At 45.5% G+C, this 57,671-nt stretch carries 47 protein-coding genes and 1 pseudogene (2 of these 48 cut by a window edge); 30 read left to right on the forward strand and 18 right to left on the reverse strand.

Annotation, left to right across the window (positions count from 1 at the left end; genetic code table 11):
• On the forward strand, positions 1-1,046 hold the 3' portion of the coding sequence (locus Q0230_RS01380; RefSeq protein ID WP_298607388.1) for a M23 family metallopeptidase. The gene continues 559 nt to the left of window position 1, outside the view; the window shows 1,046 of its 1,605 coding nt (coding positions 560-1,605); the start codon falls outside the window, past its left edge; it ends in the stop codon at positions 1,044-1,046.
• 18 nt (positions 1,047-1,064) lie between these two features.
• Here Q0230_RS01380 and iscX read toward each other — a convergent pair whose 3' ends face one another.
• From iscX to Q0230_RS01420, 8 genes are read right to left on the reverse strand one after another with little or no spacing between them, the layout of a single operon-like run.
• The gene (gene iscX, locus Q0230_RS01385; RefSeq protein ID WP_298607390.1) at positions 1,065-1,274 is read right to left on the reverse strand and encodes a Fe-S cluster assembly protein IscX; all 210 of its coding nucleotides are present in this window, start codon (positions 1,272-1,274) and stop codon (positions 1,065-1,067) included.
• A 10-nt stretch (positions 1,275-1,284) separates the two neighbouring features.
• Positions 1,285-1,626 (reverse strand): ISC system 2Fe-2S type ferredoxin, encoded by a 342-nt coding sequence (gene fdx, locus Q0230_RS01390; protein WP_298607392.1) that lies wholly within the window; start codon positions 1,624-1,626, stop codon positions 1,285-1,287.
• A complete protein-coding gene (hscA, locus tag Q0230_RS01395; RefSeq protein WP_298607395.1) occupies positions 1,614-3,521 on the reverse strand; it encodes a Fe-S protein assembly chaperone HscA in 1,908 nt (635 codons plus the stop codon). Before hscA ends, fdx begins: the two co-directional genes overlap by 13 nt.
• Positions 3,521-4,060 carry a Fe-S protein assembly co-chaperone HscB gene (gene hscB, locus Q0230_RS01400; protein ID WP_298607397.1) on the reverse strand — a complete coding sequence of 180 codons (540 nt, stop codon included), beginning with the start codon at positions 4,058-4,060 and terminating at the stop codon, positions 3,521-3,523. The genes hscA and hscB overlap by 1 nt, the downstream gene beginning before the upstream one ends.
• 15 nt (positions 4,061-4,075) lie before the next feature.
• Entirely contained in the window at positions 4,076-4,399 is a 324-nt protein-coding gene (gene iscA / locus Q0230_RS01405; RefSeq protein WP_298607399.1) for an iron-sulfur cluster assembly protein IscA, read from the reverse strand.
• Between the two features lie 3 nt (positions 4,400-4,402).
• Positions 4,403-4,786, reverse strand: a complete 384-nt coding sequence (gene iscU, locus Q0230_RS01410) for a Fe-S cluster assembly scaffold IscU (RefSeq protein WP_298607401.1) — start codon at positions 4,784-4,786, stop codon at positions 4,403-4,405.
• A gap of 15 nt (positions 4,787-4,801) precedes the next feature.
• Positions 4,802-6,016 carry an IscS subfamily cysteine desulfurase gene (locus tag Q0230_RS01415; protein ID WP_298607787.1) on the reverse strand — a complete coding sequence of 405 codons (1,215 nt, stop codon included), beginning with the start codon at positions 6,014-6,016 and terminating at the stop codon, positions 4,802-4,804.
• Positions 6,017-6,058: 42 nt separating this feature from the next.
• A complete protein-coding gene (locus tag Q0230_RS01420; protein ID WP_298607404.1) occupies positions 6,059-6,523 on the reverse strand; it encodes an Rrf2 family transcriptional regulator in 465 nt (154 codons plus the stop codon).
• A gap of 203 nt (positions 6,524-6,726) precedes the next feature.
• Here Q0230_RS01420 and Q0230_RS01425 point away from each other — a divergent pair, with 203 nt between their 5' ends.
• Entirely contained in the window at positions 6,727-8,844 is a 2,118-nt protein-coding gene (locus Q0230_RS01425; protein ID WP_298607406.1) for a hypothetical protein, read from the forward strand.
• A 43-nt stretch (positions 8,845-8,887) separates the two neighbouring features.
• On the opposite strand, the gene cysE is transcribed toward Q0230_RS01425, so the two are convergent.
• From cysE to Q0230_RS01455, 6 genes are all read right to left on the reverse strand, one after another.
• Entirely contained in the window at positions 8,888-9,640 is a 753-nt protein-coding gene (gene cysE, locus Q0230_RS01430; RefSeq protein ID WP_298607407.1) for a serine O-acetyltransferase, read from the reverse strand.
• A gap of 106 nt (positions 9,641-9,746) precedes the next feature.
• Positions 9,747-10,535: a carnitinyl-CoA dehydratase gene (locus Q0230_RS01435; protein WP_298607409.1), complete on the reverse strand. Its 789-nt coding sequence runs from the start codon at positions 10,533-10,535 to the stop codon at positions 9,747-9,749.
• A gap of 3 nt (positions 10,536-10,538) precedes the next feature.
• On the reverse strand, positions 10,539-12,605 hold the full coding sequence (locus tag Q0230_RS01440; RefSeq protein ID WP_298607411.1) for an acetate--CoA ligase family protein: 2,067 nt from the start codon (positions 12,603-12,605) through the stop codon (positions 10,539-10,541).
• Positions 12,606-13,766: an acyl-CoA dehydrogenase family protein gene (locus Q0230_RS01445; RefSeq protein WP_298607413.1), complete on the reverse strand. Its 1,161-nt coding sequence runs from the start codon at positions 13,764-13,766 to the stop codon at positions 12,606-12,608. It lies immediately after the preceding gene.
• A 2-nt stretch (positions 13,767-13,768) separates the two neighbouring features.
• A complete protein-coding gene (locus tag Q0230_RS01450; RefSeq protein ID WP_298607415.1) occupies positions 13,769-15,241 on the reverse strand; it encodes a carnitine 3-dehydrogenase in 1,473 nt (490 codons plus the stop codon).
• 10 nt (positions 15,242-15,251) lie between these two features.
• Complete coding sequence (locus tag Q0230_RS01455; protein ID WP_298607416.1) at positions 15,252-16,154, reverse strand: 3-keto-5-aminohexanoate cleavage protein; 903 nt, start codon at positions 16,152-16,154, stop codon at positions 15,252-15,254.
• A gap of 90 nt (positions 16,155-16,244) precedes the next feature.
• Here Q0230_RS01455 and Q0230_RS01460 point away from each other — a divergent pair, with 90 nt between their 5' ends.
• Positions 16,245-17,228 carry a GlxA family transcriptional regulator gene (locus Q0230_RS01460; RefSeq protein WP_298607418.1) on the forward strand — a complete coding sequence of 328 codons (984 nt, stop codon included), beginning with the start codon at positions 16,245-16,247 and terminating at the stop codon, positions 17,226-17,228.
• On the opposite strand, the gene Q0230_RS01465 is transcribed toward Q0230_RS01460, so the two are convergent.
• Positions 17,179-19,089 carry a chorismate-binding protein gene (locus tag Q0230_RS01465; protein ID WP_298607420.1) on the reverse strand — a complete coding sequence of 637 codons (1,911 nt, stop codon included), beginning with the start codon at positions 19,087-19,089 and terminating at the stop codon, positions 17,179-17,181. The two genes, Q0230_RS01460 and Q0230_RS01465, sit on opposite strands and share 50 nt — an antisense overlap.
• A gap of 98 nt (positions 19,090-19,187) precedes the next feature.
• Here Q0230_RS01465 and Q0230_RS01470 point away from each other — a divergent pair, with 98 nt between their 5' ends.
• From Q0230_RS01470 to Q0230_RS01490, 5 genes are all read left to right on the forward strand, one after another.
• The gene (locus Q0230_RS01470; RefSeq protein WP_298607422.1) at positions 19,188-20,237 is read left to right on the forward strand and encodes a PLP-dependent cysteine synthase family protein; all 1,050 of its coding nucleotides are present in this window, start codon (positions 19,188-19,190) and stop codon (positions 20,235-20,237) included.
• Between the two features lie 168 nt (positions 20,238-20,405).
• Entirely contained in the window at positions 20,406-22,268 is a 1,863-nt protein-coding gene (locus Q0230_RS01475; protein ID WP_298607425.1) for a lamin tail domain-containing protein, read from the forward strand.
• Between the two features lie 61 nt (positions 22,269-22,329).
• Positions 22,330-22,794 carry a preQ(1) synthase gene (gene queF / locus Q0230_RS01480; RefSeq protein WP_298607427.1) on the forward strand — a complete coding sequence of 155 codons (465 nt, stop codon included), beginning with the start codon at positions 22,330-22,332 and terminating at the stop codon, positions 22,792-22,794.
• A 94-nt stretch (positions 22,795-22,888) separates the two neighbouring features.
• Complete coding sequence (locus tag Q0230_RS01485; RefSeq protein ID WP_298607430.1) at positions 22,889-23,161, forward strand: DUF1778 domain-containing protein; 273 nt, start codon at positions 22,889-22,891, stop codon at positions 23,159-23,161.
• Positions 23,158-23,655 carry a GNAT family N-acetyltransferase gene (locus tag Q0230_RS01490; RefSeq protein WP_298607432.1) on the forward strand — a complete coding sequence of 166 codons (498 nt, stop codon included), beginning with the start codon at positions 23,158-23,160 and terminating at the stop codon, positions 23,653-23,655. Before Q0230_RS01485 ends, Q0230_RS01490 begins: the two co-directional genes overlap by 4 nt.
• A gap of 16 nt (positions 23,656-23,671) precedes the next feature.
• Here Q0230_RS01490 and dinB read toward each other — a convergent pair whose 3' ends face one another.
• A complete protein-coding gene (gene dinB, locus Q0230_RS01495) occupies positions 23,672-24,745 on the reverse strand; it encodes a DNA polymerase IV (RefSeq protein ID WP_298607434.1) in 1,074 nt (357 codons plus the stop codon).
• 88 nt (positions 24,746-24,833) lie between these two features.
• Between dinB and betC the strand changes: the two genes are divergently transcribed.
• Positions 24,834-26,360 carry a choline-sulfatase gene (betC, locus tag Q0230_RS01500; protein ID WP_298607437.1) on the forward strand — a complete coding sequence of 509 codons (1,527 nt, stop codon included), beginning with the start codon at positions 24,834-24,836 and terminating at the stop codon, positions 26,358-26,360.
• On the opposite strand, the gene Q0230_RS01505 is transcribed toward betC, so the two are convergent.
• Positions 26,349-27,299, reverse strand: a complete 951-nt coding sequence (locus tag Q0230_RS01505) for an alpha/beta hydrolase (protein ID WP_298607439.1) — start codon at positions 27,297-27,299, stop codon at positions 26,349-26,351. The two genes, betC and Q0230_RS01505, sit on opposite strands and share 12 nt — an antisense overlap.
• Positions 27,300-27,476: 177 nt before the next feature.
• Here Q0230_RS01505 and Q0230_RS01510 point away from each other — a divergent pair, with 177 nt between their 5' ends.
• The 5 genes from Q0230_RS01510 (at position 27,477) to Q0230_RS01530 (ending at position 36,298) form a co-directional block, all read left to right on the forward strand.
• Entirely contained in the window at positions 27,477-29,078 is a 1,602-nt protein-coding gene (locus Q0230_RS01510) for an ABC transporter substrate-binding protein (RefSeq protein WP_298607441.1), read from the forward strand.
• 87 nt (positions 29,079-29,165) lie between these two features.
• Positions 29,166-30,122: an ABC transporter permease gene (locus tag Q0230_RS01515; RefSeq protein ID WP_298607443.1), complete on the forward strand. Its 957-nt coding sequence runs from the start codon at positions 29,166-29,168 to the stop codon at positions 30,120-30,122.
• Complete coding sequence (locus Q0230_RS01520) at positions 30,119-31,024, forward strand: ABC transporter permease (RefSeq protein WP_298607445.1); 906 nt, start codon at positions 30,119-30,121, stop codon at positions 31,022-31,024. Before Q0230_RS01515 ends, Q0230_RS01520 begins: the two co-directional genes overlap by 4 nt.
• Entirely contained in the window at positions 31,014-32,654 is a 1,641-nt protein-coding gene (locus Q0230_RS01525) for an ABC transporter ATP-binding protein (protein ID WP_298607448.1), read from the forward strand. The genes Q0230_RS01520 and Q0230_RS01525 overlap by 11 nt, the downstream gene beginning before the upstream one ends.
• Positions 32,655-32,842: 188 nt before the next feature.
• On the forward strand, positions 32,843-36,298 hold the full coding sequence (locus Q0230_RS01530; RefSeq protein ID WP_298607450.1) for an acyl-[ACP]--phospholipid O-acyltransferase: 3,456 nt from the start codon (positions 32,843-32,845) through the stop codon (positions 36,296-36,298).
• A gap of 32 nt (positions 36,299-36,330) precedes the next feature.
• Here the strand turns inward: Q0230_RS01530 and recC are convergent, their stop codons facing one another.
• On the reverse strand, positions 36,331-39,489 hold the full coding sequence (recC, locus tag Q0230_RS01535; RefSeq protein WP_298607456.1) for an exodeoxyribonuclease V subunit gamma: 3,159 nt from the start codon (positions 39,487-39,489) through the stop codon (positions 36,331-36,333).
• Positions 39,490-39,736: 247 nt separating this feature from the next.
• Here recC and Q0230_RS01540 point away from each other — a divergent pair, with 247 nt between their 5' ends.
• The 16 genes and pseudogenes from Q0230_RS01540 to Q0230_RS01615 form a co-directional block, all read left to right on the forward strand.
• Positions 39,737-40,189 carry a hypothetical protein gene (locus tag Q0230_RS01540; RefSeq protein ID WP_298607458.1) on the forward strand — a complete coding sequence of 151 codons (453 nt, stop codon included), beginning with the start codon at positions 39,737-39,739 and terminating at the stop codon, positions 40,187-40,189.
• Positions 40,189-41,568 carry an O-antigen ligase gene (locus tag Q0230_RS01545; protein WP_298607460.1) on the forward strand — a complete coding sequence of 460 codons (1,380 nt, stop codon included), beginning with the start codon at positions 40,189-40,191 and terminating at the stop codon, positions 41,566-41,568. Before Q0230_RS01540 ends, Q0230_RS01545 begins: the two co-directional genes overlap by 1 nt.
• Entirely contained in the window at positions 41,552-43,192 is a 1,641-nt protein-coding gene (locus tag Q0230_RS01550) for a bifunctional sulfate adenylyltransferase/adenylylsulfate kinase (RefSeq protein ID WP_298607462.1), read from the forward strand. Before Q0230_RS01545 ends, Q0230_RS01550 begins: the two co-directional genes overlap by 17 nt.
• A gap of 4 nt (positions 43,193-43,196) precedes the next feature.
• Positions 43,197-44,612: a mannose-1-phosphate guanylyltransferase/mannose-6-phosphate isomerase gene (locus Q0230_RS01555; RefSeq protein ID WP_298607464.1), complete on the forward strand. Its 1,416-nt coding sequence runs from the start codon at positions 43,197-43,199 to the stop codon at positions 44,610-44,612.
• A 175-nt stretch (positions 44,613-44,787) separates the two neighbouring features.
• Positions 44,788-45,888, forward strand: a complete 1,101-nt coding sequence (gene gmd / locus Q0230_RS01560; RefSeq protein WP_298607466.1) for a GDP-mannose 4,6-dehydratase — start codon at positions 44,788-44,790, stop codon at positions 45,886-45,888.
• Between the two features lie 19 nt (positions 45,889-45,907).
• On the forward strand, positions 45,908-46,993 hold the full coding sequence (locus Q0230_RS01565) for an aminotransferase class I/II-fold pyridoxal phosphate-dependent enzyme (protein WP_298607469.1): 1,086 nt from the start codon (positions 45,908-45,910) through the stop codon (positions 46,991-46,993).
• A gap of 32 nt (positions 46,994-47,025) precedes the next feature.
• Positions 47,026-48,603, forward strand: a complete 1,578-nt coding sequence (locus Q0230_RS01570; RefSeq protein ID WP_298607471.1) for a hypothetical protein — start codon at positions 47,026-47,028, stop codon at positions 48,601-48,603.
• Between the two features lie 7 nt (positions 48,604-48,610).
• The gene (locus tag Q0230_RS01575; RefSeq protein WP_298607473.1) at positions 48,611-50,044 is read left to right on the forward strand and encodes a UbiA family prenyltransferase; all 1,434 of its coding nucleotides are present in this window, start codon (positions 48,611-48,613) and stop codon (positions 50,042-50,044) included.
• Positions 50,034-51,362 (forward strand): FAD-binding oxidoreductase, encoded by a 1,329-nt coding sequence (locus Q0230_RS01580; RefSeq protein ID WP_298607475.1) that lies wholly within the window; start codon positions 50,034-50,036, stop codon positions 51,360-51,362. The genes Q0230_RS01575 and Q0230_RS01580 overlap by 11 nt, the downstream gene beginning before the upstream one ends.
• A complete protein-coding gene (locus tag Q0230_RS01585; RefSeq protein ID WP_298607477.1) occupies positions 51,359-52,096 on the forward strand; it encodes an SDR family oxidoreductase in 738 nt (245 codons plus the stop codon). The genes Q0230_RS01580 and Q0230_RS01585 overlap by 4 nt, the downstream gene beginning before the upstream one ends.
• A gap of 55 nt (positions 52,097-52,151) precedes the next feature.
• Complete coding sequence (locus Q0230_RS01590) at positions 52,152-53,090, forward strand: NAD(P)-dependent oxidoreductase (RefSeq protein ID WP_298607479.1); 939 nt, start codon at positions 52,152-52,154, stop codon at positions 53,088-53,090.
• Positions 53,091-53,093: 3 nt separating this feature from the next.
• Positions 53,094-54,383, forward strand: coding sequence for an NAD(P)/FAD-dependent oxidoreductase (locus tag Q0230_RS01595; RefSeq protein ID WP_298607481.1), 1,290 nt, complete (start codon positions 53,094-53,096; stop codon positions 54,381-54,383).
• Positions 54,287-54,781, forward strand: a complete 495-nt coding sequence (locus Q0230_RS01600; RefSeq protein WP_298607483.1) for a GtrA family protein — start codon at positions 54,287-54,289, stop codon at positions 54,779-54,781. Before Q0230_RS01595 ends, Q0230_RS01600 begins: the two co-directional genes overlap by 97 nt.
• A 714-nt stretch (positions 54,782-55,495) precedes the next feature.
• Positions 55,496-56,215 (forward strand): annotated as a pseudogene (locus Q0230_RS01605) (IS1 family transposase).
• A 171-nt stretch (positions 56,216-56,386) separates the two neighbouring features.
• On the forward strand, positions 56,387-57,166 hold the full coding sequence (locus tag Q0230_RS01610) for an ABC transporter permease (RefSeq protein WP_298607485.1): 780 nt from the start codon (positions 56,387-56,389) through the stop codon (positions 57,164-57,166).
• Positions 57,163-57,671: the 5' portion of an ABC transporter ATP-binding protein gene (locus Q0230_RS01615; RefSeq protein WP_298607486.1), read on the forward strand. It continues 241 nt past the right edge of the window; 509 of the gene's 750 nt are visible here — the first part of the coding sequence; the start codon lies at positions 57,163-57,165; the stop codon falls past the right edge of the window. Before Q0230_RS01610 ends, Q0230_RS01615 begins: the two co-directional genes overlap by 4 nt.

The raw sequence follows: 57,671 nt of genomic DNA on the forward strand, positions 1-57,671 counted from the left end.
CAGACTTAGCAGCACTCACTGCAGAGCCTGAAAATGCCAGTCTCTTGTCTAATCTACAGTCTGGGAATAAAGTTTTCATTCAAGTCAGTGATGAAGCAGTTAAACAAATCATTTATGCCACAGGCAAACGCACCGCTTACATTATTTCTCAACAAGACGGTAAATACGTAGGTCGTTGGGATAATGAGGTTTTTGAAGAACAGCAAAACCGAGTTGCTTTCACCGTCCATAACCCTTTCCATTATGAAGCAAATAAAGCTGGACTCCCGATTTCGATCACGCGCCAACTAAGTAAAGTGTTTAAAGATGATTTCGACTTTCGCCAGATTGCGATTGGTGATCAAGTGAGTGTAATTTTTGAAGACTTCTATTATCAAAGTGAGCGCATTTTCTCGCAAAATATCTTAGCGGCTGAATTCAATCATAAAGGAGAAAGCTATCAACGCATTCGCTTCCAATTGGATTCTGGTAAAACCCGCTATTTACGTCCAGACGAAGAAACTGAGCTGAAACAAGTAGCCTTCAATCGCCTACCGCTACAAGGCGCAGGTCGACTATCTTCTGGCTTTGGCTCGCGAGTGCATCCTATCTTTGGCTTCCGTCGGATGCATGCAGGCACTGATTTTGCAGCCCCTTACGGTACACCCATTTATGCTACAGGTGATGGGACAGTGCAGTATGTGGGACGTAAAGGCGGTTACGGCAAAGTGATTGAACTAAGTCACGGTGATGGCATTAGCACTTTGTACGGACATATGTCTGATTACCAAAAAGGCTTAGCCGATGGTGATTCAGTCAAACGGGGCGATGTGATCGGCTATGTCGGTTCTACGGGAAGCTCAACCGGCAACCATGTCCACTATGAATTCAAAATCAATGGGGAAGCCCAAGACCCAATGACTGTAGCTTTACCAGAAAAAGGTGTCTTGAGTCCTGCAGAAATGCAAGACTTCAAAGAATATGCACGTAATCTCACTGATCAATTAGTGAGATTACGTGAAACGGCTTCGATTGAGCGCAATGTGCGTCGTGAGTTTGGCGGCTAAACACCAACCGTGAAGAGGCTAGTCTAAATCAGCCTCTTCAATCCAAGCCATCTGGATCGCTTCCAAAATCTTTTCATTTGAGCGGTTTGGATCATCCGCAAAATTACTTAAAGCTAATACCCAAGTATGTAAATCGGTAAAGCGAATATAACGCGGATCAACCTCAGGATGATTCTCCAGCAACTCTAGCGCAATATCTAAAGTATCAGTCCATTTTAAAGCATCCATCCCCTACTCCTTAATGCGTCCCTTCTGACACCATATTAATCGTGTACTTGGGAATTTCGATCACTAAATCCTCTTCACCTACTAAAGCTTGGCAACTTAAACGCGAATCAGGATCGACTCCCCAAGCTTTGTCGAGATAATCCTCCTCCTGCTCAGAGGCTTCCTCTAAAGAATCAAAGCCTTCACGAATGTAGACATGGCAAGTAGTACAAGCACAAGACTTTTCGCATGCATGCTCTAATTCAATGCCATGACTCAAGGCAGCATCACAAATGCTGATCCCTGCAGCAACCTCAAACAAAGCGCCTTCTGGGCATAAGTCTTCATGGGGTAAGAATATTAATTGTGGCATGGACGATTGAACCCTGTATCTGCTGAAAACTCATCGACTTTGTGACCAGCCATTGCAGCACGAACTGAAGCATTCATACGGCGCGCAACATAAGTTTCGGCAGCCTGCTCAAGTGCTTTAATCGCTTGGTGAATAGTATTCACTTGGCCACTAGCACGAGCGGCGGCAAGTTCTGTACGTTTAGTGAGTAAAATCTCACGTTCTGCTACCGTTAAAAGTTGCTCACCGTCAGCTTGCAAAGCCGAATCCAAAGCCTCTAAAACCCGATCTGCCTCAACTTGCTGCTCACGCAAACGTCGTGCTTCCATGTCTACCCGTGCATTTTGCATCGAATCACACAGCATCGTTTCAATTTCAGCATCACTTAAACCATAAGAAGGCTTTACCTCAATGCTGGAGGTGACACCAGTCGATTCTTCACGCGCACTCACACTAAGGAGGCCATCAGCATCGACCTGAAAAGTTACTCGAATTCGCGCTGCGCCCGCCACCATCGGCGGAATACCACGCAGAGAAAAACGCGCTAAAGAACGACAAGCATCGACAGTTTCCCGCTCACCTTGCAAGACATGAAGCGACATCGCCGTTTGCCCATCTTTGAAAGTGGTAAATTCCTGAGCACGTGCGATAGGAATAGTGGTATTTCGTTGAATAACCTTTTCTACCAAACCGCCCATGGTCTCTAAACCTAAAGACAGCGGAATCACATCTAACAGCAGCATCTCTGCATCAGGCTTATTCCCTGCCAAAATATCCGCTTGAATCGCAGCCCCTAAGGCCACTACTCGATCAGGATCAATATCCACCAGTGGTTCACGTTCAAAGAAAGCGCCAACTTGCTCGCGCACTGCTACGACTCGCGTCGAGCCACCCACCATGACGACTTCTTGAATCTGCGTTTTTTCTAAACCCGCATCCCGCAAAGCACGGCGGCAAGCCACTAACGTCTTTTTGATAAGACCAGCGATTAGCTCATTTAGTTGATGACGACTTAATTCACCTCGCCACTCATTTAGTTGAATTGCAGTACTTTCGGCATTACTTAAGGCTTCTTTAGCCTCACGAGCTGTTACTAACGCTTGGCGTAGTATTTGTGCATCTTGCGTATTAGCAAGACTGGCTTGCCCTAAAAGCCATTCAGCCACGACATGATCGAAATCATCACCGCCTAAAGCTGAATCACCACCGGTTGCGAGCACCTCAAATACACCTTTATGCAAGCGCAAGATAGAAATATCAAAAGTGCCACCACCTAGATCATAAACCGCAATTACTTTACCTTCAGGACTAGCAATGTCTTGACGATCTAAACCATAAGCGACTGCGGCTGCAGTTGGCTCATTTAATAAGCGATACACATGCAAACCCGCTAATCTGGCAGCATCGCGAGTGGCTTGGCGCTGCGCATCATCGAAATAAGCAGGAACAGTAATTACCGCACCAGATAACTCACCCCCTAAACTTGCCTCAGCCCGCTCTTTCAATACGCGCAGAATTTCCGCTGACACTTCGACAGCCGTCACCGCGCCTGCACTAGTTTGAATGCGTGGCACATTAAGCTCAGCATCGAGCAATTGATAAGGTAATTGACCACTGAGCGTTTGCAGATCGTTGGCGGAACGCCCCATTAAGCGTTTAATTGAGGCTAAGGTATTCAAAGGATCTTGCAGTGCTTGCTGTTTCGCCTCCCAGCCCACTTGGGGTCGCGTAGTTGCCTGATAATGTACTACTGAAGGTAATAAATGCTGGCCTGCATAATCAGGAAGCGTATCAGCAACTCCACTACGCACTGTTGCAACTAGCGAATTAGTTGTTCCTAAATCAATCCCCACCGCTAAGCGATGCTGGTGCGGTAAAGTTGCCATGCCCGGTTCGGCAATTTGCAGCAAGGCCATTACAATTCATCCTCTAAGCACTCTAGGCGGCTTTGTGTATCTTCCAGTAAGCGTTCATAAAAACGCATTTTCAGTAGAGTGGTTTTCGCCGCTGTATAAGCTTGTGTTTGCCAAGCACTAGCGAAATTTTGCTCTAAACTTTGCAACTCTGTATTTAAATCTTTGGTCAGCCGCTCTAAAGCCTCTAAAGGTTCATTGGCTTCTTCAGCTTCTTCAATCGCTTCGCGCCATTCAATTTGCTGCATCAAGAAAGCTGCATCATTGGTAGTATCGCGCTCATCATTAAAGCTAACACCTGCTTGCTCTAATAGATAACGTGCGCGCAACCGTGGCTGACGTAAACTGCTATAGGCTTCATTCAAGAGGGAAGTCATTTGCAGCGCTAAGCGCCTTTCCTGCTCAGAGGCTTGCGCATAACGATCAGGATGATAACGTGTTTGTAGTTCGCGAAAGCTTTTGGTTAAAGCAGCTTGATCAATTTCAAATTGAACTGGTAGACCAAACAGGGCGAACCAGTCACGTGGCAAATCCTGTAACATAGCGCCCCGTTTTAATTAGACAGTAAAGCTCTCGCCACAGCCGCAGCGTGCTTTTTCATTCGGATTCGTAAACTTGAAACCTTCGTTCAAGCCTTCACGGGTGTAATCCAACTCAGTTCCATCCAGATACACTAAGCTTTTCGGATCGATAATAATTTTTACCGCACCCGCTTCAAATACCGTATCGGTATCCTCCAGCACATCGGCAAACTCCATAGTGTAAGCCATGCCTGAACAGCCAGTGGTTTTTACCCCTAAACGCAAACCAATACCTTTACCACGCTTTGCTAAAAAACTCTCCACGCGCTCGGCTGCTTTTTCAGTCAGAGTAATCGCCATCGCTTAGCCTTGTTGCTTACTTTGATAATCTGCAATCGCCGCCCGAATTGCATCTTCGGCCAACACCGAGCAGTGGACTTTCACCGGTGGTAGCTCTAATTCCGCAGCAATATCGGTATTTTTAATCTGTTTAGCTTGCTCTAAAGTTTTACCTTTGACCCACTCAGTCAATAAGCTAGAAGACGCAATCGCTGAGCCACACCCATAAGTTTTAAACTTAGCATCTTCAATAATACCTTCTGCATTCACTTTAATTTGCAGCTTCATCACATCGCCACACGCGGGCGCGCCGACCATCCCAGTACCAATCTGCAAGTCGGCTTTATTAAAGCTGCCCACATTGCGTGGGTTTTCATAATGATCAATAACTTTTTCGCTGTATGCCATATTTCACCTCAAAACTTAATGGGCTGCCCATTTCACAGTACTTAAATCAATGCCTTCTTGGTGCATTTCCCACAAGGGTGATAATTCCCGCAAATGATTCACTGCATGATGCAAACTTGCTAATGCCTGATCAACATCGTCGACGGTAGAAAACCGTCCAAAAGTCATGCGCAAAGAGCTATGTGACAACTCATCGCTCCGGCCTAAAGCACGTAGCACATAACTTGGCTCTAAACTCGCACTGGTACAAGCTGAACCTGAAGACAAGGCTAGATTCTTTAGCGACATTATCAAGCTTTCTCCTTCAACGAAGTTAAAGCTTACGTTTAAATTACCCGCAATGCGCTGCTCTAAATCACCGTTTAGATAAACTTCATCAATATCTTGCAAGCCTTGCCATAAACGATCACGTAGCATACGCAAACGTTCGTTTTCAGCAGCCATTTCTAATTTAGCGATACGGAAAGCCTCACCCATGCCAACAATTTGATGGGTTGGTAAAGTGCCGGAGCGCATGCCACGCTCGTGTCCACCACCGTGCATTTGAGCCTCAATCCGTACACGTGGCTTACGGCGCACATACAAAGCACCAATCCCTTTGGGGCCATAGACTTTGTGTGCTGAGAAGCTCATCAAGTCCACTGGCATGGCTTCCATATCAATTTCCACTTTACCGGCACTTTGTGCAGCATCAACATGGAACACAATCTTGTGAGCGCGACAGATTTCGCCGATAGTTTTAATATCTTGAATCACGCCAATTTCGTTATTCACATGCATCACTGAAACAACCGTGGTATCCGGGCGAAGCGCAGCTTTAAATTTCTCTAAATCCAATAAACCATTTGGCTCTGGATCTAAGTAAGTCACCTCAAAACCTTCGCGCTCTAGTTGGCGACAGGTATCCAGCACCGCTTTATGCTCGGTTTTGACCGTAACGATATGCTTACCCCGACGCTCATTAAAATGAGCAGCGCCTTTAATGGCTAAATTATTGGATTCGGTAGCACCGCTAGTCCAAACGATCTCTTTAGGATCAGCGTTAATTAGAGCCGCAACTTGAACACGTGCCTCTTCGATGGCCTCTTCCGCTGCCCAACCGAAAGCATGGCTGCGCGAAGCTGGATTGCCAAACACACCATCCATCGTTAAATACTGCATCATTTTTTCAGCAACTCGCGGATCAACCGGTGTGGTTGCAGAATAATCAAGATAAATAGGCGCTTTCACTGGGCTCATAGCTGGTAACACTCAACCTTAATTAGCAAGGTATTAATGGGATAGGGAAGATAAAAACTCAATTTTCTGCTTTTGCCGCTGAGCCGTTTCTTTTACCTCTATCCGAGCAGTCATATCAGCCAAGGTAATTTCCGATAAAAACACCCGAATTTGATTACTTAAATCTGACCACAAATCATGAGTTAAGCAACGCTTATTACCTTGACAATCACCTAGGCCACCACAACGGGTAGCATCGACACTTTCATCGACCGCTGCAATAATATCTGCAATTGCAATTTTTGCAGGATCACTACTTAATTGATAACCACCACCTGGGCCACGCATGCTAACGACTAAACCTGCTCGCCGCAATTTTGAAAATAATTGCTCTAAATACGAAAGAGATATATCTTGGCGCTCAGAAATTTCCGCTAGCGAAACCGGTTCACCCCCGGTATGCAGCGCTAAATCCAGCATCGCAGTGACCGCATAACGGCCTTTGGTTGTCAGTTTCATTGCATCGACTCCAGTAAGATGACAACATGCTATCAATACCCGACAAAACCAGTCAAGTATTGATGTCATTATTAGTTTTATTACCTTCCCTAAATCATCAGTGGCATTATTGCCAGACTTTCGTTTTTCCCATGCAAACTGCTCTGATTTGGATTAATTTCTAAACTTATCACCAACAGCTTAATTGCTAAGGAAAGCAAACTATGCGACCCATTGCTCAGTTTATTATTAATTTATTTATTTTTTTGGGTATTGGACTCAGTACCAATACAGTATTTGCAGCTACTTTTGACGTTCTTGATGGTGAGTACAAATTACCCGCATCCATTGATCCTGCTGTAACCACGAAAGCCAAAACAGAGTTGTGGGCACATGTATGGCGACCTAACACCGGCGGTCCGTACCCCTTAGTAGTTTTTCTTCATGGGAATCACGGTACTTGTGGAAAGTTCATTCCGGAATTAGGGGTGCGCGACGATGACCGTATAGACTACACCCAAACTGGCAAATGCCCTGAAGGCTATGTAGTAACCCCCAATCATCTCGGCTACAGCTATCTTGCACAGAATCTAGCAACATACGGTTTCATTGTAGTTTCGATTAATGCCAATCGAGGTGTCACTGCTGCTAATCCTGAAGGCAAGGATACAGGTCTTAATCTACGCCGTGGACGCCTTGTTCTGCGTCATTTGCAAGAACTTGCTACATGGAATGCTAAGGGTGGAACACCCGCCTCTTTAGGTTTTGAACTGAAAGGAATGATAGATTTTACTCAAGTCGGACTAATGGGGCATTCACGTGGCGGGGAAGGTATGCGTGCAGCGGTTGCCCAATTCAACGATCCTGATAGCCCCTGGCCTAAACAAATTAACAGACTAAAGTTCCGCTCTCTGTTTGAAATAGGCCCTGTCGACGGACAAACTAATCGCATTCTGAACCCAAAGGGCCTGGTATGGAATGTATTGCTACCTAGTTGTGATGGTGATGTATCGGATCTTCAAGGGATCAAGCCTTTTGACCGGATGCTCCAAGATAAGACCGAAATCAAACGCTTAACTAAATCAAGCTTTCAAGTATTTGGAGCTAACCATAATTTTTACAATACCGAATGGCAAGTCTCTGACTCTCTAGGTTGCCGCGGGCAAACGCCTTTGTTCCCGTTTCTTGTAGGTTCAGCTACACAACGCAGTACTGCCCTACAAACCTTGATTCCATTCTTTCGTTCTAATTTAGGACCTACTCCCCTGCCAGTGTTTGCACAACGCTTCGATCCAAGCTACCCATTACCCGAATCCCTCACTGAAAAAACCTTCTATGCCAGAGGATTTGCACACAATCCCTACACATCGAAAGATTTCATTCTGGACGACTTTGACCACGATACAGGCATCTCTAGCCAAAATGTGGAGAATCAAGCCTCAGGCTTATTAGACTATGCACATGGAGCGACCAGCGGTAATCATGATCTAACTCAAAGAGCAGCCTTAGTCAGTTGGAACCAGCCGGATGGATTTCTGCAAATTAATGCAGCCACCGGACAAGGTGTAAATATTAATAACTATCGCACTCTCGAATTTCGAGTAATGCTTTCTTGTTTCGATGAACGTTTCGAGCAAACCTGCCTTATTCGATCCAAACCAACGGGAGATGTCAACTTTTCAATCTCACTCGTTGATGCTGATGCTAAGTTATCTGAGCCAGTTGCCTTAAAGGACTATGCTGCAGTGCATCGACCCGGTGGCTCAGTTCAATATAGCCCAACAGCCTATATACGAAATGAAATCCTCCAAACCGTTCGTATTCCACTGTCAAACTTCAAAAATATTGATTTATCTCGATTTATTGGTGTTCGCTTTACCTTTAACCGTAGTGAGAAAGCCGCCATTTATCTAGCAAACTTACATTTGACACGAACTCCTACTAATGAAAATGCTTCAATAGCAGCGGTGGATACCTCTACAGAATTAACCACTGTGGCACAACCAGCTCTGTGGAAAAACACGCCAATGGAACAAAATAAAGTGGTGGATATCCGGCATTTGCGCACTGAGGCATCTGCAACAGAAAGGTCATCCTCAGTAGTAGAGATTGAATTAGCTTCAACTCGCCCTTTCACTGTAGGCAATGCGCTACCCACCCTCATGATTAAAGACAAAGCCTTCAATCTAGCTCATTACCCGACAGGAGATACTCACCAATTAGTGTTCACCCTTGAGGAAGCAGAATTCGCAAAAGCTCAAACCGGTGATCCGCTGATAGTTCATATGGGTGGATCCCGCCCTTGGGTATTTGGAGCACTGGATAAGACAGTTTCTCACTGATCAATCTTATCAACTTTTATAGGACGAACTGAGCTTTGAGTTATCAAGGCTCTTTTTTTCCAAAACAATCCGCTTCTAATTTAGGCATGGGCTTTATATCAAGTTGCCCACCTAAACGGCGAACCTCAGCACATAAGCAATCGGTGCGCTCTTCCATTAAATGGATATGATCCAGCATACGATTCACTGCATTCGCAACGGGATCAGGCATATCTTGAGTAGCACCATAAGCGTCAAAACCCAATTTCTCAGCTAAAGCCTCACGGCGCTTTTCGTCAGTTGTGCGGCTCGTCACTTCCCGCCCCGGAATCCCCACAACCGTGACATTTTCGGGTACATCTTTGACAACTACTGCATTAGAGCCTACCCGCGCACCATTATGTAAAGTAATCGGGCCTAATACTTTCGCACCCGCCCCCACCACCACATTATTTTTTAAAGTAGGATGTCGCTTGCCTGGTTTCCAGCTCGTACCACCCAAGGTCACACCATGATACAACGAGCAATCATCGCCAATTTCAGCTGTTTCACCAATCACAATGCCCATACCATGATCAATAAAAAAGCGCCGCCCAATCGTCGCGCCTGGGTGAATTTCAATGCCGGTGTACCAACGGGGAATATTCGATAGGAAGCGCGCTAGCCACTTAAAATTCTGCTGCCAAAGCCAATGATTGAAGCGATGCCAAGCAATCGCATGTACACCCGGATAAGTTGTGACAATCTCAAACACATTGCGTGCTGCAGGATCACGGTCAAAGATGCATAACACATCTTCACGGATACGCTTGAACATAAACCAACCTTTCCTCATTGAATGGGGGTTTATGGTAGAGCAATCAAGCAGACGGGTCTATTCACTTAACGTGAATCTGGTATTCAAAATCTGTTAAAGGGTTTGCCTATTTCCCTTGCCAAACCGGAGCGCGCTTCTCGGCAAAAGCTTTAAAGCCTTCCAAATTATCCTCGCTATCATATAACTCATCGACAGTCGCAAATTTACGCTTGGTAATATAATTCATCGCATTTTGGAAGCTCATGGCTTCGGCCTCACGGGCTACTTCTTTAATGGCCGCAAAAACTAAAGGCGGCCCTGCAGCTAATAAACGCGCAATTTCCCAAACCCGCTGCCTCAACGCTGCCTCATCAGCCAGAATTTCATTCACTAAACCCCAGCGATGCGCTTCTTGCACATCCATCCAGCGCCCCGTAAACAATAAATCCATCGCCACATGATAAGGAATGCGTTTAGGCAGTTTCACCGTTGCTGCATCGGCCAAAGTGCCAGCCCGAATTTCGGGAAGTGCAAAACTGCTATGTTCAGTGGCATAAATTAAATCGGCTGACAGTGCTAGTTCAAAGCCACCACCCACCGCCATGCCATTTACCGCTGCAATCACCGGTTTATTTAAATCACGCAATTCCTGCAATCCCGCAAAACCACCAACGCCATAATCCCCATCGACCGCATCACCATTGGCTGCGGCTTTCAAATCCCAACCAGCGGAAAAGAATTTCTCACCTGCTGTACGCACGATGGCTACGCGCAACTCAGGATCATCGCGAAAATTTTTGAAGGTTTGCCCCATTAAGCGACTGGTGGCAAGGTCAATCGTATTAGCTTTCGGACGATCTAAAGTCACTTCTAAAATCGCGCCCTCGCGCCGTGTTTGAATTACCGAATCACTCATCGCTTAAACCTCCTGCATAGCCATACTCAATAAGGCATCAGCAGCATATGCGCCCTGCCCCTGAGCACAGACAATCAATGGATTAATATCTAATTCTTGCAAACTGGCAGCGTGTTGAATAACAAAGCTTTGAATATTCAAAATCGCAGCCACTGCCGCAGCCAAATCTGCTAGAGGCTTGCCGCGATAACCCTGCAATAAAGCCGCACCTTTTAAGGCTAAGAGTGCTTGGTTAATTTCCGCGGCACTACTGGGTAGCAATAAAGTTTGGCTGTCACGCAAAAGTTCGACCCAAATACCACCCAAACCTAAGGTCATCACCAAACCAAAACAGTCATCACGATTAAAGCCGACTAATAACTCAGCCGCGCCACCTTGGACCATTTGCTCTAAGTATAAACCTGTGCCGAGCTGCTCTAACTCAGTGAAGGCAGTGCGTAATTCAGCATCATTACGCAGGTTTAAACGTACTGCGGCTTGCTCCGTTTTGTGCGCAATACCCAACGCTTTCAACACAAGCGGATAAGTAAACTGCTCTGCGGCGGCTAAGGCTTCCGCCACTGTTTTCACTACCTGTCCACGCGGAATCGGCACCTTGGCTTTGGCTAATAAAGCTTTTGCCTGCGCCTCGTCCAAAACCTGTTTCGGCGCTTTGACACTTGAAACCGCTAGCAAAGCCGCAGCGCTCGTTTGCTGCCAATACGCGCCAATATCCGCCGCAATTTCCGCCGCTTTGATCGCCTCCTCAAAACCACTTAAAGCGGCAATCCCTTGATAATTTAGGCGCTCGACATAAACCTCAGGCAAGTTTTCCGGCAAACTCGCCACTAAAGCAGCTTTTTGTTTAGTCACTTGCACGGCAGTTTCTAGGGCACGCAAAGCCACTAGCCAATCATCGTGTTCACAGCGTTCAGGATGCGGAAAATCCAGCACTAACAAACTCAAACCAAAACCAAGTTTCAGCAAGTTAGTGAAGGCCTTCGCCATATTGGCCTCATCGCCCCACACATAGGTTTGATAATCCAGTGGATTATTCACCGTGACTTTTGAGCCTAGCACGGCCTCAATTGGCGCTTTTTGCTCAGCGGTTAAACTAGGAAAATAAACTTTATGAGGGAGTGCTGCATCCGCAATTAAACTTGCCTCCCCACCCGAACAGCTCAAGGACGAAAGACTATACGCATTTAAACTGCTATGCACATGCAAGAGTTTGAGGGTTTCCAAAAAGCCGGCAATCGAATCGACTTGGCCAAAACCTAGGCGCTTTAAGAACGCAGACGCTGCTGCATGAGAACCCGCTAAAGAAGCCGTATGCGTCAGTGTGGCTTGCTGTGCTTGACTACTTTTGCCCACTTTTAAGACTACAACTGGCTTCTGTAGGAAGCGCGCTTTACACGCTAACGCTTCAAAGCCCTCAATCGAATCAAAGCCTTCAATATGCAAGCCTAAAGCGGTCACACGGGGATCATCGAGCACAGCTAAAGCCAGATCAGACAAACCAATTTGCATCTGATTGCCCGCAGTCAGCACATAAGCTATCGGCAGGCCGCGCTGTTGCATGGTGAGATTGATGGCGAGATTGGAGGATTGCGCGAGAATCGCCACGCCTTTTTGCTGCGCTGCTAAACGTTGCCCGCCATGTTGGTCTGGCCACAATGCCACACCATCGATATAGTTAATTAAACCATAGCAGTTCGGGCCAATGACAGGAATCGTCGCCGCCGCTTGTAGCTCAGCTTCTAAACGTTCGCCCTCAGCATCCGCCTCACGAAAACCAGAGGCATAGCAGATCACGCCACCGGCATCTTTAGCCGCTAACTCCGTAACCAGACGAGGGGTGAGTTGACGATTTACGCCGAGAAAACAAGCATCGGGCGCAGCAGGTAAATCAGCCACACTCCGATAAACGTTTAAACCTGCCATTGCCTCACGAGTGGGATGAATCGGCCATAACTGACCGTCATAAGCCATGCGCTGGCATTGCAACAGCACATTCAAAGCCGAATTACCACCAATCACGGCTATCGACTGTGGGCGCAATAGACGCTTTAAATCAAACGGGCGCTGCATTTAACACCCCAAGGGGCGCAGTAAATGACGCGAAATAATATGGCGCTGAATCTCGGAAGTGCCATCCCAAATCCGCTCCACCCGTGCATCCCGCCAAAAGCGTTCTAAGGGTAAATCGCTCATCAAGCCCATGCCGCCAAAAATCTGCAAGGCTTGATCGGTGACACGCGCCAGCATTTCGGTGGCATAGAGTTTAGCACTGGAAATTTCGCGATCTGCATCCAAACCTTGATCCATTTTCCAAGCCGCCGCCAACGTCAAATAATCCGCTGCATCAATCTCAGTAATCATATCCGCAAGCTTAAAGGACACGCCTTGGAAGCGACCAATCGCTTGACCAAATTGCTTGCGCTCAGCCGCATAAGGCAGGGCTAATTCAAAGGCTCGGCGGGCGCGCCCAACACAAAACGCTGCCACAGTTAAGCGCGTGCCATAGAGCCATTTATTGGCAATATCGAAACCTTTGTGCACTTCACCTAGCACTTGTGTAGCTGGAATACGGCAGTTATCGAAATTCAAAATGCAGTTGTGATAACCACGATGGCTAACCGATTGATAACCTTTGCGGATTTCAAAACCTGTGGTATCGCGATCAACCAAAAAACAAGTAATGAGCTTTTTCTTGCCTTGCGCGGTTTGCTCTTCGCCAGTGGCAACAAACACAATCACGAAATCGGCAATATCGGCATGGCTAATGAAATGCTTCGAGCCATTAATCACCCAATCACCGCCATCCTGTTTGGCATAGCATTTCATCCCGCGCACATCTGAACCTGCATCCGGCTCAGTCATCGCTAGAGCATCAAAACGCTCACCCCGCACTGCAGGCAATAAATAGCGTTCACGCTGCTCGCCTTCGCAAGCCATTAAAATGCCGGAAGGTCGACCGAAGAATACGGATAAGGCCATTGAAGGGCGGCCTAATTCGCGTTCCAATAAGGTGAAATCTAAATGGCTTAAACCGCCGCCGCCGACTTCCTCCGGCATATTCGCGGCATAAAAGCCTAAGTCACGGCATTTGTCACGGATTTCTAAACCTAATTCCAGCGGTACTTCGCCGGTGCGTTCGATTTCGGCCTCGTGGGGATACATTTCATTTTCCACGAAGCTACGCACCGTTTCGACAATTAGCTGTTGCTCAGTGCTTAAACCAAACTCCATGATTAAGCTCCAATGGCGCGACCTGCTCCGTCCGGTTTGGGTAAATGCGCTTGTGCTTGGGCAATCTCAGCGAGCTTCTGCGCTATGGCTTCACTGGGTAAACTGGAGCTACGCGTTTTCAGACTGACATGAATCAGCATATGTTCCGCTGTGGCTAATAAGCGTCCATCGGCGTGCTGAATGCGATTGAATAAGTGCAGCTTTTTACCGCTGCCATTCAGCACTTGGGTAGTCACGACAATCGGTTCTAGGGCGCGTACTTCATCCAAATGACGGATGTGAGTCTCCACCGTGAAATAAGAGCCGCCCGCTTCCACATAAGCGGCATCCACGCCAATCAAGCGCATGAACGCATCCGTTGCATCGCTCGATACCTGCAAATAGCGGCTTTCATTCATGTGATTATTGTAATCCGTCCAATCGGTGGGCACGGTACGCTCCACGGTTTTGATTGGCTGGCTATAATCGACGGCAGTTTGTGCTTGGCTTGCGGCTGCATCGTATTGAGATTTTTCATACACCGCTAAAGCTTTGCCTGCGCCCCAATCGTGGGCTTTGAGGGCTTGCAGAATCGCAATCAGGTTATTGTCACGGATGCGTTCTAGTTGGCGAATGCTGTAATGACCCGATTGCGCATCGGATTGACCAGCAATCAAATCGACTAACTGATCATTAAATTCGGGCACATCAGTCAGCTTAGTCCAAGGCCAGCTCAAGCAAGGGCCGAATTGCTCCATAAAATGGCGCATCCCCGCTTCGCCGCCCGCAATCCGATAGGTTTCAAATAAACCCATTTGCGCCCAACGCAAGCCAAAACCATAACGAATCGCATCATCCACATCTTCAGTGCTAGCAATCCCATCACTCACTAGCCATAAAGACTCACGCCACACCGCTTCCAATAAACGATCCGCGATGAAGGCTTCGATTTCCTTTTTAATATGCAGCGGATGCATGCCAATACTGCGGTAGAAAGCTTGAGCACGTTGCACCGTATCAGCTGAGGTTTGTTTGCCACCGACTAACTCAACCAAGGGTAAAAGATAGACGGGATTGAAAGGATGCGCGACCAACAAGCGCTCAGGATGCTGCAAACCGGCTTGCAAATCAGTCGGTAAAATCCCGGAGGTTGAGGAGGCGATAATAGCACTATGAGGAGCTGCCCCCTCAATCTCACGGTAAATCTTTTGCTTTAAATCCAAGCGTTCAGGCACGGCTTCGACAATCCAATCGGCCGCTTTCACCGCGCTGGCAATGTCTTTTGCAAAGCTAAATTGGCCTTCGGTGCGGCGTGGCGCCATGGTCAATTTGCTATAAGCGTGACGACTATTGGCGAGCACGGCATCGATCTTTTGTGGTGCAGTCGGATCAGGGTCATAAATGCTGACATTAATGCCGTTTTCAATCAGGCGTGCGACCCAACCAGCGCCGATCACACCACCACCAACAACGGCTGCTTGCTTAATTGTTTGCATACTCGACTCCTTACCAGCGCTTTTTCAGTTGCATTTTTTGGCGCACTTCATCTGGCGTCATAATCTTGCAGCCCATCCCTTCAGCAATGGTCACGGCACGTTTGACCAAATCGCCATTGCTTGCGAGCACACCTTTATCCAGCCAAATATTATCTTCCAAACCGACGCGAATATTGCCACCGGCGAGGACTGCCATTGCTGCATACGGCAATTGATTGCGACCAATCGAGAAGGCCGAGAACGTCCAATCTTTGGGCACGGCATTCACCATCGCCATAAAAGTAGAAAAATCATCCGGCGCGCCCCAAGGAATGCCCATGCAAAGCTGAATCATGCCCGGATCTTCAATCAAACCCTGATCTTTTAACCATTTGGCGAGCAACACATGCCCCGTGTCGAAAGCCTCAATTTCAGGCCGCACCCCCATTTCTTTGATTTGCTTAGCCATTTCTTTCAAAGTAGCGGGCGTATTCGTCATCACATAATCGCCTTCGCCGAAATTCATCGTGCCACAATCGAGGGTGCAAATTTCAGGTAAGAGTTCACGCACATGGGCTAAACGCTCAGTTGCACCTGCCATATCAGTGCCCACTTCGGCAGGCGGTAACGGCTGTTCAACGCTACCTAAAGTTAAATCACCACCCATGCCAGCGGTTAGGTTCAAGACCATATCTACGCCGGATTCACGAATATAATTCACCACTTCACGGTATAACGCAGGATCGCGCGCAGGCCCACCGGTTTGTGGATTGCGCACATGAATATGCACCACCGCAGCACCCGCTTGGGCAGCTTCAATACAGCTATCGGCAATTTGACGCGGGGTAACAGGAACTTTATTCGAGCGGCCAGTGGTGTCGCCTGCGCCAGTCACGGCACAAGTGATAAAAACATTGCGGTTTGGCTTAAGCATGGTGAACTCCTCAATCTCACTGCACGCATCATGGCATGCCGTTTTGCGTTATGATTGACTTTATTCGCAATCCATTTTGCAAAAAACGCAATGAATCTATTCACTCGCTCTACAGAACCACTGAAAATTGCTCTGATAATTGCTTCCGAATCCTCGCTCATGTCTTTGGCTTGCGTCTTGGATGTGATGCGCGGCGCGAATCGTTTGGCACAATCCAAGCTTTTCGATTGGCAGCTATATACACCGAATAATCAAGCCGCTACCCTCACTTGCGGTCTGAACATTCAACCGGATGCACCATTAGATACGCAAATCCAAGGCGATTTATTATTGATCATTGCAGGCTTTAATAATGAGCAGCATTACCACAAAAACTTGCTGCGCCAATTGCATAAATTGATGCCGCGCTTTCGTTTGATCGGTGGGATCGAAGCCGGTAGTTGGGTGTTAGCGCGCATGGGTGTGCTGGCGAATAAAAAGGCTACGACTCATTGGGAGGATTTGGAGGATTTCGCACTCCGTTATCCAAATGTGCAAGTCATGCCTGACCGCTATGTATTAGATGGCAATATCTTCACCACCGGTGGCGCATCACCCAGTTTTGATTTCATGCTGCATTTGATTAAAAGTCGTTATGGGCAGCAGCTCGCTTTAGAAGTAGCCAGTATCTTCATTTACGACACGGTACACACCGGCAATGATGCGCAACCTTTGGTGTCTTTGGGTTTATTAGCCCAGCAAGAACCGCGCGTTGCCGAAGCGATTCGCGTCATGACCGAGCATTTAGAAGAACCGCTTAGCCTAGGGCAAATTGCGGAACAATTACCCCTCTCGCTACGCATGTTGGAGTATCTATTTCGCGAACATTTACGCTGCTCACCCGCACAATACTATCTGCACCTACGGCTCCAAAACGCACGCCGCTTAGTCACGGACACGCATCTACCAATTCAGGAAATTGCCCTACGCACGGGTTTTAGTTCGCTGGCTAGTTTATCGCGCTGTTTTCGTGAAGCTTATCAATTTAGCCCCGCCCATTATCGACGGCGCTTTCGGCAAGAGTTGAAGCAATAAACTCAGCATTTAAAGCTCCATACAAGGCATTACAAACGAGCAGTTGTTGCGCTTGGCTTAGATCGTCTGGGTATAAAACACGCTCTTGCGCTTTAAGCTCTGTGAACAAAACCGAACGCTGCACCCCCGCTAATAAACCGCAAGATAAGGGCGGTGTATACCATTGCCCATTGAGCAAGACAAATAGATTGCTACGTGAGCCTTCAGTCATTTCACCCCGTTCATTGCAGAATAAATAGTCGAATAAACTAGCTGCCTTCGCCTCAGTTAGGGCTTGATTATACAAAGTACGCGCGGTGGTTTTATGCTGTAAGAAAGGATTATGGGAATCAATCGCTGTTTTAGACAAAGCCAGTTTTACGGGCTGCTGCACTGGCTCTAAAGCACTAGTGGTAGTATTTAATTGTCCTGCTGCATTCAAGCTAAGGCGCAAGCGAATCGGTTCAAACTGACCATTTACCGTGGCAAAGGCTTGCTCAATACAAGCTTGCACCATTGCCTTAGTGGGCTTATCCCAACCAAAAGCCTCCGCACTTCGCTGTAAGCGTTGCAGATGCCTGTCGAGCAAAGCTACGCTACCCTGCTCAAGCAGCATAGTTTCAATCAGTTCAAATGCCTGTGTATGGCGAGTAAAGAATCGAGCTTTGAGTAAAGACTCCTCCCATTCAGCTTGCGCCTCTGAACCATAAGTAATTCCCGCACCGACTGAGAGTTGCAAAGGCCAGTGAGCGATATTCGCTGCATCAATCCTAGGTTTATCTCTAGTTTGCAGGGTACGAATCGGCACATTCAGCACCAAGTGCATTTGCTCATTCGCCAGTGGTTCAATAAAGCCAATCGCCCCACAATAAGCACCACGCGCATCTGGCTCTAATTCATCAATAATCTGCAAGGTGCGACGTTTGGGCGCGCCAGTAATCGAACCACAAGGAAATAAAGCATTGAATACGCTCAATAAACTCGGTTGCTTACGCAAACTTGCTTTCACCGTGCTCGTCATTTGTAACACATTTCCGTAACGCTGCACTTCAAATAAGTTCGGCACGGTGACTTGCTGTACTTCTGGCAAACGCGCTAAATCATTGCGCATTAAATCGACAATCATCACATTTTCAGCGCGATTTTTGGGGTCTGTTGCTAATAATTCGATGCGTCGCTCCGTTTCCGCCTCCGTATCAGCAATAGCGGCTGTGCCTTTCATGGGGCGGCAGATCATTTCATTGGCAGTCATTTCGACGAATAACTCGGGCGAGAATGACAGAATACTGGTCTGTGGCAAGCTTAAGAAAGCGCCATAAGCAATATTCAGATTGCTAACTAACTGCGCATAAAGTGCGGCTAAACCTGCATCCTGATACGTGCTCGCTAATAATTCGCTCCGCAGTGGAAAGGTGTAATTGACTTGGTAAGTATCGCCTGCCGCAATCAGCTCACGAATGGCTTCAATGTGCTCGACAAATTGCGCTTGCTCTATAGCAGGCTGTGCTAGGGTCAGATGTGTTGTTACCCCTTGCCCCTGAATCTGTAGCCAAGCCAGTGCTTGTTCACGACTCAAAACTTGCGGCGCAGGGAAAGCTAAGGCTTGTAACCAAGGTGTTTCACTGGATTTTTGCGTTAATGCCAAACCCTCAGCCACACTAAACGCTTTAGTTGCTTCAAACGATAAGGCTGCTACAACCTGCCCTTTACCTGCTTTTACCCAAGCCTCGATTTCATGTAAAGCGCGATGCAAATAATCGCGGGCATCCATTTCATTGCCTTGAATCATCCAAACTTTAACAGGTTGAGTGTATAAACGACTCTGAGCTTGCGCATGGCTTGCATCGAATAAAAGAGCGGTACAGTGCTGTAAGGAACGCATAGATTTTTTAGATTATCATTGAGCAGGCCGAATCTTAACAGAGCCGGCGAATTAACCTAAAACAACTGCATTCAGCAGGGACACTACAGGCGCACTCCATGAGCAATAATCGACACTGGACTCACGAAGCGATTAAAAAAATTGAGGCCGATATTCAACGTTCGGCGGATACCCATTTAATCAAACTGCCGATTGCCAGCTTTCAAGGCATTGATATTTATCTCAAAGATGAAAGTACGCATCCCACTGGCTCCTTGAAACATCGTTTGGCACGTTCGCTATTTTTATTTGCCTTGTGCAATGGTTGGATTAAGCAAGGTACGCCGATTATTGAATCGTCCTCAGGCAGCACTGCCGTGTCTGAGGCCTACTTTGCCCGTTTATTAGGCTTGCCGTTTATTGCGGTGATGCCGAAAACCACTGCTCGCAAGAAGATTGAGCAGATTGAATTTTTCGGGGGTAAGGCGCATTTAGTGGAACGTAGCGATCAGATTTATGCCGAATCGCATCGTTTGGCGCAGGAGTTAAACGGGCACTATATGGATCAATTCACCTTTGCCGAGCGTGCGACGGATTGGCGTGGGAATAATAATATTGCCGACAGTATTTTTAGCCAAATGGAGTTGGAAGATCACCCGATTCCAGCGTGGATTGTGATGAGTGCGGGCACGGGTGGTACTTCCTCCACGATTGGGCGCTTCATTCGCTATAAAAAATATGCGACACGTTTGTGTGTGGTTGATCCTGAAAATTCGGTGTTTTTCGATTATTACCACTGCCACGATAAGGAGTTAAAACTCAGTTGCGGTAGTAAAATTGAAGGTATCGGTCGACCGCGCGTCGAGCCAAGTTTTGTTACTGGCGTGATTGATGAGATGCGCAAAATTCCCGATGCGGCCAGTATTGCGACCATGCACTGGCTAGAGCAACGCTTAGGACGCAAAGTGGGGCCGTCGACGGGTACGAATTTATATGGTGTGTTGCAATTAGCACGCGACATGCACGAGCGCGGCGAACAAGGTTCGATAGTGACTTTGCTTTGCGATAGCGGCGAGCGCTATTTGGAGACTTATTACAATCCTACGTGGGTGCAGCAGCAGATTGGTGAGTGCACGCCCTACCAACGGGAGCTAGAGCAACTCAGCTAAATGAAGCTACTCTTATAAAAAATGCAGGGGATCAATCCAGCCTATCCCCTTTCATCGCCTAGCCTACTCAAGCGCTTAAAATCCCACTTATACTCTTTAATTTTTGGGCAAATTCATTTTGCTAACTTTGCGGGCTGATAATTTCAACGCACTTTCTAATTAATCTATATGGCTGCTAATAACAAGAACAAGCATAGCCCACTCAAAACTCTAGTTTTATGCTTAGAGTCTTGGCTATTTGTATTGTTGCTCTTTCTATTTAGCTCACCTAGTTATGCCATCACTTATCCAATTTCAGCCTTGCGCAGTCAATTAGTGATTAATGAGGTTCTCTATAAACAATCAGGCGCTAATACCCTGGCTGAGAATGATGAGTTTATTGAGCTTTATAATGCAGGTGCTGCTGCCATTGATTTAACGCGCTTACGTTTGCTTGATGGCAATTTATTTACTAATGAAATAGATGGTACGGCAGGGAATATTACAGGTAATACCAGTGCCTTTACCTTCAGTTGTACCACTACTCAAACTTGTTCTGGTGCTAGCTTGCTCCCAGCTAAAAGCTATGCTGTGATTTGGATTGGGCAACAAAGTGCCAAAACCTCAGCGCCTTATGCCAGTTTTCAAGCTTGGCTACGCAATGTGCCCAAACTCAATGATACGGGCGACGATGTGTGGCTGTATGAGCAAACCAGCACGGGTTTAAGCCTTGTTGATTATGTCTCGGTTGGCTCGGGGACGGCGGTGAATACCAATGTACCGAGCACGATTTGGGATTTTACCTATAACACCGCCTTAGCCAATTTCACTAAGGGACAATCGCTTAGCTTAAGCCCCAATGGGCAATCGAGCACTGGCGCTTGCTGGGAACCAACCACCAGCGGTCTAGCGAGTACCCATTGCCCTAATTATTTGCCTACTTTGGACACCGATAGCTCCAGTACGCGTATCAGCAGCCAAGGCAATGCGAATACCACTTTGCATTTCATTAGCGGACGGGTGTTTCAGGATCTGAATGTGAATAGCCTAGATGATAGCGAATCGGGCTTAGGTAAGGTCAACGTCGTTTTATATCATCTTGCCAATCACGCTTGTGAAACCCGCCAAACCGATGCTTCAGGAGCTTATCGCTTCACCGGCCTAGTCAATGGCGATTATGTGGTTTATGAGGCTGCTCAAGGAGTTGGGGCTAGCAACGCTTGCCCACCAGTTGCCAGCGACCCGAATCAATACCACTCTACTAGCAGTAATCAAGTAGCGCTGACCCTCGCTAATCAATCAGTGACAGGGATTAACTTCGCCGATGTGCGCGAACCTAGTTTCAGTTTAGATAATCGTCGAGTGATTCAAGCCAATAGTGTCGTGATCCATCCACATCTATTCTACGCTTATACGGCGGGCACGGTATCCTTTAACTTATTCAATCAAACCGCAAATCCAAACTTAGCTTGGTCAAGCCAATTATACCGTGATCTCAATTGCAATCAGGATTTAGATGTAAATGACATACCACTTACAACAGCTATCAATCTCACAGCAAATCAACAAATCTGCTTAGTGGTAAAAGTGATTAGCCCAGCCGAAACCAGTGATAATGCGCAATATAGTTTCCGGGTGCAAAGCGAATTTATATTTGGTAATGGTAGCTTGATTAACACAGCTATTTTACAAAATCATCAAGACCTCACTATTGCCTCAAGTGATTTAAAGGGTGCAGGCAATTTGACCCTGACTAAAAGTGTTTGGAATGTCACGCGGAATATAGCGGGCAATAAAGCACTGCCGAATGAGGTTTTGCGCTATACCCTGCAGTATTATAATAACGGCAATGGTGTTATTAATGAATTCAAGCTACATGATACTGTGCCTGAATTTACCAGCTTATTAGGACTACCGCAGTGTGGTACTTTGCCTAACAGCTTGAGTAACTGCCAAGCCTTGGTTAATGGTGAAACTTTAGAATGGCAGTTTGCGGGGCAACTTCAGGCTGGCGCGAGCGGTGAGGTTTCATTTGAAGTGCTGGTTAAATAAGCGCTAGCAGCTTAAGCTATACAGCCCCAATCCCCAAACCATAGCCAAGCCAAGCCAAGCCATGAACCAAACTATTTATCAGAACCTTTCGCAACTCGGTGGCACAACTAAACTACCTGAATCACCTGAAACCGCGATTTTAGAAAGCGTGCAAAATCCACAAGCCGATGTGGATTATGTGGTGCGCTTCACTGCGCCTGAATTTACCTCTCTCTGCCCCATCACCGGCCAGCCCGATTTCGCGCATTTAGTGATTGATTACATCCCCGACCAGCTGTTGGTCGAAAGTAAATCACTGAAATTATTCCTCGGCTCGTTCCGCAATCACGGCGCATTTCACGAAGATTGTACCGTGAGCATCGCACGTCGATTGATCGCAGAAATCAAACCGAAATGGCTACGTATTGGCGGCTATTGGTATCCACGTGGTGGGATGCCGATTGATGTGTTTTTTGCGCAAGGTGAAATTCCGAAGGGCGTTTGGGTACCGGAGCAAGGGGTGGCGGGGTATCGGGGACGGGGTTGATTCTTGAGTGCCATTTTGGCACGCCACTTGATTTTATTAGTAGTTAGAACCATACTCTTATCATGTGCCACTTTGTCACATCGGAGAATAAATTATGGCTACTTTATCACCACGCATTACCGCTAGAGTTGATCTTGAAACCCAAGACTTGCTGAGTCGTGCAGCAGCTTTAGCAGGAATGTCGAGCATTAATTCTTTTGTGTTGAGTGCTGCAGTCGAAAAAGCCAATCAAATTATCGAGCGCGAACAAATACTTAAATTAAGTAAACACGATGCCATGCTGCTAGTCGACGCGCTTGATCAACCTGCTAAAGTTCATAGCAAACTGCAAATTGCCGCTAAGCGTTATCGCACTAAAAAGCAATGATGCAAACCGTATTGCTTGATAAAAATAAGCACAACAGAAATCGCTTTGATTGCAGGATTGAGGCGCTGAATAATTATTTGAAAGTGATGGCTAGCCAACAAGCCAAGAAGGACAACACGCGGACTTTTGTGCTGGAAGACGCTCAGGATGAGACACAAATCATTGGTTTTTATACCCTGACTTTAACGCCGATTGATTTAAAATCATTACCTGCTGCCTTACAGAAAAAACATCAATCTTCTACTTCAGGCGGCTTGATTGCTCGTTTGGCAGTTGATCAGCGTTATAAAGGCCAAGGTTTTGGCGAATGGCTGCTGATTGATGCATTAAAGAAACTACTTCAAGCCAGTGATAGCGTCGCCTTTCTTTTAGTGCTGGTTGATGCCAAAGAGGGCGCGAAAGCCTTTTATGAAAAGTATGGGTTTACGGCTTTTCGAGATGCGGAGAATAAGCTGTTTATTACGATTGCGGATGTTCGGGATAATCTAAGCTAAAACTTTTACAGACTTTTTATTTTAGCCCCAAACTCAACTGCTCCGGCTTCCAAGGCTCGGCAAAATGCACTCCAATCCCCAATAAACGTACCGGCATTTGTCGCCGTTCCCACGCTTGTTTTATCAAAGGCAGAAATAAACGCTCCTCAACCAATGAGGTAGTGGTTTGCGTTGTGGTCAACATAAAATCATGGAAGCGGATTTTCACCACTAGGCTTTTGGGAACTAAACGCTGCGATGCTTGGGCTTTAGCTAAACGCTGTTCCAAAGCGCAAAATAAGGCGGGTAATTCAGCATAACAAGCGGCTAAGTCGGGTAAATCGGTGGCGAAGGTGTCTTCCACACTGATGGATTTGTAGCTATTGTCGACGCTCACGGGGCGATGGTCAATGCCGCGTGCCAGTTCGTATAAACGCTTACCGAAGCGGCCAAATTCGGTACAGAGCTTGTCCACCGACCATGTTTGCAAATCCGCGCAAGTACGCACACCTAATTCACCCATCCGCTCTGCGGTGACTGTGCCGACGCCCGGAATTTTTTTCACCGGCAAGCCCAGCATAAACTCGGCAATCATCTGCGGGCGAATCACGAATTGCCCATTCGGTTTGTGCCAATCGCTTGCGACTTTAGCGAGGAATTTATTCGGCGCAATCCCTGCCGAGGCGGTGAGTTGCTGCTCTTGCCAAATACGCGCACGAATTTCTTGCGCAATCAAAGTCGCACTACCTTGCTGCTGCTGCGCTTTGCTCACATCGAGGTAGGCCTCATCCAAAGACAGCGGCTCAATCAGCTCAGTGTAAGCCGCGAAGATCGTGTGAATTTGCTCAGAAACGGCTTGATATACCGCACGGCGCGGTGGCACACGAATCAATTCAGGGCATAAACGTAAGGCGGTTTTCATAGGCATGGCGGAATGTACACCAAACTTACGCGCTTCATACGAGCAAGTCGCAACCACACCGCGCGCATCGGGCGAGCCACCCACTGCCAGCGCTTTGCCGCGCAAGGCTGGATTATCGCGCGCTTCAATCGCCGCGTAAAAACAGTCCATATCGATGTGAATAATTTTGCGCAATGCCGTATCAGTCATGCGCACAGCATAACAAAACTTACTGCTGCAAATTAACTGACACTCAGATACGCTAATCTCATTAAAAAATCAGGAGAGAACCCGCACCATGTCCCAACCCAATTTCCTAATTTTAATGGTCGATCAAATGACCGGCTGCATGTTGGACGAGTCCATGCTCAAGCACTTACATGTGCCGAATATGAAGCGATTAATTGAGCAAGGGGTGAAATTTGAAAATGCCTATTGCGCCAGCCCTTTATGCACGCCTGCACGCGGCAGTTTTATGACGGGGCAATTGCCATCACGCTCAGGTATTTATGATAATGCGGCAGAATTCCCTGCCAGCACACCGACGTTTGCGCATTATTTACGCTTAAATGGCTATCAAACCGCCTTAAGTGGCAAGATGCATTTTGTCGGCCCCGATCAATTACACGGCTTTGAAGAGCGTTTAACCACGGATATTTATCCGGCTGATTTTGGCTGGACACCCAATTGGCACGACCCGCTCACGCGCATTGATTGGTGGTATCACAATCTGCATTCAGTGACCGAAGCGGGCACGGCGGAAATCAGTAATCAGCTCGAATTTGATGATGAAGTGGCTTATTTCGCGCGCTTAAAACTGCATCAATATGCTCGTCGTTTAGACACACGCCCATTCTGCTTGACGGTGAGTTTCACGCATCCACATGACCCGTATGTGGCGCGCCAAACATATTGGGATTTATACGAACATGTTGATTTGCCGATGCCAAGCGTGGCAGCGATACCTTATGCGCAACAAGATCAACATTCCAAGCGTCTTTACGATGCGGTGAACTACACCAATTACAATATCACCGATGAGCAAATCTACCGCGCGCGCCGTGCCTATTGCGCCAATATTAGTTATTTAGATGACAAAATCGGCGAACTGCTGCAAGTGTTAGAGGATTGCGACTTTTCGGATAATACCGTGATTGTATTCTGTGCGGATCACGGTGATATGCTCGGCGAGCGCGGACTATGGTACAAAATGTGTTTTTATGAATACGCACTGCGCATTCCGTTGGTGATTCACGCACCGAAACAATTTGCCGCGCGGAAGATCAATACGCCGGTTGCAGCGCAAGATATTCTGCCCACTTTGGTCGAATTAGCCGGTGCTGATCCCAACAAACTGGCTTGCCCCATTGATGGCATGAGCTTGGTCAGTTTAGCGCAAGGCCAAGAGCAAGCGGATCGGGTGGTTTATGCTGAATATTGCGCGGAAGGCTCAGTCGCGCCGATGATTATGATTCGCCAAGGCCAGTTTAAATTTAATTATTGCGAAGCTGATCCGGTACAATTATTCGACTTAAACGCTGACCCGAAAGAACTAAATAATTTAGCCAATGATCCGGCTTATGCGAATGTACTGCATAAATTCCAGCAGCAATTAAACCAGCGCTGGAATCTGGCGCAATTCAAGCAGGACGTACTTCATAGTCAAGATGTCCGCCATTTAGTTGATGTGGCAAATCGCCAAGGCAAATTCAAGTCTTGGGATTTCCAGCCGCAGCAAGACGCCACTCAACGTTATATGCGCAATCACTTAGATTTGAATGTACTGGAGGCGAATAATCGCTATCCGAAACCTTCAGGCCACTAAATCTTTCAGCACCTGTTGAATCCGCCTAAAACTTGCACGGGCGGATTCAACCGAGTGGCGCGCATGTAGATAACCGTGGGTTAACCCCTGTTCGTGATACCCAGTGGCTTGACCGCCAGCCGCGTGAATCTTGTCGCAATAAAGGCTTGCTTCGCCTACTAAAGGATCAAACTCAGCACTAAAAATCACAGCATTAGGCAAACCGCTAAAATCAGCATCCGCGAGTGGAATACCAGCCAATTGGGCAGGAATATCCTCCTTGCCCAACCACAAGCGCCAATAACTCATCATGCTTTCTGTGGTGAGCATGGGAGCCAACGCATAACGTTCATAGCTGTCTAAACTAAAATCTGAACCTAAGACCGGATAAATTAATACTTGCGCAAGCGGCGTTTTGGCAAATTTGCGGCTTGCGTGCGCTACGTGTGCGGCTAAACATCCACCAGCACTGTCTCCCATCAAAATAATCGGCAAAGTTTCTTGCTCAGCAAGGGCTTGATAAGCCAACACGGCATCCTCTAAAGCGGCTGGAAATAAATGCTCAGGCGCTAAGCGATAATCAACCGAGGTAATTTTCAGCCCCGTACCAGCACATAAATCCGCACAAATACCATGATGGCTATCCAAACCACCCAAGACAAAGCCACCGCCATGAAAGTACACCAGATGCGCTGCTGGCGCTATCCCCAGCCTTTGATAACAACGAATCGGTAGGTAAGCTTGAGCCGTTGGTAGTTGCTTATCTTGAACCGCTATGCCCATGTCCACTGGATCTGCCGTCACCAAACTAGCCAGCATAGCGTTATAAGCAAGGCGTTGCTGCTCGATGCTATTTTGCTCCACATCATCAGGAAAATAAGTATTACTTTGATGGATAAACGCCCATAGATCCGCGCTCAGCAAATGCGTATAAGCATCTGTTTGAATTCTACTAGACATTATTTTCTACTACCCCTCTACTTTTAATTAATAAATTACACTGTTAGAGTAATTTATATGAGGAGCATAGTGTGTTTGAAAAATCATTGTAATAGATGAGTTTTCAGCCAACGGGTTATTAATTAAGCATAACAACTTAGTCTTAGCCCTATCAAAACGCTAGTGGAGGAGAAATTTATGACCGATTTAAAACAGCTCGATCTTGAACTGAGAGCTGGTCGTTTATCCAGACGTGATTTCCTGAAAGCAGCCGCTCTCTTTGGCCTCAGTGCTGCAGCCCCTTCTGTTTTATTAGGCAATCCTGCCTATGCAGCCGCTGAGCCGAAAAAAGGCGGGCATTTAAAAATTGGTACCGGCCACGGCTCTACTTCCGACTCCCTTGATCCCGCCAGCTACGAAAATAACTGCATGCAGTCAGCGGGTAAAACTATTCATAACTACCTAACTCAAGTGGATGCGAAAGGCCAATTAGGCTCTGAACTAGCCGAGACGTGGGAAGCTGCTGATGGCGCGAAAAAATGGACTTTTAAACTGCGCTCCGGTGTGGAATTCCATAACGGTCAAAAGATGACTGCTAAGGATGTTATCGCCTCCTTAAAGCATCATGCTGGCAAAGATAGTAAGTCAGGTGCAAAAGTTATTGTCGATGCGATTGCTGATATGCAGGCGGATGGCGATAACACCCTGGTGATTACCTTGAAAGAAGGCAATGCTGACCTTCCTTATCAACTCAGTGATTTCCACCTCGCGATTATGCCCGCTGATGCTGATGGTAAAGTTGATGCCAAAGCTGGTGTAGGTTGTGGCTATTATAAGCTGAAGAAATTTGATCCGGGTGTTAAAACCACGGTCGAAAAATTCCCGAATCACTGGAATGCGGGTGCAGTGCACTTAGATTCAGCGGACTTCATTACCATTGCGGATGTGACCGCCCGTACCAATGCTTTAACCACGGGCGAAATCGATGTTGCTGACCGTTTAGATGTAAAAACCCTAAATCTATTAGCGCGCAATAAGAATGTTCGTGTGATTGAAACCAGCGGTAATGCGCATTATTCCATGCCGATGCGTTGCGATACTGATCCGTTCAAAAATAATGATGTACGTTTAGCACTCAAGTACGCAGTTGATCGCCCCGCTATGCTGGAAACTGTCCTACGGGGTCATGGTTATATTGGTAATGACCATCCGATTGGACGGGCGAATCGTTATCTGGACAAAAACCTTGCCCAACGTGCGTATGACCCTGAAAAAGCTAAGTTCCATCTGAAAAAAGCAGGTGCTGAAGGCTTAAAAGTTCAGTTAAGTACCTCGGATGCAGCCTTTGCTGGTGCAGTCGATGCTGCTGTACTTTACAAAGAGCAAGCCGCTAAAGCAGGTATTGATGTGGAAATCGTGCGTGAACCCAGCGATGGCTACTGGGCTAATGTGTGGATGAAAAAGCCTTTCTGCTTCTGCTATTGGGGCGGTCGTCCGACTGAAGACTGGGCGTTCTCTACCGCTTATGCTGCTGATGCCGAATGGAATGATACGGCTTGGAAAAACGAGAAATTCAATCAGTTGCTCCTACAAGCACGTTCTGAATTAGATGAAGCCAAACGTGCTGCCATGTATGCCGAAATGCAAGCTATTCTCAACGATGACGGCGGTACGATTATCCCAATCTTCAACAATTATCTAACCGGTGTAACCGATAAAGTGGGCACACCTGAAGTGATTGCCAATGACTGGGACTTAGACGGTCAACGTGCTGTGTTACGTTGGTGGAAAACAGCTTAAGTTTTACTCACCCTAGTCAATTCGTTTCTCCCTCTGTGATCAGAGGGAGTGTTTAAGAGCAGGTGCTTTTAAAAGGAGCCCTAGCCTATGCTTTCTATATTGCGTCTAACGCTCCAGCGTCTTGGTTTGGGTGTGTTAGTGTTGTTTGTAGTGTCATTGATTATTTTTCTTGGGGTTGAACTTCTGCCTGGCGACCTCTGCCAAGCCATTCAAGGCCAATCTGCTACTGAATCAACCGTCGCGGCTTGCCGCAAAGACCTCGGTTTAGATCAATCCGCACCGACCCGCTATGTCCACTGGCTACAAGGCATTGTAAAAGGCGACTTTGGCAAATCACTCGCCAATGGACGGCAAATTTCCGAATTAATTAGCGTGCGCTTACAGAATACATTTTTTCTCGCCATTGTTGCTGCGGTCATCGCAGTGCCTTTGTCATTAACCCTCGGTATTCTAGCCGCGCTCTATCGAAATAGTTGGTTTGATCGAACAATTAATGTGTTCACCTTATCGTCCATTTCCTTTCCTGAATTTTTTGTGGCTTACATTTTAATTTTAGTGTTCTCAGTCAAATTAGGTTGGTTTCCTAGCCTTTCTGATGTTAGTCCCGATACCCCTTTTTTCGAGCGCTTATATAAAGTGTTCTTGCCAGCGCTAACCCTCACTTTAGTCGTTATGGCGCACATGATGCGCATGACGCGCGCAGCGATTATTAACCTGATGGCTAGCCCGTATATTGAAATGGCCAAATTCAAAGGCTTGAGTCGTGGACGGATTATTTTACACCATGCTTTACCAAACGCGTGGGCACCGATTGTGAATGTAGTGGCTTTGAACTTGGCTTACTTAATCGTTGGTGTAGTGATTGTGGAGGTGGTCTTCGTTTACCCCGGTTTGGGGCAATTGATCGTTGACTCAGTACAGAAGCGCGATATTCCGGTAGTACAGGCTTGTAGCATTATTTTTGCAGCCACTTATGTTGTGCTGAATTTGACCGCCGATATTCTCTCTATTGCCACCAACCCAAGGCTGTTACATCCACGATGAATACCAATATTTCACCCAAGGTACAGCCACTCGATGCCTCGCAAATACCAGCAGCGCGACCTAGTAAATTTAAGCTAGCCCTGCGTGAATTATGGCGTGCGCCACTCAGTGCGAAATTCGGCATTTTAGTGGTATGTGGCTATATTTTTATTGCGATTTTCGCGCCGTGGCTCACGCATTATGGCGAATCCGAAATCGTTGGCGGCCCCTTTGAAGAATGGGGTAAAAAATTCCTACTCGGCACCGATAATCTAGGCCGCGATATGTTCACGCGCTTACTCTATGGCGCACGCAATACTATTGGCATTGCCTTCGTCACTACTTGTCTAGCCTTCTTAATTGGTGGGATCAGTGGCATTCTTGCCGCTATCCTAGGCGGCTGGCCTGACCAGATTATGAGTCGGGTGGTTGATATTCTGATGGCGATTCCCTCACTGATTTTCTCTTTGCTCTTACTGACGATCTTCGGCACTTCGATTCCGGTCTTAGTCATTATTATTGCCGTTTTAGATTCAACCCGCGTGTTCCGCCTAGCGCGCGCGGTAAGTTTAAACGTGGTGGTGATGGATTATGTGGAAGCAGCCCGTTTGCGTGGCGAAGGTTTAGCTTGGATTACTTTGCGTGAAGTCTTACCGAATATTATGCCGCCTTTAGTAGCTGAATTTGGCCTGCGTTTCTGCTTCGTATTTTTAACCATTGCGGCTTTAAGTTTCCTCGGTTTAGGAATTCAACCACCCACTGCCGATTGGGGCAGCATGGTGCGCGATAATGCAACCTTGATCTCTTATGGCGACATCACCCCTCTTCTACCGGCAGGCGCAATTGCCCTTTTGACTGTGGGCGTAAACTTCATTGTGGATTGGTTCTTACACAAAACCAGTGGATTAAAAGATGGCCAGTAATACTTCGAACGCAGCGAATAATGATGTTTTATTGGAAATACGCGGCCTGCGCATTGATGGGATGCGGGATGAAAAATGGCACGAAATCGTCAAAGGCATTGATCTTACTCTGCATCGTGGTGAGGTTTTAGGTTTAATCGGTGAGTCCGGCGCAGGCAAATCAACTTTAGGTATTGCCGCAATGGGCTATGTGAAACCGGGTTGTCGCTTTTCGGGAGGATCAATTACCTTTGATGGTATTGATATGATTGCTGCCAGTGAAGAAAAGAAGCAAGCCTTACGTGGTATGCGCATCGCTTATGTAGCGCAAAGTGCCGCTGCCTCCTTCAATCCAGCGCATAAACTGATTGAACAGTTTGCCGAAATTCCGCTCCAGCATCAGAAAAGCAATAAAGCCGAAGCCTATGCGGATGCCAAAGATTTGTACGGCAAATTACTGTTACCTGACCCCAACCGTATTGGCTTTCGCTATCCACATCAAGTATCAGGCGGGCAATTGCAACGCGCCATGACCGCAATGGCCATGTCCTGCCGTCCTGATTTGATTATTTTCGACGAGCCAACCACGGCACTCGATGTGACCACGCAAATCGAAGTGCTGATGACCATGAAGGATATTGTCGAGAAATTTAATACCGCGGCGATCTATATTACGCACGACTTGGCTGTGGTGGCGCAAATGGCAGATCGGATCATGGTGCTGCGCTATGGCGAATTAGTGGAAGAAGCACCGACACGAATAATGCTTGCTAATCCCAAACAGGATTACACCAAATCTTTATGGGCGGTGCGCTCCTTCCGCAAGACACCCGCTTTGAATCTTGGCCAAAATGATAATCAGCCGATTATTAGCGTGCAAAATGTCACGGCTGCTTATGGCAGTTTAGATATTCTGCATGAGATTAGTTTCAACCTATATCGTGGACAAACGGTCTCCGTTGTGGGCGAATCAGGTAGCGGCAAAAGCACGACCGCGCGCGTCATCACCGGCTTATTACCCGCCCGTCTCGGTGAAGTATTATTCCAAGGCCAAGCGCTACCGAAAGATTATCGTCAACGCAGCAAAGATCAATTGCGCCAAGTGCAGATGATCTATCAAATGGCGGATACCGCAATCAATCCACGCCAACGGATTCGCGACATTATTGGCCGCCCGCTGTCCTTTTATTTAGGCATGAATGCTAAGCAGTGCGAAGAACGCACGCGCGAGCTGCTGGATATGATTGAGCTGAAACCAGATCAATTTATTGATCGTTTTCCAAGCGAACTTTCTGGTGGGCAAAAACAGCGTATTTGTATTGCGCGCGCCTTAGCCGCCGAACCAACTTGCATTATCTGCGATGAAGTCACTTCCGCACTGGATCAATTAGTCGCCGAAGGGATTTTGCGCTTGTTAGATCGTTTGCAGCGCGAATTAAATCTAGCCTATATGTTTATCACTCACGATTTAGCAACTGTAAAAGCAATTTCGGATGATGTGGTGGTGATGCTCAAAGGGCGGATTGTAGAGCAAGGTAGTAAAGATGATATTTTCTCACCACCTTATCCGGAATATACCGAGAAACTGCTCTCGTCCGTGCCGCAAATGGATCCGGATTGGATGCGGAATTTGCTTGCAAAGCGGAGCTAAGTTGGATAGCAGATAGCGGCATAGTCTCGATTTTGTTCAATCTGAATTAGCAAAGCATATTTACTACGTATTCAAGACCCAAGGTAGCGAGTTCTGCTACCTCATCCCGTCCGATTGGCACATTCGCTTAAAAAATCGTATGGTGTGCGCATTGATAAAATAACTAGCTAATTCCGGAGGACCTTCCCATGTGGGACGTGTTACGCACCCGTGGTTTTTTCGCCTTTATCAGCATGGCATTTCTGAATGCCTTTGTGGATTTAGGGCATAAAATTCTGATTCAGAACACTGTGTTCAAGCTGTATGACGGTCAAGAACAAATTGTGCTGTCGACCTTAGTTAATGCTTTGATTTTGTTGCCATTTATTTTGCTATTCACCCCAACTGGCTTCCTTGCGGACAAATACCCTAAAGTGCAAGTCATGCGTTACAGCGCTTGGGCAGGCTTGGGGATTGTGCTGCTCATCACCTTTAGCTATTACCTGGGTTGGTTCTGGTTTAGCTTTGCCCTGACTTTTTTATTAGCAGTACATAGTGCATTTTATTCTCCAGCGAAAATGGGCTATATCCGTGAATTACTAGGTGATAAGCAGCTCCCGCAAGGGAATGCTTTTGCTCAATCAACAGTAACGCTCGCTATTTTGATGGGCACTTTAGTCTTTTCGGTACTGTTTGAGCTTGTACTGCCAAATAACCAAACCTTCACCAGTGCCGAAGAGATTTTCCGTTATTTTGCCCCCTTAGGCTGGTTATTAGTATTGATCACTGGCGTGGAAATTTGGCTGTCTTATCAACTACCGAGTACCCGCAGTACTGATCCCGAGATGAAATACGTCTGGGACGAATACTTAAAAGGCAAAACGGGTTTAGCGACCTTTTCATGGGTCAAAAGCCAGCAGTTGATTTGGTTATCCATTGTCGGTCTATCCGTGTTTTGGGCAGTCGCGCAAGTGATTCTCGCTACCTACCCTGCTTACAGTAAAGAATACCTGGGCATGACTAATGTCGCCCTAGTGCAGACTTTGATGGCCTGCGCAGGGATAGGTATTGTCTTAGGTTCACTCTGGGCAGGGCGTTTATCACGCACCCATATTGAAACGGGTTTAATTCCAGTGGGCGCTTTAGGTGTGATGCTGAGCGTGGCTTTAGTCACTTGGTTTGAAAGCCCGATTTGGCAAGCTGCTAACTTCTTATTGTTAGGCGTAATGGGTGGGTTATTTATGGTGCCGCTCAGTGCTTTGATGCAATACCACTCACCCAGCCAACATTTAGGACGAGTACTAGCGGCTTATAATCTGGTCAGCACTGCTGTCATGTTGCTCTTTCTATTGGTAACGATGGCGTTGGCTTGGTATGGCATCGGTAGCAAGCTCTTATTCTTTGTGCTGAATGTAGTAGTGATTGCGGGCGCTTTGTATACCGTTTATCAACTGCCACAATCCCTATTACGCTTTATTGCTAGCCGCTTTTTCCATGCAGCCTATCGCTTAAAAGTGATTGGCTTTGAAAACCTGCCTACCAGTGGCGGCGTACTTTTACTGGGCAATCATATTAGCTGGATTGACTGGGCTTTAGTGCAAATGGCCTCACCGCGCCAAGTCCGCTTTGTAATGGAGCGTGGCTATTACGAGCGTTGGTATTTAAAAGGTGTACTCGATTTATTCGGTGTAATTCCGATTGCTAGTGGCTCCAGCTCTGACTCTTTAGCTGAAATTGCCCGCCTTTTACAAAAAGGTGAGATGGTTTGTCTATTCCCAGAAGGTGCGATTAGCCGTACAGGTCAGCTATCCGAATTCAAGCGCGGTTATGAAAAGGCAGTACAAGGTACTGAGGTCACTATTATTCCGTTCTACTTACATGGCTTATGGGGCAGTCGTTTTTCACGTTCCAGTGGCTTTTTGCGCGAGGCACGTCAATCTGGTTTGAAGCGCGATATTATTGTGTCCTTCGGCAAACCTTTACCAAGTAATACACCGGCTTATCAACTCAAGCAGCATATTTTCGATCTATCCTTTACCTCATGGGAAGCTTATTCACACATTATTGACCCGATTCCAGTCAGTTGGGTGCGCTCTGCGAAACGCTTGAGTTTCCGTATGGGCGCAACCGATGTAATTGGCGAACCACTTGGGAATAATCGCTTTATGACGGCGGTGTTTAGTTTTGCAAATATCATTCGTCAGCGTAGCCCCGAGCAAAATATTGGAATCTTACTACCTACCAGTAGTGGTAGCGCTATTGCAAATATGGCGGTACTGACCCTAGGTAAAACCGTAGTTAATCTTAATTACACGGCTAGTGCCGAAGCGCTGTACAGTGCATCCCAGCAAGCAGAATTAAAAAACCTTTACACCTCCAAACTCTTCCTGAAAAAGCTTTTAGAACGCGGTATTGATATTGCCGCTGCCTTACCGAACTTGAATCTAATTTATATGGAAGATTTAAAAGCGGGGATGACTAAAGCACAGTTAGTAATGACTATGCTTGCGGTGGTAATCTTCCCTACTCGCTTGCTGCAGCTTTTATATCTGCGGCCTGTGAATCTCGATGACACGGCAGCGATCTTATTTTCGAGTGGCAGTGAGGGTGCACCTAAGGGAGTGGAGCTTTCACATCGGAATTTAGCAATTAACTCTCGCCAAATTGCCGATATGCTCAATACCCGCGAAGATGATGTCTTAATGGGTACTTTGCCGGCTTTCCATGCTTTTGGTTTATTAGCAAGTACCTTTATGCCGCTATCGGAAGGTATTCCTATCGTTTGCCATCCTGATCCTACCGATGCGGTGAATATTGCTAAAGGTATTGCGCGTTATGAAGCGACAGTTCTATTTGGAACGGCTACTTTCTTGCGCTTATATGCACGTAATCAGCGTGTGCATCCTTTAATGTTCAATTCCTTGCGCTATGTAGTCGCAGGGGCGGAAAAGCTCCCCCCCGAAGTACGGCAGTTATTTAGTCAGCGCTTTAATAAAGCGATTTTAGAAGGTTATGGCACGACTGAAACTTCACCCGTTGCGAGTGTGAATGTTCCTGATAAATTAGATCCAGGGAGTTGGCGCGTGCAACCAGGCAGCCGCGAAGGTACTGTGGGTATGCCCTTACCTGGGACTAGTTTCCGTATTGTCGACCCGGTGAGCTTAGAGCAATTGCCAACTGGTACGGATGGCTTAATCCTGATTGGTGGCCCACAAGTGATGAAAGGCTATCTGAAGAATCCGGAAAAAACCGCAGAAGCTGTAGTCGAGATTGCTGGGCAGCGTTGGTATAAATCGGGGGATAAAGGCCATGTGGATGAAGATGGCTTCCTCACCATTGTGGACCGCTATTCACGCTTTGCCAAACTAGGCGGCGAAATGGTAAGCCTCACGGCGGTTGAACAAACCATTCGTCAAGCCCTAAAAGAACCTGAACTGGATTTAGTCGCCGTGAATTTCCCTGATGAGAAAAAAGGCGAAAAAGTTGTGCTCTTGATTGGTGGAGAATACGACCCGAAAGCGGTGAAAAAGCAGCTGATTGAAAGCGGCATGAATCCCTTAATGATTCCTGCTGAAATCTATGAAGTGGAAGCAGTGCCTAAATTGGGTAGTGGTAAAACCGATTTCGCGACCGCACGCAAAGTGGCTCAAAGCGCAATGGCCTGAAAACCATTCAGAAGAGCTGTAAGCTAAACGCTTTACAGCTCTTTACGGAGTGCAATCAAACGTCCAAAAACCCGCTGCGCCCATTCAAGACAATCTTCAGGACGCTCTTCTAGTGGATGTCGCCCTCGATAGAGCAGGCGATATTCAGGCTTAGAGCCTTCGCCTAGATGATAACTATTACCCGCCCACTCATCTTGTCCCGCTCTTAAGGCTACCTCGATAGGCGCATTCGAGCCTTTACTTGCCATTTGCCAAGCGCATTTAGGGAAAAACGGTAAAGGTTGCTGCAAACCTTGCCAATAACCTGCCAATAAAGAACTTAGCTCTTCAGCTGCATCAGGAACTTCAGTAAGCTGCCAAATTTTATCTACCGTATAAAGCTGAGTGACTGCTGCCCATTGTGCCGGGCGCTCAGCTAAATTCAAAGCAAGATGCTGAATCCATAGACTCACCCACTGCCAAACTCCCAACTGTCCAAAATGATAAGCCTGAATTCCTGCAGGACTGACTCCAGAAATTTGCCCCTGCAAACTAAATAACCCAAGTTTTAGATTCAAATCGAGAGCGCACTGCTCAGCTGGTTTAGGTAAGCGCTCGAATAGAACTTGGACTTGTTCCATCTGCTCTTCAAACAGTAACTCACCCGGCTTGCCATGTGGGAGCAAACCTTGAGCACGTAGGAGGGGTTGCATTTGTTCTAATTCCCCACCCTTTTGTAAATGCCGCAAGGCTTGTTCACTAATCAAACTATCCGTGAAGGACTCTAAAGCAAATGGCTCACGTTCTGCTAAGTCCTCAGCCGTTTCAGTAATTTTTAAATCAAATTGGCGCTGTAAAAACACGCGAGCTGGATTGCGATAAAAATGAATCAACTCATTTAAACTCATTTGCCGCAAAGACGCATCAGGCTCGGGCAAAGCCGCACAATCCCAGAAAAAACTAGTCATTTTCTTTTCAGTTTCTTGCTGTTGCAAAGCAAGATAATGCTGGGCATAAGTAAAGAGCGTACCTTCCGCTTGAAAATACCGAGGACTAAACGCCTGTAAGGGATGGCGCACAATCAACTCATCGGCTTTTAGAGCAAAACGTTTTTCTAAATAATCCAGTAGCTCGCTCACCAATACTGACGGCATCAGTTCGCTATTATCTTGAATACTTTGCCCCACATAACTGATGTAGAAATAGTCACGTGCTGACAGCAGGCTTTCTAAGAACAAATAGCGATCTTCTTCGCGCCGCGAGCGATCCCCCTTACGCTTTTTATCCGCAGCTAATAAATCAAAACTCAAGCGCGTATCTTGCCGTGGAAAACCACCATCTTGCATACCTAAGAGCGCCACAACTCGAAACGGTACACTACGCATCGGCATCAAATTACAGAAAGTAATCCCTTGCCCTAAAAAACCGGACTCTTGGCTAGTTTGCTCAAGCTCACGCCGCAAAGCAGATTTGAACACCGACCAAGCGACTTTTTCCGTAAATTCTGCCTGTTGAGCCGTAGTGAGCACCTTGTCGATGCCACGAAACACTGTTTGGGTTTCAGATTCACGTGGAAACAGCTGCTCAACAATCTTGCCAAAGCGCGTTGCCCAATCTTCTAAGCTAGCGCGTTGATTCGCCCATTTCGACATGGAAAATAAAATATACAAACACTGTTGAAAACGTTCTAGGACTAAAGCTTGGCTACCTTCTAATTCATTGTAAGGTAAAACACCGCCCAAAAGTTGCTCGCCAGGCAGTGCAAAACCTAGTAGTAAACGATCTAGGCCATACATCCAAGTATGCTCAAAGGTAGTTTGGCGGGTAAATTGCCGACGAAAATCAGCATCTACACCCCAACGAATATTAACTGCCCTCACCCATTCGCGACATTGCTGGACTTGTGCCTCATCTAAGCCAAAGTGCTCACGAATCTCGGCATACTCTAATAGGGTAAATACACTCTCCGCCTCAAAACGCCCTTGCGGTAATTCTAATAATTGCGCACAAGCTGCACTAATCGTCATCGCTTGCGAGAAGCGCTGATCGGCAATGCTATAGGGCAAACTCACACTAGAAGCATTAAACACCGACTCAATAAACGGTGCATAAGCATTAATATCGGGTGACATCACCACAATATCCGCAGCAGTTAAATCGGAATGCTCCTCTAGGATTGCCAATAGCTGATCATAAAACACTTCCACCTCACGCATTGGCGAATGGCAGGAATGAATAGCAATTGATTGATCCTGTTGCTTGAGTGTTTCAGAAAAATCTTGATGTTTAGGAAGATCTGCTAAATTTAAAATATCACTCTGTAGAATATGTAATCTGCTTGCAAGATCAGGCTCTAGAAAATACTCCAATTCCTGCGGATAAGGATGAGAATTACGGATGATTTCAATAAAGTCACGCCCTTGAATACCCCACGAAGCTAGTAATGGGTTACCTACCAGCACATAATCTTGTTCGGTCGGTTTATAACGCATACGCCGCTTATTCGATTCAATATCACCCCAATAATGCATCGAAGGATTCATCATAAAAAAATGAATATCAATGCGTTCCGCCACTTTAGCGATTAATTCAATATAGGCAGGTGATAAAGCAGGAATAGAAAAGAAAATAATCTGCGCAGGTAGCTCTTCAGTAGCAACATCGGCAAATGCGTGAATAAACTGCTGCTGTAGATTAACCCAGTGTTCTAATTGAGGCTTTGCAATTACTACTTGCCAGAGTTTCTCTTGCCAGCTCTCAGTAGTGGTTTGACTTTCCCATTTACGCACCCAGTCAGGCCGAAAGAATAAATAGCCATCAAATACCCCCGCAAGCTGCTGAGCCAATTGCCAAGCATTATCATCTTGTCCAGCTTGTAAATAATGCCCCAAATAAGCTTGATGCTGCTCAGCATGAAGCAAAAACTCTTGTAACAAGCGCCAACGTAAGACCTCAATCGCACAGGGATTGTGATCAGCAATGGTTAAGACCCGGCGTAATAAATCCCAAGTGAGCTCTGCTGGAAACAAGTATTTGAGATTAGCCGCAATCCCAGTGAATTGTGCTAACTGCATAGACAACCAACGCCCCATCCCAGCATTTTGCACTATGACAGAAGTTGCTTTGAAAGGATCTGACTTAGTTTGGGCAAGATGCTCCGCAAAACTAGCGGCTAACGTTTCAAGACGATTACTATGATGCACATAAAGCATAAGGGATCTATCAAGCGCTGAAAATCAATCTAGATTATGACATAAAGCACAGATTCTCTGACGATTTTTGCTGTTGTAGATTCACAACATGCAATCCTACCTTGCTATTGACTGCAGTTTTCTGGACAATTCGCAATGCTGTTGGCTCTGAGCAATTCTTATAACAACAAACCTTACCCCAACTCCCTAAATTTAACCGTTCTTTGATACTGTCCTGTACACGGTAGGGCGGTAGCGTTCTTAAAATATGTCTGCAAATTTAAGAAAAACCTTAAGTTTATTAATCGCTTGCGGCTTGGCTTGGCTAAGCGTGGCTTTTTGCCTAGGCGGTATCGTGCCTTATGATTTTGTAGAGTCAAAAACCCCACCTAGCGCACTCACTGATAAATGGAGAATCCTCGGTGCAGACCAACTAGTAGCATTATCCGAACGTGCTTTATTAGGGAATAACCTCAATAAAGCCGAACAAGCTGCCACCAATGCACTACTGCGCGATCCAACACACGGTGGCGCTGCTACCCAGTTAGCACTCATTTATTTGCGTCAAGGTAAAATCTTAGAGGCTGATCGTATGGCTGAGCGTGCTCAGTTGCTGTGGCCTAGCCGTTGCTCGACTAATCTTAATTTAGTGCGTTTCTGGAAAGAACGTAAGCAACCGGAAAAGGGCTTAAAATTATTACCTGAAGGATGTAAACAATAATGCGTGCCTTACAGGAAAATCTATTAGTTTTCATAGCTTCAGCCTTAATTATATTTGCCCCTTTATTTCGTAGTGGTAAAACCTCATTAGCCCTTATGACTATGGAGCTAATGGGTATTGCATTACTGCTCATTATTTTTTGGGGCAATTTAGCTAAAGGACGATTAGAAAAGCCTGTCTTGTGGTTTTTGCTGGGGAGCTTATTATGCGCTCTAGCTTATTTAATCCCAATACCCGATGTAGCGTGGGAGCAATTACCAGGCAGAGCTTTTTATGCAGAACATCTAAACTGGCTTAATACAAGCTCTATTGCCTGGAACTATCAGGCACTCTCTTTAATTCCAATTCGTACTATATCTGGACTACTGGCTTTATTAGCCCCGTTAGCTATCTTTCTTACCGTTGTGAGCTTACCTTCACGTAAGGTCTTGTGGTTAGTAGTAGCTTTATTACTTACTGCCTTTTCTCAAGCTTTATTAAGTATGGGTCAATATTTCATCCAAGACCAAGCTTTATTTTTTAGAATTTGGTCAGATGGCGTACCGTTAGGTACTTATATTAACCAAAATCATTTTGTAGCCTTTATGGAAATGGTTGAACCTTTAGCGATTGGCTTAATGATGATGGCCATTCTTAGCCAAAATTTAGGTAAAACTCTTAAAATTAGCTTAGCTACTTTATTTGGTCTTATTTCACTAGCACTCACGTTTACCCCGCTACTGACTACCTCAAGAATGGGCGCTGCTTTATTGATCTTAAGTATTTTTTTATCTTTTTGGGCAATGACTACTCCAGAAATTCGCAAAAAAGTAGCAGCACCTATTTTTGCTTTACGCTTTATACTACTTTCCTTAGCGATTATTATTCAACTTAATCTCTTGCAACGTATAGTTACTATCACTTATGCCGATCGCTTAGATTCAGATGCTGCACTAGGTGACTTACGGTGGTCATTATATAGGACTAGTCTAAGCGCTATTCAAAGTTTTTTCCCCTTTGGTGCTGGACCTGGTACGACTCCACAAGTCTATCAGCTTTACCAGCCTACCAGTATTAATGCTTTTGTAAACCATATCCATAATGACTACTTAGAAATACTTTTAGACATGGGTATATTTGGTATTTTAATAATTGCTGGATTATTTTTTATTTATATAAATCGCTGGAAGCAAGTTTGGCAAGATAAACCTTCAAGCTTTAAACTCATAAAAACAGGTGCTGGTGTTGGTATCGTTTTAGCCTTACTTTATAGCCTCACTGATTTTGGCCTACATACCCCTGCTAATGCAGTTTTCTTTGCTTTCTTATTCGGTGTTTTCCTGCATAAAGAACAACTAACTCAAACTAATCTAAGCACGCAGCATGAACAAACATCATAAGGCTAGTTGGAATTTAACTGCTCGGCAGTTATGCGATTTAGAAATGCTACTCTGTGGTGCCTTTGCTCCACTAAAAGGTTTTTTGAATAAACCTGATTATGAAAGCGTGGTTATGACCATGCGTTTATCCAATGGTAGCTTATGGCCTATTCCAATCACCTTAGATGTTAATGACGCTTTTGCTGCACAAGTCCAAATTGGTGAGATTATCGAGCTGCGTGATCCAGAAGGGGTTTTGCTGGCTCATCTGCATATCGAGTCAATGTGGACGTCTGATAAGCAACTTGAAGCACAAAACGTATTTGGCAGTAATGACCTTGCCCACCCCGCTATCTATTATCTTTATCACAAAGCAGGCTCGGTTTACCTAGGTGGAACGCTAGAAAAAGTTGAGTTACCTCAGCACTATGATTACCGTCAACACCGACACACGCCCACTGAACTCAAAGCGCTCTTTAAAAAACTGGGCTGGCATAAAGTAGTTGCTTTTCAAACCCGCAACCCTATGCACCGTGCCCATCAAGAACTTACCTTCAGGGCAGCACGCGAGCTGGAAGCCAACTTACTTATCCATCCAGTTGTTGGAATGACCAAGCCGGGAGATATTGATCATTTCACGCGAGTACGCTGCTATGAGCAACTCATTAAACATTATCCTGAGCAAACTACTTTTCTGAGTTTGCTGCATCTAGCCATGCGCATGGCGGGGCCTCGCGAAGCGGTTTGGCATGCGTTAATTCGCAAAAACTATGGCTGCACACACTTCATTATCGGACGTGACCACGCTGGACCTGGCAAAAATAGCCAAGACCAAGATTTTTATGAGCCCTATGCAGCGCAAGAGCTAGCAAAAGAATTTGAAACTGAGATGGGTATTCAAATCATTAGCTTTGAGAATATGGTCTATGTACAAGATCGAGCTGAATACTTACCCGAATCGGAAGTAAAGGCTGGTGAAACGGTTTTAAGTATTTCTGGCACCGAATTCAGACGGCGTTTACGTGAAGGTTTAGAAATTCCCGCTTGGTTCTCTTACCCTACGGTCATTAAAGAACTAAGGCGCTCCTATCCACCCCGCCATCAGCAAGGCTTTACGGTATTTTTCACCGGCTTATCAGGCTCTGGGAAATCGACAGTCGCTAACGCACTCATGGTTAAACTTATGGAGCTGGGTGGGCGGCCTGTCACTCTTTTAGATGGCGATGTAGTTAGAAAAAATCTTTCGAGTGAACTGAGCTTTTCTAAAGAACATCGTGACTTGAATATTCGCCGTATTGGTTTTGTAGCAAGCGAAATCACTAAAAACGGTGGCATCGCTATTTGTGCACCGATTGCTCCTTATGCGGCAGTGCGTCGTGAAGTGCGAGAACTCATTGAAAACCACGGCGGCTTTATAGAGATTCATGTCGCGACACCGATAGAGGAATGTGAACGGCGTGATCGGAAAGGTTTATATGCTAAAGCTAGAGCGGGATTAGTGAAGGGATTTACGGGGATTGATGATCCTTATGAAGCACCGGAAAAACCTGAACTAAAGCTTGATACGAGTGAAATTACACCGGATGAGTGTGCACATAAGGTTTTGCTGACGCTTGAGCGGTTGGGATTTATTAAGAGTAAATAGTTTTATGAAAAAAATTATCCCAGTTATATTATCTGGTGGCTCAGGAACTCGCTTATGGCCTTTATCTAGGCAACTACGACCTAAGCAGTTTTTAGCGATTGTGGGTGAAGACACCCTGTTCCAATCGACTTTAAAGCGTCTGCAAGCATTAGAAGGATTATTGGATCCAATCATTGTCTGCAATGAAGAACATCGATTTATGGTGGCGGAACAATTAAGAGAACTGGGGATTAAAGGCCATTCTATTTTACTAGAGCCTATTGGTCGAAATACTGCTCCTGCGATAGCTTTAGCAGCTTTACTCGCTGAACAGAAGCAACTTGCCGATGCTGCTTTATTAGTCCTTCCTGCTGATCATGTGATTAAAAATGAACTAGCTCTCCACCAAGCCATTCATCAAGCATTGCCCTTGGCACAGTCAGGCCAGTTGGTTACTTTTGGCATTGTTCCACAATGTGCTGAAACAGGTTATGGCTACATTCAACATGATGGTGCTCACCAAGTCCTACGCTTTGTAGAAAAGCCGGATAAACCTACTGCTGAAGCTTATGTGAACAGTGGTGAGTACTTATGGAACAGTGGCATGTTTCTCTTTAAGGTAAGTAGCTTTTTGGCAGATCTCCAAAACTATGCAGCGGATGTTTTACATAGTTGCCAAGTCGCTTTAGAGCATCCACATACTGATAAAGATTTTATTCGTATCAATGCTGAAAGCTTTAAAAGCTGCCCGTCGATTTCGGTTGATTATGCAGTGATGGAAAAAGCTAAGAATGTGGCTGTTATCCCATTAGATGCAGGTTGGAGCGATGTAGGTGCATGGTCTGCGGTTTGGGAAGTGGGAAGCAAAGATACTCAGGGTAATGTGTTGCGTGGTGATGTCCTGACTAATCAAGCGCAGAACAATTTGGTTTATAGTGAAGAGCGCTTAGTCGCCTTAGTCGGTGTTGATGACTTAGTGGTGATTGACACCAAAGATGCAACCTTGGTCGCACAACGTGACAAAGTACAAGATGTGAAGAAAATCGTTGAGCAATTGCAAGGCCAACAGCGCTCTGAGGCCTTACTACACCGCGAAGTGTTCCGCCCTTGGGGCAGTTATGACTGTATTGATGGCGCAGACCGTTTTCAAGTGAAACGCATTACGGTTAACCCAGGCGAGCGCTTGTCACTGCAAATGCATTATCACCGTGCTGAACATTGGATTGTCGTCAAGGGTACGGCTGAAGTACGCTGTGGTGATAAAACCATGATTTTGACAGAAAACCAATCCACCTATATTCCTTTAGGCGAAGTTCACCAACTTGCTAATCCTGGCAAAGTTCCTTTAGAAATCATTGAGGTACAATCGGGTAGCTACTTAGGTGAGGATGACATCAGAAGATTTTCAGATAATTATGGTAGACTGACCGAAAGCTTATAATAGACCTCTTGCGAAAATCCTTTTTGAGTACTTTATATGAAATAAAGTTTATCAGATTTAGCATATGGCCGATAATCAGCTTTAAGAAGGCTTTTAAGTTTTTTTGATTTTTGATTTTCTTAAAAAACCTAATAATTAATAAACAGACTTATTAACACTTACTAATTAAATACTTATGATACAAAAAAAGAATAAAGTTGCTCTTATAACTGGAGTAACTGGTCAAGATGGTGCATATCTAGCTGAGTTCTTAATAAACAAAAACTATGAGGTTCATGGATTAAGAAGAAGATCATCGTTATTCAATACACATAGAATTGATCATCTTTATCACGATCCACATGAATCTGGATTTAACTTAACTTTACATTATGGTGATTTAACAGATTCAAGTAGTTTGATTAGAGTCATTCAAGAAACCCAACCAGACGAAATATACAATTTAGCTGCACAAAGTCATGTAGCAGTCTCTTTTCAAGAGCCTGAATACACTGCTAACTCTGATGCATTAGGTACACTAAGAATTTTAGAAGCAATTAAAATATTGAAGTTAACTGGAAAAACGCGATTCTATCAAGCATCTACTTCAGAACTTTATGGATTAGTGCAAGAAATACCACAAAGCGAACTTACACCCTTTTACCCTAGATCTCCTTATGCAGTAGCAAAACTTTATGCTTATTGGATAACGGTAAACTATAGGGAGGCGTATGACATATTTGCTTGTAATGGTATTTTATTTAACCATGAATCTCCTATAAGAGGTGAAACATTTGTCACACGTAAAATTACAAGAGCTTTATCAAGAATAAAACTAGGGCTACAGGATAAGTTGTACTTAGGGAATTTAGATGCTTTACGGGATTGGGGGCATGCACGCGATTACGTAGAAATGCAGTGGCTTATGCTGCAACAAGCAGCACCTGAAGACTATGTGATAGCTACTGGCGAGCAACACTCTGTTAGAGAATTTATAGAAATTGCCGCTGATCAACTAAATTTTAAGATTGATTGGCAGGGTAGTGGAATTAGTGAAAAAGGATACGATACAGTATCAGGGAAATGTATTATAGAAGTTGATCCAAAATATTTTCGACCAACAGAAGTTGAAACCTTATTAGGGAACCCAGAAAAAGCAAAAAATAAATTAGGTTGGATGCCTAAAACCTCCTTTGAAGATTTAGTTAAAGAAATGACGCATGAAGATTTTAAAGAGGCAAGTAAAGATTTCTTAATAAGAGAAAATGGCTTTAAATACTTTAATCATCACGAATAACTCAATTTAGGTAAACACCATGATTCCTGTTTATAAACCATTTCTTAATGGAAATGAAAAAAAATATGTCACTGAATGCCTAGATTCATCTTGGATATCTTCAAAAGGTGCATTCATAGACCAATTTGAAAGAAAATTTTCATCATATATTGGCTCACCTTACGCTACTAGTGTTAGTAATGGTACTGTAGCCCTACACTTAGCCTTAAAAACATTAGGAATTGGTAGTGGTGATGAAGTAATTGTTCCATCATTAACATATATAGCATCTGTTAATACTATTATTGAAACTGGTGCAAAACCAGTTTATGTCGACTCTCTGTTAAGTACCTGGCAGCTTGACCCTGACGATATTGAGAAGAAAATAACTAAAAAGACCAAGGCTATCTTAGCAGTTCATTTGTATGGATTACCTTGTGATATGGATAGCTTAGTAACTATATGTAAGCAATATAGAATTTTGTTAATAGAGGATTGCGCTGAGGCTTTTGGAAGCTATTACAAAAATAAACATGTTGGGACTTTTGGAGATATTAGCACTTTTAGCTTTTTTGGTAATAAAACAATCACAACAGGTGAAGGAGGAATGGTTGTATCAAATCAAAAAGACTTGATAGATACAGCATACCATTTGAAAAACCAAGGGGTTTCAAAAAAAATTGAATATTGGCATGATTCGGTAGCCTATAACTATAGGATGACAAATATATGTGCAGCCATTGGTTTAGCACAACTTGAGCAAGCAGATACTATACTTGCACGAAAGCAAGCGATTGCAAATAACTATTTGCAATCGCTTGCTCAACTGCCGTTAAAAGTACAATTCTCACCATCTTTTCTAAAAAACTCTTATTGGATGTTTTCGATTTTAGTAAGTGACTTAGAAACTAGAAATAATTTAAGAAAATTCCTAGCCGATTTTCAAATCGAGACTAGACCTGTTTTTTATCCCTCTCATCACTTACCTCATTGTAAGACTGATGATTATTTACCAAATGCTGACTACATAAGCCAAAGAGGAATAAACCTCCCTAGTTTTCCTGACTTACTAGAAGATGAAATTAAATTCATCTGCCTTAAAATAAGTGACTTTTATAAAAATTAAAATAATATAAATAAATCATTGAAGAACGGCTTATGAATATATTAAGTAAAACTATACCCTATCTGTTATTATTTTTATTATTCCTTATAATTATAAAAAACTTTGACAATCTACCAATTAACTACTTGTGGTATGATCACGCCGATACTTTACTGATGGATAATATAGCAAAGGACTTAATAAGTGGCGCTAGCATACTTGACTTTCGATTAACACAAGCACCTTACTATTTCCCTGATATTGCTTTCAGCTATTTATGGCATATCAATTCACTCCCCTTTAATTTAGATACGTATGTTGCGCCATATTTTCACTTATTCGGCCTTGTAATAGGATCCTTAGGTTGGTTTTTCTTGGCTAAATATCAATTAAATAGCCGTGTTTTAGCTAGAAATTGCGCCTTTTTCTATTCTTCACTTTATATCTTATCTTTTCTCTTAATACCATCTCAATCAGAAATAAGTCTATACTTTGGTTTGATTGGCCACCATAGTTCAATAGGAATTATGAGTCCCTATTTAATAATGTTAATTTTTTATTCACAAAATTTTAAGAGGGAAAATATTTTTTTTTCGTTTTTAACTATTAGTATATTTTCAATACTATTTTCTATTTTTTCGATCTCAGATCAATTATTTTTACTTTCCATACTATTACCTTTCTTGCTAGCCATAATAATATTAAGTCTTTTAAATATTATTCAATTTAAAAATTATTTACTTACAATTTCTTCCGTTCTACTTTCTATTTTATTGACACAACTATACAATAGGTCAATCCCCTATCCGCAGACTGTTGAATTTACGAACTGGATTTTAAGTAACTTCATACAAAACTTCCCGAGAGGAACCTTTGATTCAATTTTAAAATTTTATGACTTTTTAAGTTTATCTAAGATCAATTTAACATTTATAATGGTTTCATTACTTTGTGTGCTTTTGATCATTATAAAAATTATTAGCTCTAGAAAAGCAATCTTAAATCACTCTGATGATAAACTTACAAGGCCACTTATTATACTAACAACACTATCAATTGGTATTACCTTAGTAATTTCTACTCAAATAACTCTTGGATTATTTACCTCATCTAGCTCGTCAAGGCAGTTTGCGGGCACAATAATATCTTTAATTACTTTCAGTAGCTCTTATTTTTTTTCAAAAAATAGACCCGAAATTAATTTCTCCATTAAAATGATAATATTAATATTTTGCTTTACGCAAATTTCAAATATTAGTAAGAATAAATTTATCAGCCAATTTGACAATAAAGAATTTCATCAATGTCTAACTTATCTTAATCAATCTAAAAAAAGCTTTGTGGCAGACTTTTGGTTAAAAGTTCCTCTAGAAAATATTACAGTTGTAAGAGGTGTATCTTTGGAAACCCTAGATATTGCTTTCACAAATGGCCAAAATGTAAAAAAAACCAGGAGTTCAAAGCCTGAAATAGCAATTACCAATGGAACTTTTTCAAAAAACATTTTCATCGAAAATTTTGGCACCCCCTATAACATTATTCAATGCAGGTCCGATATTACTTTATTGGACTACAGTAATAATAAAAAATTTATTGAACACTTTACTAAGATTTCTTTAAACGCAAAGTAAAATAAAAATGCCTTTACCAGATAACCTCTCTAAAATATTAGTTGTTGATCTAGATGGAACATTATTAAAATCTGATATTTTAATAGAAAACGTCTTAATTTTTATTAAAAAACACCCTTTAAAAATTTACCAATTATTTTTTTGGCTTTTGAGGGGAAAAATAGAATTAAAAAGAAAATTAGCAGAAAAAATTGACATAGACGTAACACAATTACCGTATAATAATGAAGTTTTATCTTTAATAAATCAAAGAAAACAATTAGGCCACAAAATAATATTGGCAACAGCAACATATAAAAAATACGCGATATTAATAGCTGATTTTTTAAAGTTTTTCGATGATACTATTTATAGCGAAACTGATAATTTATCTGGTAAAAACAAGGCAAAACGACTAAACCAACTTTTTGGCTATAAGAAGTACGATTACGTGGGTAATTCTTTTAAAGATATATCTATATGGAAATCATCTTTAATTTCATATGTAGTTCCTTCTGAGATCGGATTAAAAGCATTAATTCATTTTTTTATAAATGGAAATATTATATTTTTAAGTAAAAATCACAACCCCATTAAATCTTGGCTAAAGGAGCTTAGAATACATCAGTGGGTTAAAAATATTCTAATATTCATACCTTTAATTACTAGCCATCAGCTTACAAATATAAATCTCATACTAAATGGCATTATAGCTTTTTTCTTGTTTAGCATTTGTGCATCGAGTGTTTATATTCTTAATGACTTATTAGACTTGAACGAAGATCGTCAGCATATAAATAAAAAAAATCGCCCGTTTGCATCTGGTGATTTAAACATTAAATATGGATTATTTTTATTTCCTTTTTTTCTTTTCCTCAGCTTTTATTTTTCATATAGGCTTTTACCTGAAAAATTTTTTTTATCAATGGTTTTATACTACATTATAACTTTTTTATATTCATTTTACTTAAAAAAGGTAGTACTAATAGATGTGATAGTACTAGCATCATTATATACAATAAGAATTATAGCCGGTGCCTTTGCGTTTCAACTCAACTTGACATTTTGGCTATTAGCATTTTCAATGTTCATTTTTTTAAGCTTAGCATTAATAAAACGATATACTGAATTAAAAGACTCAAAAAACTCAGGAAAAACTAATGCGGGCAGAGGCTACTGTGTAGATGATTTGGAGCTAATATCATCATTAGGATCTGCGGCAGGCTATATATCAGTACTAGTACTAGCTTTATATATAGATGACATTAATACAGTTAAGCTTTATACATACCCTCAACTTATCTGGTTGGCATGTCCTCTTCTTCTATTTTGGATTAGTCGAGTCTGGTTACTAGCGCATAGAGGGCAAATGCATGAAGATCCTATAGTGTTCACCATAAAGGACAAACCTAGTATATTAATTGGACTCTTGTTTATTCTGGTACTTTGGTATGCAGCGTAAAGCAAAAAGATTAAAATCTTGGGCTAATTACCCAAACTTCCCTCAAATTGAACACGCAATTTATTGGCGGGAAAATATTTTCAATACAATTCATCAGCTAAAAACAAGCGTTTATACAACTCTTCCCTTTGGCAATGGCCGCAGCTACGGTGACAGCTGCTTAGCGACAAGCGACCAAGTACTTAGCATGCGCCTGCTCGACCGTTTCATCGACGCTGACTGGAGAACTGGGATCATTTGCGCAGAGGCAGGTATAACACTAAACGAAATTTTGAAACTGGCAATTCCCCATGGTTGGTTCTTACCTGTTACACCTGGTACCAAGTTTGCCACTCTTGGCGGCGCTGTTGCCAATGACGTACACGGTAAGAACCACCACGTGCGCGGTAGCTTCGGCTGCTACGTGCGGCGCTTCGGGCTGGTACGCTCTGATCGCGGCCGGCTGGACATCGCGCCGGGCGACACCGACGGCCTCTTCTCTGCCACCATCGGTGGACTCGGACTCACTGGCATCATCGACTGGGTCGAGCTGCAGCTCATACCCATCAAGAGCAGCCTTATGGATGTGGTAAATATCCGCTTCGATTCGTTGGACGAGTTTTTTGCTCTGTCGCGGGAGCTCGACGGCCAGCACGAATACGCCGTCGCCTGGATCGACTGCGCTGCCCGCGGTTCTTCGGCGGGGCGGGGCATCTACATGGTGGGCGACCATGCGCCTGAGGGCGGGCTCGCCTACGACGACAAGCCCAAGCTCAGCGTGCCGCTGGTACCACCGATCTCGGCGATCAACTCGGTGTCGCTGCGGGTCTTCAACCATTTCTACTACAACGCCACCAAGCCTGGCAGGCATCCGAGACGGGTGGGCTACGAGCCGTACTTCTACCCACTCGACCGCATCCTTCACTGGAACCGTATCTACGGCCCCAAGGGCTTCCAGCAGTACCAGTGCGTGATTCCCGAGTCCGCCGGCGGCGCCGCCATCGGCGACATGCTGGATGCCATCGCCGTAGCCCATAGCGGGTCCTTCCTGGCGGTGCTCAAGCGCTTTGGCGACGTGGCCTCGCCAGGCCTGTTGTCTTTCCCCGAGGCTGGCACCACGCTGGCCCTGGATTTCCCTGAGCACGGCAACGCCACCGCGAAGCTCTTCGCCAACCTCGACGCCATCGTGCGCGCCGCCGGCGGACGCATCTACCCGGCCAAGGACGCCCACATGGGCGGCGAGTTCTTCCGCGCCTGCTACCCCCAATGGACACAGCTCGAAGCCCTGCGCGATCCAGCCCTGTGCTCCCGTTTATGGAAACGAGTCACCCAAGCATGAAAAACATCCTGATCGTCGGCGCCACGTCCGCCATTGCCGCTGCCTGCGCCCGGCGCTGGTGCGAGGGCGGGGTGCGCTTCTACCTCGTCGGCCGCAGCGCCGACAAGCTCCGCCAGGTGGCGGATGATCTTTCCGCCCGCGGTGCCGAGGTGCACACCTGCGAGCTCGACCTGAACGTCCTCGAAAGCCACGCTAGCCTCGTGCGTGAAGCCTTCGCCTGGCTCGGCCGCGTGGACGTGGTGCTGGTTGCCCACGGCACCCTGCCAGACCAGAAAGCCTGCGAGCAGGACGCCGAGCTGGCGATCCGCGAATTCACCAGCAACGGCCTGTCGCTCATCAGCCTGCTCACCCATCTCGCCAACCCGATGGAAGCCCAGGGCTCCGGCAGCATCGGCGTGATCTCGTCGGTGGCGGGCGACCGCGGCCGGCCATCCAACTATCTGTACGGCTCCGCCAAGAGCGCCGTCACCGCCTTCTGCGGCGGCCTGCGGGCGCGGCTGTTCAAGGCCAGCGTCAATCTCACCACCATCAAGCCGGGCTTCGTGGATACGCCGATGACCAAGGGCTTGCTGCTGCCGGCGCCCCTGGTGGCGACGCCCGAGCAAGTGGCCGCCGATATCGCCAAGGCCATGGACGCCGGCAAGGGCGTACTCTACACCCGCTGGTTCTGGCGCTACATCATGCTCATCATCACCCACATCCCGGATCGCATCTTCCGCAAGATGAGCATGTGACGAGCGCCGGCCCGTCATCCCGAATTCCGAACTGCAGAAATCCGAGCCGACACCCATGAACAAGAACATGAAGATCGTCCTGCCCGGCGGCGCTGGCCTGGTGGGCCAGAACCTCGTCGCGCAGCTCAAGCGCCAGGGTTATACCAACCTGGTGGTGCTCGACAAGCACGTCACCAACCTGGGCATCCTGCGCAAGATGCACCCGGACATCGTCGCCGAACTCGTCGACCTCGCCGACCGCGGCGACTGGGAGAAACACCTTGCTAGCGCTGAAGTGGTGGTGATGCTCCAGGCCCAGATCGGTGGCACCGACTACACCGAGTTCGAGCGCAACAACATCACCTCGACCAAGAACGTCATCGAGGCCATGCGCGCCCATCAGGTGCCGTACTACGTGCAGATCAGCTCGTCGGTGGTCGAATCCGTGGCTGACGACTGGTACACCAACACCAAGAAGGCCCAGGAAGAGATCGCGCTCGCCAGCGGTTTCCCGCTGGTGGTGCTGCGCCCCACGCTGATGTTCGGCTGGTTCGACCGCAAGCACCTGGGCTGGCTGTCGCGCTTCATGCGGAAGGTGCCGGTGTTCCCCATTCCCGGCCACGGCCGCTACCTGCGCCAGCCGCTGTACGTGGGCGATTTCTGCCGCGTCATCATCAGCAGCATCGAGCACCACACCCAGGGCGTGTACAACATCTCCGGGCTTGAGGAAGTCAACTACATCAACATCATCCGCGAGATCAAGAAGGCCACCAAGGCCGGCTGCTGGATCGTCAAGATTCCCTACGGCCTGTTCCACGCGCTGCTCGCCACCTGGGCGCTGTTCGACAAGATGCCGCCCTTCACCACTCAGCAGCTCGCCGCGCTGGTGGCTCGCGATGTGTTCGAAGTCATCGATTGGCCGGGCATCTTCCAGGTCAAGGCCACGCCCTTTGCAAAGGCCATCGACGAAACCTACAACGACCCCGAATACGGCTCGGTCGTACTGGAGTTCTGATCCATGGACAAACAACGCATTGCCGTGCTCGGCGCCGGCCCGATGGGGCTGGCGGTGGCCTACCAGCTGGCCCGCGACGGACATCAACCGATCATCTTTGAAGCCGATGACCGGGTGGGCGGCATGACCGCCACCTTCGATTTCGGCGGCCTCGACATCGAACGCTACTACCATTTCCACTGCATCTCCGACACGGCATTCTTCCAGGTGCTCGACGAGCTGAAGCTCGCCGATAGAATGCGCTGGGTGTCCACCAAGATGGGCTACTACTACCAGGACAAGGTGGTGCCCTGGGGCAACCCGGTGGCGCTGCTCAAGTTCCCGGGCCTCAGCCTCGTGGCCAAGTTCCGCTACGCGCTGCACGCCTTCCTGTCGGTCAAGCGCGATAACTGGAAGCCGCTGGATCACCTGGAGGCTTCTGCGTGGATCCGTCGCTGGGTGGGTGCCGAGGCCTACGAGGTACTGTGGCGCCGGCTGTTCGACTATAAGTTCTACGACCATGTGGGCAATCTGTCTGCTGCGTGGATCTGGAGCCGCATCCGCCGCATCGGCCGCTCCCGCTACAACATCTTCAAGGAAAAGCTGGGGTATCTGGAAGGCGGTTCCAATACCTTCCTGTCGGCCATGAAGGCTGACATCGAGGCCCGTGGTGGCGAGTTCCGCTTCAGGCAGGCCGTTACCCGCGTGCGCATGGAAGGTGGCGCGGTGAAGGGCGTCGAGACGGCCCAGGGCTTCGATGCCTTCGACCGCGTGGTAAGCACCATCCCGCTGCCCTACGTGCCCGGCGTGATGCCCGACTTGCCGGCCGATGTGCTCGCTAAGTTCAAGGCTCAGAAGAACATCGCCGTAGTGTGCGTGATCTGCAAGCTCAAGAAGCCTCTCACCGACAACTTCTGGCTCAACGTGAATGATCCAGCGATGGACATCCCAGGGCTGGTGGAATACACCAACCTGCGCCCGCTGGATCACAACATCGTGTATGTGCCGTACTACGTTCCGGGCGAGCATCCCAAGTTCCAGGAGCCTGACGAAGCATTCCTAGCCAAGGTGAAATGCTACCTACAAAAAATCAATCCGACCCTTGCGGACGACGATTTCATCGACATCCGCGCGAGCCGCTACCGCTACGCCCAGCCCATCTGCCAGCCGTCCTTCCTCGACAGCCTGCCGCCAGTGGCGTTGCTGGTGAAGGGTCTATGGGTGGCAGATACGTCCTACTACTATCCCGAAGATCGAGGCATCTCCGAGAGCATAGGTTTCGGCCGCAACCTAGCGAAGCAGGTTATAATGTGATCCGTCAGTTTGCCTCACGTCAATTTCTAGTATTTCTACTTAGTGGCGGCTTTGCTGCTGCAGTTAATTTTGGAAGCCGTATAATTTACAGTCAATGGCTAGATTTTTCGACAGCAATAGCTATAGCATACCTCACAGGCATGGCTACAGCCTTCATTTTGAACAGAATATTCGTATTTAAGAATAGTGGAAATTCTATTCACCAGTCTCTCTTATGGTTCGCTGTTATAAATATCATAGCTATTTTTCAGACTTGGCTTATTAGCATAACGCTAGCATACTATCTACTCCCTTGGCTTGGAGTACATCAATTTACTCCAGAAATTGCTCACTTAATAGGTGTTGTTATACCTGTGTTTACTAGTTATATAGGTCATAAGCATTGGACATTTCGTTGAAAATTTATATTTGGCTTTTAAATATAAATTATCAATAAATTTTTAACCTAAAACACATTAGACCTCTTTCATAAATCAAAAACTAGCCACTCTTAATCGTGCTATAGAGGCCAGTGAGTGAGCTAGAGGGAAGGAATAAGTACTTCAATGTCTCTTTTCTTAAGGTACTCCACCAACTCTTGTGAGTCATAGTTCCTATCACCCAATAAGACTTTAAGAAGAGTCGAGATAACCAAGGCTTGAGTATGCCGCCATTTGACCGCGGAGTCAGTAGGAAGCGCCCAGTTAATCCGTTAAAGCATAGATTTTACATCTAAAATCACCACAAGAACGTCTGAGTGCTTCGTCGGCTGCACTACTCTTTTTGCCCCTGTTGAGCAATCATAGGCATAAACAATCGCGCTGTTGATACAACCTTATTGAAGGTCAGGCTCCACTTGGGTAGTTTCAACCACACTCGCCCATACGCCCAGAGCCGCCCAACGATTATATTGTTTAAATATAGACCATACGCCGGTGGCAAACTACGCCTCTGACTCTCCAAACGTAGTATATACAAGACCGTGTGGATGAACAAACGACAACGCTCTGGCGTCCCTACATACACACGAGTATGTTGCAGAAAGAATAAACCAGTGGGTCATGATTTAAAGGAGTTGAAGACTCATTACTGGAGCACTATCGTTAAAGGCTCTTGCTATTAGGAATAGGTCTATGGTTACCGTACCCGTCTACTGCCGTTACTGTCAAAGCGCGTCTCTTTATAAACATGGCTATGCAAGGAGTGGTGAACCCCGTTACCGCTGTCGGGACTGTCAACGTAGCTTCCAGCTTTATTACCACAATGTGGGCAATCGCGACGGCATTCCCGAAAAAATGGTTGAGATGGCACTCAACGGCTCAGGGGTGAGAGATACCAGCCGTATTTTAGGGGTGAGTATCACCACAGTGATTGCTCACTTAAAAAAATTAAAACCGGCCACTGTGAATCGCTTACCGATTCAAGCCCTAGTCGAACGCCATGAGGTTGAACTCGTGTGTGAAATGGATGAGCAGTGGTCTTTTGTTGGTCATAAGAAACAACAACGTTAGCTGTGGTACGCCTGGCAACCGCATTTGAAAGTAGCGCTGGCTTATACGTTTGGGTCGCGAGCCGATAACACCTTGAAGCAACTCTTGGACCTATTAATGCCTTTCAAATTCGCCTTGTATTGCACGGATGATTGGGGGGCTTATGAGCGTTTATTGCCGGAGGATAAACACTTAATCACTAAGCGCTACACGCAAAGCATTGAACGGCAACATCTGAATTTAAGAACATGGATTAAGCGCTTAGCACGCAAAACGATTTGTTTTTCTAAGTCCGTTAACCTTCATGACAAAGTCATAGGCACATGTAGTGAAAGACGACTCTTCAACTCCTTTAAATCATGACCAACCAGTGCTCATCTGTTAATGTATAGCGATTAGTCATAACACTCTGTAATCATTTACATTTAGCAAAATGTATTTCCAATATGTCTACAGAATCTAAACAAAAAATATATACTTCTTGAAAATTCGATTTATTAACATTTTTATAATTTTAAACGGCTTAAATTTAGTATGAACTACATAAAAAATATTTGGATAACAAGATATTTTTGGATAAATTTAGCGCTATCTGATATAAGATCTAAATGGCGACGTTCTTTTTTTGGAGTTTTATGGACTATCATTCAACCATTAGGTATGACAATTTTACTATCAGTTGTTTTTAGTAAAATTTTTAACACCGATGCTACTAGTTATGCACCTTATATCTTATCTGGGATGATAGTATGGGAATTTATAACACAAGCATTAATGTCAGGGTCAATGTCATTCATACAAGCAGATGCTTACATTAAACAGTACAAAACACCATTAGCAATATATACTTTACGCGCTATCTTGACAAACTTAATTACTCTGCTTCTTGCTAGCATTAGTCTAATAACTTGGGCCCTAATAACTAATCCACAAAACTTCAACTATAGCTGGTTTGCAGCGTTTCTCATTTATCCAATACTCTTACTAATATCTTGGCCATTATCAACAATTTTGGCCTACTTAACAGCACGATTTCGAGATATACCATATGCTTTGACTCTAGCTCTACAGGCAGTTTGGTTTATTTCACCTGTATATATACAGGATACAGTTTTTAGGAGTAGTGGCTTAAATAGTTTAATCGATTACAACCCGATATATCATTTATTAGAAATAGTGCGTGCACCTATTCTAAGAGGCTCTTTTCCAACAATAGAAAACTTCACTTATTGTATAATAGTAATAGGCATTTTTTTCCTTACGGCATTTTTGTGTGGTCGTCAACTAGAAAGAAAAGTAATTTTTTATTTATGATTAATCAAATATTACTGGATAGCGTAAATTTACATTATCTATCTGCAGCATTCAAAGAAAGATCTATAAAAGCCCTTATAGGGAGAGTCTTTGATATAAACTCAACAAAAGAACGTGTGCAAGATATTCATGCTCTAAAAAATATTAGTCTAAGAATAGACCCGGGCGAGCGTGTAGGACTGCTCGGCTCGAATGGTGCAGGCAAAAGCACCTTTCTAAAAATGATTGCAGGTCTTTACCCTACTTCAAGTGGCTCAAGAATCGTTAATGGCACTATAAGAGCATTGTTTGATTTAAGCTTAGGCTTTGAACCCGATGCATCAGGTAGGGAAAATATACTATATAGAGGTTTACTTTTAGGCCTTTCTCCTAAAGAAATAAAAAACTTAGAGGAAGAAATTATTACCTTTACTGATATTGGTGAGTTTATTGATTACCCTCTTAAGACATACTCTGCTGGCATGCAGGTTCGTTTAGCATTTGCAATTTCAACAGCTGTTCATGG

The sequence above is a fragment of the uncultured Thiothrix sp. genome, from assembly GCF_937876535.1.
Lineage (GTDB): Bacteria > Pseudomonadota > Gammaproteobacteria > Thiotrichales > Thiotrichaceae > Thiolinea.

Bases quoted from the DNA above. Each gene is read 5' to 3' on its own strand.
- Q0230_RS01485 (WP_298607430.1), top strand. From the start codon at position 22,889: ATGGCTACTTTATCACCACGCATTACCGCTAGAGTTGATCTTGAAACC.
- Q0230_RS01425 (WP_298607406.1), top strand. From the start codon at position 6,727: ATGCGACCCATTGCTCAGTTTATTATTAATTTATTTATTTTTTTGGGT.
- hscB (WP_298607397.1), bottom strand. From the start codon at position 4,060: ATGTTACAGGATTTGCCACGTGACTGGTTCGCCCTGTTTGGTCTACCA.
- Q0230_RS01490 (WP_298607432.1), top strand. From the start codon at position 23,158: ATGATGCAAACCGTATTGCTTGATAAAAATAAGCACAACAGAAATCGC.
- Q0230_RS01590 (WP_298607479.1), top strand. From the start codon at position 52,152: ATGAACAAGAACATGAAGATCGTCCTGCCCGGCGGCGCTGGCCTGGTG.
- Q0230_RS01465 (WP_298607420.1), bottom strand. From the start codon at position 19,089: ATGCGTTCCTTACAGCACTGTACCGCTCTTTTATTCGATGCAAGCCAT.
- hscA (WP_298607395.1), bottom strand. From the start codon at position 3,521: ATGGCCTTGCTGCAAATTGCCGAACCGGGCATGGCAACTTTACCGCAC.
- Q0230_RS01470 (WP_298607422.1), top strand. From the start codon at position 19,188: ATGAGCAATAATCGACACTGGACTCACGAAGCGATTAAAAAAATTGAG.
- Q0230_RS01450 (WP_298607415.1), bottom strand. From the start codon at position 15,241: ATGCAAACAATTAAGCAAGCAGCCGTTGTTGGTGGTGGTGTGATCGGC.
- fdx (WP_298607392.1), bottom strand. From the start codon at position 1,626: ATGCCACAATTAATATTCTTACCCCATGAAGACTTATGCCCAGAAGGC.
- iscU (WP_298607401.1), bottom strand. From the start codon at position 4,786: ATGGCATACAGCGAAAAAGTTATTGATCATTATGAAAACCCACGCAAT.
- Q0230_RS01505 (WP_298607439.1), bottom strand. From the start codon at position 27,299: ATGTCTAGTAGAATTCAAACAGATGCTTATACGCATTTGCTGAGCGCG.
- dinB (WP_298607434.1), bottom strand. From the start codon at position 24,745: ATGACTGATACGGCATTGCGCAAAATTATTCACATCGATATGGACTGT.
- Q0230_RS01445 (WP_298607413.1), bottom strand. From the start codon at position 13,766: ATGGAGTTTGGTTTAAGCACTGAGCAACAGCTAATTGTCGAAACGGTG.
- Q0230_RS01440 (WP_298607411.1), bottom strand. From the start codon at position 12,605: ATGCAGCGCCCGTTTGATTTAAAGCGTCTATTGCGCCCACAGTCGATA.
- Q0230_RS01595 (WP_298607481.1), top strand. From the start codon at position 53,094: ATGGACAAACAACGCATTGCCGTGCTCGGCGCCGGCCCGATGGGGCTG.
- Q0230_RS01460 (WP_298607418.1), top strand. From the start codon at position 16,245: ATGAATCTATTCACTCGCTCTACAGAACCACTGAAAATTGCTCTGATA.
- Q0230_RS01520 (WP_298607445.1), top strand. From the start codon at position 30,119: ATGAATACCAATATTTCACCCAAGGTACAGCCACTCGATGCCTCGCAA.
- Q0230_RS01555 (WP_298607464.1), top strand. From the start codon at position 43,197: ATGAAAAAAATTATCCCAGTTATATTATCTGGTGGCTCAGGAACTCGC.
- queF (WP_298607427.1), top strand. From the start codon at position 22,330: ATGAACCAAACTATTTATCAGAACCTTTCGCAACTCGGTGGCACAACT.
- Q0230_RS01530 (WP_298607450.1), top strand. From the start codon at position 32,843: ATGTGGGACGTGTTACGCACCCGTGGTTTTTTCGCCTTTATCAGCATG.
- Q0230_RS01550 (WP_298607462.1), top strand. From the start codon at position 41,552: ATGAACAAACATCATAAGGCTAGTTGGAATTTAACTGCTCGGCAGTTA.
- gmd (WP_298607466.1), top strand. From the start codon at position 44,788: ATGATACAAAAAAAGAATAAAGTTGCTCTTATAACTGGAGTAACTGGT.
- Q0230_RS01420 (WP_298607404.1), bottom strand. From the start codon at position 6,523: ATGAAACTGACAACCAAAGGCCGTTATGCGGTCACTGCGATGCTGGAT.
- Q0230_RS01570 (WP_298607471.1), top strand. From the start codon at position 47,026: ATGAATATATTAAGTAAAACTATACCCTATCTGTTATTATTTTTATTA.
- Q0230_RS01545 (WP_298607460.1), top strand. From the start codon at position 40,189: ATGCGTGCCTTACAGGAAAATCTATTAGTTTTCATAGCTTCAGCCTTA.
- Q0230_RS01585 (WP_298607477.1), top strand. From the start codon at position 51,359: ATGAAAAACATCCTGATCGTCGGCGCCACGTCCGCCATTGCCGCTGCC.
- betC (WP_298607437.1), top strand. From the start codon at position 24,834: ATGTCCCAACCCAATTTCCTAATTTTAATGGTCGATCAAATGACCGGC.
- Q0230_RS01565 (WP_298607469.1), top strand. From the start codon at position 45,908: ATGATTCCTGTTTATAAACCATTTCTTAATGGAAATGAAAAAAAATAT.
- Q0230_RS01610 (WP_298607485.1), top strand. From the start codon at position 56,387: ATGAACTACATAAAAAATATTTGGATAACAAGATATTTTTGGATAAAT.
- Q0230_RS01515 (WP_298607443.1), top strand. From the start codon at position 29,166: ATGCTTTCTATATTGCGTCTAACGCTCCAGCGTCTTGGTTTGGGTGTG.
- Q0230_RS01600 (WP_298607483.1), top strand. From the start codon at position 54,287: ATGGGTGGCAGATACGTCCTACTACTATCCCGAAGATCGAGGCATCTC.
- cysE (WP_298607407.1), bottom strand. From the start codon at position 9,640: ATGTTCAAGCGTATCCGTGAAGATGTGTTATGCATCTTTGACCGTGAT.
- Q0230_RS01475 (WP_298607425.1), top strand. From the start codon at position 20,406: ATGGCTGCTAATAACAAGAACAAGCATAGCCCACTCAAAACTCTAGTT.
- Q0230_RS01525 (WP_298607448.1), top strand. From the start codon at position 31,014: ATGGCCAGTAATACTTCGAACGCAGCGAATAATGATGTTTTATTGGAA.
- Q0230_RS01455 (WP_298607416.1), bottom strand. From the start codon at position 16,154: ATGCTTAAGCCAAACCGCAATGTTTTTATCACTTGTGCCGTGACTGGC.
- Q0230_RS01510 (WP_298607441.1), top strand. From the start codon at position 27,477: ATGACCGATTTAAAACAGCTCGATCTTGAACTGAGAGCTGGTCGTTTA.
- Q0230_RS01435 (WP_298607409.1), bottom strand. From the start codon at position 10,535: ATGAGTGATTCGGTAATTCAAACACGGCGCGAGGGCGCGATTTTAGAA.
- Q0230_RS01575 (WP_298607473.1), top strand. From the start codon at position 48,611: ATGCCTTTACCAGATAACCTCTCTAAAATATTAGTTGTTGATCTAGAT.
- iscX (WP_298607390.1), bottom strand. From the start codon at position 1,274: ATGGATGCTTTAAAATGGACTGATACTTTAGATATTGCGCTAGAGTTG.
- iscA (WP_298607399.1), bottom strand. From the start codon at position 4,399: ATGGCGATTACTCTGACTGAAAAAGCAGCCGAGCGCGTGGAGAGTTTT.
- Q0230_RS01540 (WP_298607458.1), top strand. From the start codon at position 39,737: ATGTCTGCAAATTTAAGAAAAACCTTAAGTTTATTAATCGCTTGCGGC.
- Q0230_RS01580 (WP_298607475.1), top strand. From the start codon at position 50,034: ATGCAGCGTAAAGCAAAAAGATTAAAATCTTGGGCTAATTACCCAAAC.
- recC (WP_298607456.1), bottom strand. From the start codon at position 39,489: ATGCTTTATGTGCATCATAGTAATCGTCTTGAAACGTTAGCCGCTAGT.